Annotated in this window: 55 protein-coding genes, 1 tRNA gene and 1 pseudogene (1 of these 57 running past the window's edge); 14 read left to right on the top strand and 43 right to left on the bottom strand. The window is 67.2% G+C overall.

Features of this window, described 5'->3' with window-relative positions; all coding sequences use genetic code 11:
• Positions 1-331 carry the 3' portion of a MerR family transcriptional regulator gene (locus tag FM113_RS11030; protein WP_087014622.1) on the top strand. Its footprint begins 53 nt before the window's first position, so the window shows 331 of its 384 coding nt (coding positions 54-384); its start codon lies beyond the left edge, outside the window; the stop codon is at positions 329-331.
• Here the strand turns inward: FM113_RS11030 and chrA are convergent, their stop codons facing one another.
• The 12 genes from chrA to FM113_RS18170 all read right to left on the bottom strand — a co-directional run bounded on the left by chrA (position 332) and on the right by FM113_RS18170 (position 12463).
• The gene (gene chrA, locus FM113_RS11025) at positions 332-1570 is read right to left on the bottom strand and encodes a chromate efflux transporter (protein ID WP_087014620.1); all 1239 of its coding nucleotides are present in this window, start codon (positions 1568-1570) and stop codon (positions 332-334) included.
• The gene (locus FM113_RS11020; protein WP_087014618.1) at positions 1567-1974 is read right to left on the bottom strand and encodes an arsenate reductase ArsC; all 408 of its coding nucleotides are present in this window, start codon (positions 1972-1974) and stop codon (positions 1567-1569) included. Before FM113_RS11020 ends, chrA begins: the two co-directional genes overlap by 4 nt.
• A 22-nt stretch (positions 1975-1996) precedes the next feature.
• A complete protein-coding gene (locus FM113_RS11015) occupies positions 1997-2986 on the bottom strand; it encodes a metalloregulator ArsR/SmtB family transcription factor (protein WP_087014681.1) in 990 nt (329 codons plus the stop codon).
• 11 nt (positions 2987-2997) lie between these two features.
• Positions 2998-4086: an ACR3 family arsenite efflux transporter gene (gene arsB / locus FM113_RS11010; protein ID WP_176387185.1), complete on the bottom strand. Its 1089-nt coding sequence runs from the start codon at positions 4084-4086 to the stop codon at positions 2998-3000.
• Positions 4083-4409, bottom strand: a complete 327-nt coding sequence (trxA, locus tag FM113_RS11005) for a thioredoxin (protein ID WP_087014616.1) — start codon at positions 4407-4409, stop codon at positions 4083-4085. Before trxA ends, arsB begins: the two co-directional genes overlap by 4 nt.
• A complete protein-coding gene (trxB, locus tag FM113_RS11000; RefSeq protein WP_087014614.1) occupies positions 4406-5374 on the bottom strand; it encodes a thioredoxin-disulfide reductase in 969 nt (322 codons plus the stop codon). Before trxB ends, trxA begins: the two co-directional genes overlap by 4 nt.
• 73 nt (positions 5375-5447) lie before the next feature.
• The gene (locus FM113_RS10995; RefSeq protein WP_176387184.1) at positions 5448-7160 is read right to left on the bottom strand and encodes a hypothetical protein; all 1713 of its coding nucleotides are present in this window, start codon (positions 7158-7160) and stop codon (positions 5448-5450) included.
• A 59-nt stretch (positions 7161-7219) separates the two neighbouring features.
• Complete coding sequence (locus FM113_RS10990) at positions 7220-7549, bottom strand: helix-turn-helix transcriptional regulator (protein WP_087014612.1); 330 nt, start codon at positions 7547-7549, stop codon at positions 7220-7222.
• Positions 7546-8634 carry a tyrosine-type recombinase/integrase gene (locus FM113_RS10985; protein ID WP_087014611.1) on the bottom strand — a complete coding sequence of 363 codons (1089 nt, stop codon included), beginning with the start codon at positions 8632-8634 and terminating at the stop codon, positions 7546-7548. Before FM113_RS10985 ends, FM113_RS10990 begins: the two co-directional genes overlap by 4 nt.
• A gap of 282 nt (positions 8635-8916) precedes the next feature.
• Positions 8917-10257, bottom strand: coding sequence for a Na+/H+ antiporter NhaA (gene nhaA / locus FM113_RS10980; RefSeq protein ID WP_087014609.1), 1341 nt, complete (start codon positions 10255-10257; stop codon positions 8917-8919).
• 83 nt (positions 10258-10340) lie between these two features.
• Positions 10341-10730, bottom strand: coding sequence for a hypothetical protein (locus FM113_RS10975; RefSeq protein WP_140393345.1), 390 nt, complete (start codon positions 10728-10730; stop codon positions 10341-10343).
• An 89-nt stretch (positions 10731-10819) separates the two neighbouring features.
• Complete coding sequence (locus FM113_RS18170) at positions 10820-12463, bottom strand: glycosyltransferase (RefSeq protein ID WP_254908974.1); 1644 nt, start codon at positions 12461-12463, stop codon at positions 10820-10822.
• Between FM113_RS18170 and dprA the strand changes: the two genes are divergently transcribed.
• From dprA to FM113_RS10930, 8 genes are all read left to right on the top strand, one after another.
• Positions 12426-13439, top strand: a complete 1014-nt coding sequence (gene dprA, locus FM113_RS10965; RefSeq protein ID WP_176387182.1) for a DNA-processing protein DprA — start codon at positions 12426-12428, stop codon at positions 13437-13439. The genes FM113_RS18170 and dprA overlap by 38 nt on opposite strands.
• A 138-nt stretch (positions 13440-13577) precedes the next feature.
• Positions 13578-16526, top strand: a complete 2949-nt coding sequence (locus tag FM113_RS10960; RefSeq protein WP_087014603.1) for a hypothetical protein — start codon at positions 13578-13580, stop codon at positions 16524-16526.
• A 155-nt stretch (positions 16527-16681) separates the two neighbouring features.
• Positions 16682-17272, top strand: a complete 591-nt coding sequence (locus tag FM113_RS10955) for a hypothetical protein (protein WP_254908973.1) — start codon at positions 16682-16684, stop codon at positions 17270-17272.
• Complete coding sequence (locus FM113_RS10950) at positions 17269-19044, top strand: type IV secretory system conjugative DNA transfer family protein (protein ID WP_087014601.1); 1776 nt, start codon at positions 17269-17271, stop codon at positions 19042-19044. The genes FM113_RS10955 and FM113_RS10950 overlap by 4 nt, the downstream gene beginning before the upstream one ends.
• Positions 19045-19128: 84 nt before the next feature.
• On the top strand, positions 19129-19587 hold the full coding sequence (locus FM113_RS10945) for a single-stranded DNA-binding protein (RefSeq protein WP_087014599.1): 459 nt from the start codon (positions 19129-19131) through the stop codon (positions 19585-19587).
• Positions 19588-19600: 13 nt separating this feature from the next.
• Positions 19601-20167 carry a hypothetical protein gene (locus tag FM113_RS10940; protein WP_087014597.1) on the top strand — a complete coding sequence of 189 codons (567 nt, stop codon included), beginning with the start codon at positions 19601-19603 and terminating at the stop codon, positions 20165-20167.
• Complete coding sequence (locus tag FM113_RS10935) at positions 20164-20379, top strand: AlpA family transcriptional regulator (RefSeq protein WP_087014595.1); 216 nt, start codon at positions 20164-20166, stop codon at positions 20377-20379. The genes FM113_RS10940 and FM113_RS10935 overlap by 4 nt, the downstream gene beginning before the upstream one ends.
• Entirely contained in the window at positions 20363-21592 is a 1230-nt protein-coding gene (locus FM113_RS10930) for a site-specific integrase (RefSeq protein WP_087014593.1), read from the top strand. Before FM113_RS10935 ends, FM113_RS10930 begins: the two co-directional genes overlap by 17 nt.
• A 210-nt stretch (positions 21593-21802) precedes the next feature.
• On the opposite strand, the gene FM113_RS10925 is transcribed toward FM113_RS10930, so the two are convergent.
• Both FM113_RS10925 and FM113_RS10920 read right to left on the bottom strand, forming a co-directional pair.
• Positions 21803-21876 (bottom strand) — tRNA-Pro (locus FM113_RS10925).
• A 239-nt stretch (positions 21877-22115) separates the two neighbouring features.
• Entirely contained in the window at positions 22116-22553 is a 438-nt protein-coding gene (locus FM113_RS10920; RefSeq protein ID WP_087014591.1) for a pyridoxamine 5'-phosphate oxidase family protein, read from the bottom strand.
• A gap of 149 nt (positions 22554-22702) precedes the next feature.
• Here FM113_RS10920 and FM113_RS10915 point away from each other — a divergent pair, with 149 nt between their 5' ends.
• Positions 22703-23620, top strand: a complete 918-nt coding sequence (locus FM113_RS10915; RefSeq protein ID WP_087014589.1) for an NUDIX domain-containing protein — start codon at positions 22703-22705, stop codon at positions 23618-23620.
• Here the strand turns inward: FM113_RS10915 and FM113_RS10910 are convergent.
• Together FM113_RS10910 and rraA are read right to left on the bottom strand one after the other, a co-directional pair.
• Positions 23550-24263, bottom strand: coding sequence for a lysoplasmalogenase family protein (locus tag FM113_RS10910; RefSeq protein WP_254908972.1), 714 nt, complete (start codon positions 24261-24263; stop codon positions 23550-23552). The two genes, FM113_RS10915 and FM113_RS10910, sit on opposite strands and share 71 nt — an antisense overlap.
• 65 nt (positions 24264-24328) lie before the next feature.
• Positions 24329-24799 carry a ribonuclease E activity regulator RraA gene (gene rraA, locus FM113_RS10905; RefSeq protein ID WP_087014585.1) on the bottom strand — a complete coding sequence of 157 codons (471 nt, stop codon included), beginning with the start codon at positions 24797-24799 and terminating at the stop codon, positions 24329-24331.
• Positions 24800-24981: 182 nt separating this feature from the next.
• On the opposite strand from rraA, the gene FM113_RS10900 reads away from it, so the two are divergent.
• From FM113_RS10900 to FM113_RS18485, 3 genes are all read left to right on the top strand, one after another.
• Positions 24982-25644 (top strand): TetR/AcrR family transcriptional regulator, encoded by a 663-nt coding sequence (locus FM113_RS10900; RefSeq protein WP_087014583.1) that lies wholly within the window; start codon positions 24982-24984, stop codon positions 25642-25644.
• Between the two features lie 282 nt (positions 25645-25926).
• On the top strand, positions 25927-27474 hold the full coding sequence (locus FM113_RS10895) for an MFS transporter (protein WP_087014581.1): 1548 nt from the start codon (positions 25927-25929) through the stop codon (positions 27472-27474).
• Between the two features lie 408 nt (positions 27475-27882).
• A complete protein-coding gene (locus FM113_RS18485; RefSeq protein ID WP_254908971.1) occupies positions 27883-28338 on the top strand; it encodes a DUF4190 domain-containing protein in 456 nt (151 codons plus the stop codon).
• Here FM113_RS18485 and FM113_RS10885 read toward each other — a convergent pair.
• The 16 genes and pseudogenes from FM113_RS10885 to FM113_RS10810 form a co-directional block, all read right to left on the bottom strand.
• Positions 28335-29267: a DUF817 domain-containing protein gene (locus FM113_RS10885; protein WP_087014579.1), complete on the bottom strand. Its 933-nt coding sequence runs from the start codon at positions 29265-29267 to the stop codon at positions 28335-28337. The genes FM113_RS18485 and FM113_RS10885 overlap by 4 nt on opposite strands.
• Before the next feature lie 305 nt (positions 29268-29572).
• Positions 29573-30997: a ribosome biogenesis GTPase Der gene (gene der, locus FM113_RS10880; protein WP_254908976.1), complete on the bottom strand. Its 1425-nt coding sequence runs from the start codon at positions 30995-30997 to the stop codon at positions 29573-29575.
• Positions 30998-31140: 143 nt separating this feature from the next.
• Entirely contained in the window at positions 31141-31908 is a 768-nt protein-coding gene (gene cmk, locus FM113_RS10875; RefSeq protein WP_254908970.1) for a (d)CMP kinase, read from the bottom strand.
• The gene (locus FM113_RS10870; protein WP_087014575.1) at positions 31905-33017 is read right to left on the bottom strand and encodes a prephenate dehydrogenase; all 1113 of its coding nucleotides are present in this window, start codon (positions 33015-33017) and stop codon (positions 31905-31907) included. Before FM113_RS10870 ends, cmk begins: the two co-directional genes overlap by 4 nt.
• 1394 nt (positions 33018-34411) lie before the next feature.
• Positions 34412-35125: pseudogene (locus FM113_RS18480) on the bottom strand (pseudouridine synthase); the annotation flags it as partial.
• A gap of 148 nt (positions 35126-35273) precedes the next feature.
• Entirely contained in the window at positions 35274-35957 is a 684-nt protein-coding gene (locus FM113_RS10860; protein WP_087014571.1) for an SMC-Scp complex subunit ScpB, read from the bottom strand.
• Complete coding sequence (locus FM113_RS10855) at positions 35950-36804, bottom strand: ScpA family protein (RefSeq protein WP_087014569.1); 855 nt, start codon at positions 36802-36804, stop codon at positions 35950-35952. Before FM113_RS10855 ends, FM113_RS10860 begins: the two co-directional genes overlap by 8 nt.
• 9 nt (positions 36805-36813) lie before the next feature.
• On the bottom strand, positions 36814-37668 hold the full coding sequence (locus FM113_RS10850; RefSeq protein WP_087014567.1) for a ParA family protein: 855 nt from the start codon (positions 37666-37668) through the stop codon (positions 36814-36816).
• Between the two features lie 140 nt (positions 37669-37808).
• On the bottom strand, positions 37809-38396 hold the full coding sequence (locus FM113_RS10845) for a MaoC family dehydratase (RefSeq protein ID WP_254908969.1): 588 nt from the start codon (positions 38394-38396) through the stop codon (positions 37809-37811).
• On the bottom strand, positions 38389-39162 hold the full coding sequence (locus tag FM113_RS10840; protein ID WP_087014565.1) for an SDR family oxidoreductase: 774 nt from the start codon (positions 39160-39162) through the stop codon (positions 38389-38391). Before FM113_RS10840 ends, FM113_RS10845 begins: the two co-directional genes overlap by 8 nt.
• Positions 39159-39896, bottom strand: coding sequence for a TetR/AcrR family transcriptional regulator (locus tag FM113_RS10835; protein ID WP_087014562.1), 738 nt, complete (start codon positions 39894-39896; stop codon positions 39159-39161). The genes FM113_RS10840 and FM113_RS10835 overlap by 4 nt, the downstream gene beginning before the upstream one ends.
• Positions 39897-39902: 6 nt before the next feature.
• Positions 39903-41537, bottom strand: coding sequence for an AMP-binding protein (locus tag FM113_RS10830; protein WP_217895997.1), 1635 nt, complete (start codon positions 41535-41537; stop codon positions 39903-39905).
• Positions 41534-42364 carry an enoyl-CoA hydratase/isomerase family protein gene (locus FM113_RS10825; RefSeq protein WP_087014560.1) on the bottom strand — a complete coding sequence of 277 codons (831 nt, stop codon included), beginning with the start codon at positions 42362-42364 and terminating at the stop codon, positions 41534-41536. Before FM113_RS10825 ends, FM113_RS10830 begins: the two co-directional genes overlap by 4 nt.
• Positions 42361-43137, bottom strand: a complete 777-nt coding sequence (locus tag FM113_RS10820) for an amino acid ABC transporter ATP-binding protein (RefSeq protein ID WP_087014558.1) — start codon at positions 43135-43137, stop codon at positions 42361-42363. Before FM113_RS10820 ends, FM113_RS10825 begins: the two co-directional genes overlap by 4 nt.
• A gap of 6 nt (positions 43138-43143) precedes the next feature.
• Entirely contained in the window at positions 43144-43794 is a 651-nt protein-coding gene (locus tag FM113_RS10815; protein ID WP_087014556.1) for an amino acid ABC transporter permease, read from the bottom strand.
• A gap of 57 nt (positions 43795-43851) precedes the next feature.
• Positions 43852-44679 (bottom strand): transporter substrate-binding domain-containing protein, encoded by an 828-nt coding sequence (locus FM113_RS10810; protein WP_176387181.1) that lies wholly within the window; start codon positions 44677-44679, stop codon positions 43852-43854.
• 345 nt (positions 44680-45024) lie between these two features.
• On the opposite strand from FM113_RS10810, the gene FM113_RS10805 reads away from it, so the two are divergent.
• The gene (locus FM113_RS10805; RefSeq protein ID WP_254908975.1) at positions 45025-45561 is read left to right on the top strand and encodes a YbhB/YbcL family Raf kinase inhibitor-like protein; all 537 of its coding nucleotides are present in this window, start codon (positions 45025-45027) and stop codon (positions 45559-45561) included.
• Between the two features lie 369 nt (positions 45562-45930).
• On the opposite strand, the gene FM113_RS10800 is transcribed toward FM113_RS10805, so the two are convergent.
• The 11 genes from FM113_RS10800 to FM113_RS10750 all read right to left on the bottom strand — a co-directional run bounded on the left by FM113_RS10800 (position 45931) and on the right by FM113_RS10750 (position 57360).
• Entirely contained in the window at positions 45931-46965 is a 1035-nt protein-coding gene (locus tag FM113_RS10800; RefSeq protein ID WP_087014663.1) for a site-specific tyrosine recombinase XerD, read from the bottom strand.
• Positions 46956-47624: an NUDIX hydrolase gene (locus tag FM113_RS10795; protein ID WP_087014553.1), complete on the bottom strand. Its 669-nt coding sequence runs from the start codon at positions 47622-47624 to the stop codon at positions 46956-46958. The genes FM113_RS10800 and FM113_RS10795 overlap by 10 nt, the downstream gene beginning before the upstream one ends.
• Complete coding sequence (locus FM113_RS10790; protein WP_087014551.1) at positions 47617-49311, bottom strand: CTP synthase; 1695 nt, start codon at positions 49309-49311, stop codon at positions 47617-47619. The genes FM113_RS10795 and FM113_RS10790 overlap by 8 nt, the downstream gene beginning before the upstream one ends.
• A 54-nt stretch (positions 49312-49365) precedes the next feature.
• Positions 49366-50631, bottom strand: coding sequence for an AI-2E family transporter (locus FM113_RS10785; RefSeq protein WP_087014549.1), 1266 nt, complete (start codon positions 50629-50631; stop codon positions 49366-49368).
• A gap of 99 nt (positions 50632-50730) precedes the next feature.
• On the bottom strand, positions 50731-52434 hold the full coding sequence (recN, locus tag FM113_RS10780) for a DNA repair protein RecN (RefSeq protein WP_087014547.1): 1704 nt from the start codon (positions 52432-52434) through the stop codon (positions 50731-50733).
• Positions 52431-53357 (bottom strand): NAD kinase, encoded by a 927-nt coding sequence (locus FM113_RS10775; RefSeq protein ID WP_087014545.1) that lies wholly within the window; start codon positions 53355-53357, stop codon positions 52431-52433. Before FM113_RS10775 ends, recN begins: the two co-directional genes overlap by 4 nt.
• Complete coding sequence (locus tag FM113_RS10770; protein ID WP_087014543.1) at positions 53354-54223, bottom strand: TlyA family RNA methyltransferase; 870 nt, start codon at positions 54221-54223, stop codon at positions 53354-53356. Before FM113_RS10770 ends, FM113_RS10775 begins: the two co-directional genes overlap by 4 nt.
• Positions 54210-54395 (bottom strand): hypothetical protein, encoded by a 186-nt coding sequence (locus FM113_RS10765; protein WP_087014541.1) that lies wholly within the window; start codon positions 54393-54395, stop codon positions 54210-54212. Before FM113_RS10765 ends, FM113_RS10770 begins: the two co-directional genes overlap by 14 nt.
• A gap of 120 nt (positions 54396-54515) precedes the next feature.
• Positions 54516-55556 (bottom strand): HAD-IIA family hydrolase, encoded by a 1041-nt coding sequence (locus FM113_RS10760; protein WP_087014539.1) that lies wholly within the window; start codon positions 55554-55556, stop codon positions 54516-54518.
• Entirely contained in the window at positions 55553-56560 is a 1008-nt protein-coding gene (locus FM113_RS10755; RefSeq protein WP_254908968.1) for a hypothetical protein, read from the bottom strand. Before FM113_RS10755 ends, FM113_RS10760 begins: the two co-directional genes overlap by 4 nt.
• A complete protein-coding gene (locus FM113_RS10750) occupies positions 56503-57360 on the bottom strand; it encodes a hypothetical protein (protein ID WP_140393342.1) in 858 nt (285 codons plus the stop codon). Before FM113_RS10750 ends, FM113_RS10755 begins: the two co-directional genes overlap by 58 nt.
• Positions 57361-57671 lie beyond the last annotated feature (311 nt).

Raw genomic sequence — 57671 nt, 5'->3', positions numbered from 1 at the left:
GTCGCTGCGGACCATCCGCCACTACGACCAGATTGGCTTGCTTGCTCCCTCGGGCCGCTCCGAGGGCGGGTTCCGCCTCTACACGGAGGACGACTACGAGCGACTCATGCTCATCCGCCGGATGAAGCCGCTCGGGTACTCACTGGACCAGATGGGCGATCTGCTGCGGGCACTGGAGGCGAGTGCGGGTGGCGGCGCCGTCGGCGCGGACGCCGCCGAGCTCCTCTCCCAGTTCCTGGCCGACGCTGAGGAGCGGCGCGCGAAGCTCGCGAAGCAGCTCGCGGCGGCGGACGAGTTCATCGGGCTGCTCGGGGACAGGATCGCGCCGTGATCAGCTCCAGGCGAGACCGAGGCCGAGGAGACTCGCCAGAACGCCTGCCGCGGCACCAGCTAGAACGGCGAGCCACGCCGGCAGTTTCCAGACGATGAGGAGGGCGAAGCATCCGAGCGCGATCAGCAGCGGCGCGACGCCGGTGACTCCGGAGGTGATCACGGGTGTCCAGAGCGCGGCGGCGAGGATCCCGACGACTGCGGCGTTCGCGCCCGCCATGGCCGATCGCACGGTCGGGTTCTCGCGGAGCCGTCCCCAGAACGGCAGCACACCGATGAGGAGCAGCATCCCCGGCAGGAACACCGCGACGAGCGCCAGGAGCGCGGCGAGCGGAGCAGCGCACCCGTTCCGCATCTCGAAGCCGAGATAAGCCGCGAAGGTGAACAGCGGGCCGGGCACGGCCTGCGCCGCGCTGTAGCCGGCGAGGAACTGCTCGTGCGTCACCGAGCCTGCGATCGCGGGCTCGGCTTGCAGCAGCGGGAGCACCACGTGACCCCCGCCGAAGACGAGCGCGCCAGCCCGGGTGAAGGCGTCCGCGATGCCCACCCAGGGGTCACGCGTCAGCCGCGCCAGCAGCGGAAGTGCGGCCAGCAGCAGGCCGACCAGGGCGAGGGCAGCGATCCCGGTGCGCCGCGGGATCCGCACGGCCAGCGGCTCCGCGGCTTCCGGGACCGCCTGTCGGCACCACAGGATGCCCGCGGCGAGCCCGACGAGGATCGCGGCGAGCTGCCCGAGATTCCCGGGGAGCAGCAGGGCGAGCCCCGCGGCGGCGAGTCCGATGAGGATGCGGTGCAGATCAGGCGTGAGCGTCCGGGCCATACCGAGGACGGCGTGCGCGACAACCGCGACCGCGACGGCCTTGAGGCCCATGAGCAGCCCGACCCCGACCGGGCCGTCAAGCGAGACGGCGCCGATGCCGAACAGTACGAGCAGCAGCGCGGAGGGCAGGCTGAAGGCCGTCCAGGCGGCCAGTGCGCCGAGCGGGCCGCTGCGGATGAAGCCGAGTGCGAAGCCGACCTGGCTCGATGCCGGCCCGGGCAGAAACTGGCAGAGCGCGACGAGCTCGGCGTACTGGGCCTCGCTCACCCACTTACGGCGCGCGACGAGCTCTTCGCGGAAGTAGCCCAGGTGCGCGACCGGACCGCCGAAGGACGTCACCCCGAGCTTCGCGAACGCGCGGAAGACCTCGCCGGCGCTTCCGCGCTCTGAGAAGGGTGTCGGGGGTGTTTCTGGGGTCACTGCTCGATCAGTTCGGTGATCAGTGTCTGCACGCGCGCCTTGATGTCGTCGCGGATCGGTCGGACCGCGTCGATGCCCTGCCCGGCGGGGTCGTTAAGCTTCCAGTCCTCGTACCGCTTGCCGGGGAAGAACGGGCAGGCGTCGCCGCAGCCCATGGTGATCACCACGTCGGAGTCCTGCACGGCATCGGTGGTGAGGATCTTGGGTTGCTCGGCGGTGATGTCGATGCCTTCTTCGCGCATGGCGTCGACGGCGACGGGGTTGATCTGCTCGGCGGGCATCGACCCGGCCGAACGCACTTCGATACGGTCACCGGCGAGGTGGCGGAGGTAGCCTGCGGCCATCTGGGAGCGGCCGGCGTTGTGTACGCAGACGAACAGGACGGAGGGCTTGTGGTCGGTCATGAGACGGTTCGCTTTCAGTCAGTCAGTCGGTCAGGGAATCGAGGAGCGCTCGGACGCGGCCCTCGATGTCGCCGCGGATCGCAGCGACACCGGCGGGTGAGGCCAGGGCCGGGTCGGCGACGGCCCAGTCCTCGTAGCGGACTCCGGGGATGATCGGGCAGACATCGCCACAGCCCATGGTGACCACGACGTCGGCTGCGCGGATGGCGTCGTCGGTCAACGGCTTCGGGAACGCATCCACGGCATCGGGACCGTTGATGTCCATGATGAGCTGCTGCACATGCGGGTGGATACCCGCCGCCGGAGTCGATCCCGCCGACCGTGCTACCACGTTCCCGCCCGAGAGATGTCGGGTGAGGGCGGCAGCGAGCTGGGAGCGCCCGGCGTTCGCGACGCACACGAACAGCACCTGCGGCAGGGCGGTAGTCCGGTCCCGGGTGAGGTCGGCGAGCCGTTGCTTGGCGAAGCGTTCGGTCAGCGGGACAAGGTAGCGGGTGATCTTCGCCGACCGTGCCAGCGCCGTGTACGAGTCGCGGACGATCGCCATCACGGTCTCCCGAGGCAGTGCGCGCGTCTTCGCGGCGAGATCCACGGCGAGGTGGGTGATGTGCTCATCCATGTCCGCGAGATCTCCTGTACCGGCGGTCACGGGCATGCGGGCAGGAGTCGCGACGGCCGGGGCGAAGGCCTCCAGCAGCGCGGTCACCGCCCCGCGCCGGTCCGCAGGAATCGAGTACCAGACCCAGGTGCCGCGCCGCTCAGACTCCAGCAGCCCCACGGTCTTGAGAACCTTCAGGTGATGGGAAACGGTGGGTTGAGAGACATCGGCGAGTTCGGCGAGATCGCACACGCAAGACTCGCCACGCGGATCGGTCGCGATCGCCAAGAGCATCCGCAGCCGCAGCGGCTCGGCGAGAGCCTTGAGCGTTCCCGCCAGAGCCCGCGCGATTTCGGCGTCGATCGCGTGCGCCGATCCGGGCGCACACTCCTCTGCGGAGTCTGCCGAGGTCATGAGCGTGTCGGTCACGAGCGGGCCTCCGGACGGTAGGGGTCGGTGCGGAACCAGGCGCGGGCCGCCCACAGCGACACGTAGACGAGACCGACGAGTACGGGCACTTCGATGAGCGGACCCACGACACCGGCGAGGGCCTGCCCGCTCGCTGCCCCGAACGTGCCGATCGCGACGGCGATGGCGAGTTCGAAGTTGTTGCCCGCCGCGGTGAACGCGAGCGTCGTCGAGCGGGCATAGCCGAGGCCGATGCCCTTGCCGAGCAGGAGTCCGGCGAACCACATGAGGGCGAAGTAGACCAGCAGCGGCAGCGCGATCCGGGCGACGTCGAGCGGGTTCTCGATGATCGCATCACCCTGGAGCGCGAAGAGGAGGACGATCGTGAACAGCAGCCCGCAGAGCGCCCAGGGGCCGATCACGGGGAGGAACTTCTCCTCGTACCAGACTCGCCCCTTGCGCTTTTCGCCGATGTACCGGGAGGCGAAGCCCGCGACGAGCGGCACGCCGAGGAACACGAGCACGTTCAGGGCGATCTGCCACACCGACACCTCGAGCCCCTGCGTGTCGAGGCCGAGCCAGCCGGGCAGGACGGCGAGGTAGAACCAGCCGAGCACCGAGAACATCACGACCTGGAACACGGAGTTGATCGCCACGAGCACGGCCGTCGCCTCCCTGTCGCCGCAGGCGAGGTCGTTCCAGATCACAACCATCGCGATGCAGCGCGCGAGCCCCACGATGATCAGGCCGGTGCGGTACTCGGGCAGGTCGGGCAGGAAGATCCAGGCTAGGGCGAACATCACCGCGGGCCCGGCGATCCAGTTCAGCAGCAGCGAGGAGACGAGGAGCCGCTTGTCGCCGGTGACCGCGGCGACTCTGTCGTAACGCACCTTCGCGAGCACCGGGTACATCATCACCAGCAGGCCCAGCCCGATCGGCACCGAGATGCCACCGACCTCCAGCCGCCCCAGCACCTCCGAGACCGCGGGGACGAACCGGCCGAGGAGCAGGCCGGCGACCATCGCCAGGCCGATCCACGCCGGCAGCCACTTGTCGAGGGTGGACAGGCGCGCGGGCACGGTTCTCGTCATCGTCTCAGCGGTCATGCCAGCAGCTCCTCGATCTTGCCGGCGATCACCGAACGCGGATGCGCGCCGGTGAGCACGTTCACGCGCTCACCGCCCCGATAGAAGCCCAAGGTCGGGATCGACGTGACCCCAGCCGCGGTCACCGTTTCGGGGTTCGCGTCGGCATCGAGCTTGACGATCTTCACCCGGCCGTCGTACTCGCCGGCGAGGTCGTCGAGGATCGGGGCGATCTGCTTGCACGGCCCGCACCAGGCCGCCCAGATATCGACCACCACGGGAAGATCGGACTGGATCACCTCGGCCTCGAACGTGGCATCGGTCACCGTGATCGTCGCGCTCATGCGGACACCTCCAGAAGTTCAGAATCACGTGCCTCGTCAGGGAGCCCGGCGAGGAAGTGCTGCGCGTCGAGGGCGGCAGCGCACCCGGTCCCGGCGGCGGTGATTGCCTGACGGTAGCGGCGATCCACAAGATCCCCCGCAGCGAACACGCCGGTCAGATTCGTCGCCGTCGACGGATGCGCGACCTGCACATATCCGTCCTCGTCGAGGTCGACCTGGCCGGTCAGCAGCTCCGAGCGCGGATCGTGCCCGATCGCAACGAACACCCCCGTCACGGGCAGCATCCGCTCCGCCCCCGTGAGAGTGTCGCGCAGCCGGAGACCCTCGACGTTGGTCTCGCCGAGGATGCCTGCGACCTCACTGTGCCAGACGACCTCGATCTTCGGATCCGCGAGCACGCGCTCGGCCATGATCTTCGACGCCCGGAACACGTCGCGACGGTGCACGATCGTGACCTTCGACGCGAACCGGGTCAGGAACAAGGCTTCTTCCATCGCCGAGTCACCGCCGCCGATCACGGCGATCTCCTGGTCGCGGAAGAAGAACCCGTCACAGGTCGCGCACCACGACAGGCCATGTCCCGAAAGCCGCTCCTCTTCAGGCAGCCCGAGCTTGCGGTAGGCGGAGCCGGTGGTGAGGATCACGCTGCGCGCCTGGAACACCTCGCCCGCACCGGTCTCGATCGTTTTGACGGGGCGGGTGAGGTCGAGGCGGGTCGCGTCATCGAGGAGGACGCGGGCACCGAAGCGCTCCGCCTGCGCACGCATCGCCTCCATCAGCTCCGGCCCCTGCACCCCGTCTGTGAAGCCGGGGAAGTTCTCCACCTCGGTCGTCGTCATCAACGAACCACCCGCCGTCACCGATCCCGCGATCACCACCGGGGAAAGCCCCGCCCGTGCCGCGTACACCGCGGCCGTATACCCCGCCGGACCAGACCCGACGATCACTACCTGTTGCATCGACATGCTTCTATATTCACATCCATCGAACCAGGCTGCAAGTGTAACCGTCATTCACCGCGGAGTGTTTGCCTGGAGTTCACCTTGCCGCAGCAGGGAGCAACTGGTCGATCGGACCGGCCTTGATAGCGGTTTGACCGGTGGCGGTGTAGCGCAGGGCTCCCTCGACGCTGATGCCGAAGAGGTCGCAGATACGTCTGATGTCGCCGCCGGTCTGCTCGACTTCGTAGAGAATCCGGTCGGTGCGGAGTGCTTGGGCGGTGACGCCGGCTTTCTTCCAGGGGAAGTTCCGGCTGGGCGGTGAGAGCCTGGGCGCGGTCTGGACGGTGACGAGCAGGTAGGGGTTCTTCGTTTCCGGCCAGCGTTTGGCTCGGTGGTCGAGCCACGCGCTCAGGCGGACGCGGACAGGTTTCGCGAGTGGGATGTCACGGCCGTCGGGCATCCGCAGTCGCCCGTCGATGATGTCGGTGAGGTGGATGTGCTGGACCTGCTGCGTGGTCAGGGCGTGGAACGCGACGAGCGATACGGCCATGGCGACCGCGGGATCGGGGTTGACCAGGGCGTCGCGGATCGCGGTGGGTTCCATCGGCAACGGCATGTTGCGCCTGGGGCTGCGCAGCGGGATCGCTTTGGTGGGGTCGATGAAGATCTGCTTGCGGCCACGCAGGATCGTGAACAGAGTGCGAAAGCCGAGCAACATGGTGTGGCGGCGCGACGGGTCGTCAGGAAGCGCGGCGAGGATGTCGTCGGTGCTGATTCCGACCAGGCTCGTGCGCCCGTCTTCGACCCAGCGGGTGATCGCGGGAAGGATGCCATACATCTGACCCTTGACCGTCATCGTGTCGCGAGGCTGTCGGCGCGGCGGGGTCTTGGAGCCGTCGACCATGATGTCGCGCCAGAGCTCGAGCTGGGATCGCATCGGCTCGGGCAGGGCATGGGTCTTGCGTTCGAAGAGCTTGGTGAATGAGGGAACCCGGTCATCGATGAGCAGGCCGGAATCTTCGAGGACCTCGATGGTCGAGCGGATGTTGCTGCCGTCGTCGTAGCTGCGCATCGTGAGGATATCGGAGGCGCGAAAGCGCAGGTTCGCGCCGGGGAACACGAGCTGCAGGACCTTCAGAGTGCGCCGGACCTGGTTGGTCTGCCGCTTGCTCCACGCGTACTCGCGGGCTCGGGCGTAGAGGAAGTGATCGGTGCGCGAGGTGATGTCACGTAGTTGGATCTCGTTGGAGCGCTGCCGCAGCCGCACGGGATCGGGGTCGAGATAGAACAGCACCGGCTGGTAACTGGTCGGAATCGGCGGCGGCGTGTTGATGACCCGGATCGCTTCGCTGATGCTCATCGCCATCGGCAGGTGGAGTTCCGCGGGCTGACGAACGTCGTTCATTGAGGCGAAGAAGAGCTGCTGCCCGTAGTTGCGAGCCGCGTCGAGGTCGAGCGGTTCACCGGGCCTTTGGTGATAGCGGGCGGTTTCCAGGCAGAGCCGACAGTACCCTTGCTCGCCGACAGTGACCTCACAGTGGCAGGAGACGCATTCGCCCTGCGGGTAGTGCGTGAACCACCAACGACACTTCCAGCAGCGCCAGTTGAGCCCGCGGTAGACGCCCCAGGCGAGGCAGTCGCGGCAGGAGTCGACGTAGCCGGGGCTGCCGGGATGACACGGAGCGCAGAGCCCTTGGCTGTAATACTTGGTCGATCCGCACTTGGTGCAGGACGGCGGCGTGAACGGCCCGCCGGGGACGCAGTCGTAGCAGAAGTCGATGCGGGGTGTGAGCCACGCGGCCGGCTTCACCCCGCAGCTCGTGCAGGGTAGCGGCGGACTCAGAGGTCCGTGCGGGCCGCGTGCCGGGCTCATAGCGGCGGGGCTGGCCGGTCGTTCTTCGGGCCGAACCGGGGCGCGACGACGTTCGAGCTCCCGTTGGCTTCTTCCCGTCGGCGGGCGCTGGGCTTGCGAGCCCGGACCTTCTCGGGTTCAGGTACGAGGAGATCGGTCGGCTCGCAGCCGAGGACGTGGCAGATGACGTCGAGGTCGTCCAACCGGATCGTGGTCGGGGTGCCCGTCCACAGCCCCGACATCTTGCCCTGACTGATCTCCAGCCCAGCGTCGGCGAGCATCCGCCGCAGCTCCGCTGACTTCCAGATGCCGCGCTCGGCAGCCTGGACTCGCAGATTCCATTTCATTGCGCGGTCATCCCTTCGAATCGGTGTTCCAGTCGCCGGTTCGCCTGCATCCACGACTGCTCGACGTGCTCGCCCGGGACGTGGATGTACTGCGTCGTGGTCGAGAGCCACTGGTAGCCCAGCAGCTCTTGCAGAGCCTTCAAATCCATGCCCGCCAGATATAGCGATGATGCGCAGTAGTGCCGGAGCACGTGCGGCGTCATCCGTCCGTCGGCCCAGGCGGGAAGGAATCGCTCAGTGGCTCGGGCGAGGCCTCGTCGGAGCACGTCGTCGCTGGCCCGCCAGGAACGGCCGAGCTCATGGTCGAACCGTTCGGAGGGGATCATCGGGGCATCCGGGTTGTCCCAATCGGGGCCGAAGCGGTGTCGTACATCGCCGAGCCACCAGTCGATGAGCTTGTCTGTGCCGTTGATCGCAGGCACGAGACGTTGCTTCGACCCGCGTCCGCGTGAACCCTTCCCGAACCGGACATGCAGCTTGCCCAGCGCCCCGAGATCGGGTCGCCAATCACGGATGTCGAGCTTCGTGCTCTCGGTGATGCGCACCCCGACCCGCCGCCAGAGCGACGCAGCGAAGTAGTTCCTCGCGGCGGGCAGATAGCGTCGTTCGTCCTGGAGGGAGGCCGCCCAGCCGCCGAAGAGCCGATCGATCTCCGTATCGGACGGCGGCACCCTGACCTTGCCCAGCGACGCCCCGGACTGCCGGTTGTACTCGGCGACGGGCTGCTCGATCACCCACTCGGTCAGCGCGTTGATGTCGCTCTGGTAGCGGGCAATGACGAAGTCGTAGAACTGCGCGATCGCTCCGGCCTTGTTCGCTCGGGTCGTGACCGCCAGCCCTGCCCGTCGCAGCCCGGCCAGGAACATATCCGCATCGGAAGGCCTCGCCTGCCACAGCGGAGCATCAAGGTGATGCAGGAACTCGAACACGACCGCTCTGGACTGCGCGATATAGCCATCGCTGAGCCCGGCAGCGGCCATCGCGAGAGCGTACTGGTCGATGATCTCCTGCTCGAAGTCCGCAACATCCTCCATGGACCGCCACCCGCGGGCCGTCCCGATGCTCCGCACCGCCGCGAGCTTCATCGCCCCGCAGCTTCAGGAATCGTGACCATGCTTCAAGAATACTGCAAAACTGTCAGGAATCATGATGGGTCGTCAGGATTCTTGAACAGGGGTGAGGGCCTTGCTGGTCCGGGCGAGGCACACCTAGTAAGCGTTAAGCATCGTCAGGAAGATGCGGGTCTAGAGACAGATTCCCAGCGCACGAAGCATCAGGTCTGAGGGTTCTGCTTGCCTCGCGCGTTGCGCTGGAACCCCGTTTACGAACAGACAGCATCCTCACATGCGCTGTGAGAGGACCCCTGTCTACCGCTGCTGGTACACGTCCGGGATCCCGTCGCCGTCTTCGTCGATGGCGTCTTCCTGCGCGATGCGGCGGTAGCGACGGTTGCGGGTGCTCAGCAGGATCGATGCGATGAGAGCCGCGAGTACGGAGGCGAGAAGGATCGCGACTTTCGCGTGGTCGTGGTGCGGGTCGGTGGCGGAGAAGCTGAGCTCGGTAACGAGCAGCGAGACGGTGAACCCGATTCCGGCGAGGAGTCCGACCCCGATGAGGTCTACCCATTTCAGGGCGGGGTCGAGGTTGATGCCCCGGATTCGGGTGGTGAGCCAGGTGACGGCGACAATGCCCACAGGTTTTCCGGCCACGAGTGCGACCACGATCCCGATCGTGACGGGATCGGCGAGCGCGGAGAGGAAACCATCGACACCACCGAGGGCGACGCCTGCGGAGAAGAACGCGAAGACGGGGACCGCGACCCCCGCCGAGAGGGGACGGAACCGATGCTCGAAGACCTCTGCGAGGCCAGGTTCGGTGTCTGGTGTGTGGTCGCGGCGACGGTGAAGGACGGGAATGGTGAATCCGAGGAGGACACCCGCGATCGTTGCGTGAATGCCGGAGGCGTGCACGAATGCCCAAGCGATTACGCCGATGGGCAGGAGGACGAGCCAGGCTGCGGCGGGCTTGAGGTGGAAGAACTGCCGGTACCGCTGGGCGAGGACCGCATAGACGGCAATGACGAGCAGGCCCAGCAGCAGCGGGACGATCTGGATGCTGTCGGTGTAGAACACCGCGATGATCGTGATCGCGATGAGGTCGTCGACCACGGCGAGGGTGAGGAGGAAGATGCGCAGCGGACTGGGCAGGTGTGAGCCGATGAGGGCGAGAACGGCGACAGCGAACGCGATATCTGTTGCGGTCGGGATCGCCCAACCGCGCAGCAACTCCGGGCTCTGTGCCACGATCGCGACATAGACGAGTGCGGGCACGACGACGCCACCGGCGGCAGCAGCGACCGGGACGATCGCGGTGGAGAATCGGCGGAGGTCTCCGGCGACGAACTCTCGTTTGAGTTCGAGGCCGACGAGGAAGAAGAAGATTGCGAGCAGTCCGTCGGCCGCCCATGCGCCAAGGCTGAGCTTCAGATGCCAAGGCTCGTACCCGATCTCGAAGTCCCGCAACGCGAAGTAGCCCTCTGCCCAGGGCGAGTTCGCCCACACGATGCCGACGACAGCGAAGACCACGAGCAGCACACCGCCCACGGTTTCCTTGCGGAGCAAGGCTCCGATGCGCACGGCTTCGGCATAGGAGCCTCGGTTCGGGAACAGCGAACGCCGAGGCGTGGGGTGGGCAGGACGAGAAGTCATAGGCAGATCCGATCAGGAGTCGACAAACAGTGAAATGTCGACCAGACTTCCCGACGCGCCAATCCCTATTCTACTGTGCGGCGTTATAGATATGCCCGGTTCGCGGCTCGACGAATGCTCTCGTTCCTGATGTCGCCCCAGTCAAGAACAGCAGCTCCAGCGAGGCCCTCGAGCTGCGAAGACCATTCAACTGCTCTGTCGGACAGCAGCTTCTGATCGTCGAGGTTGGAGATGTTCACGAACACGACATCGATATCTCGTCCACTCCGGAGCTCAAGCTGCGCGTGCAGCCGTGTCGCTAGCGTCCACGCCACATGGTCGATGCTCGCCGAGCAGGATGACTGGACTGTGTACGCCACCAGTAAATGGCGTACCGTCCGGCGAACCCGGCACACATCGAACATCGCTGCGGTTGCTTGCTTCAGTCGCTTGCGGGCTGACCGCTTGTCGCCGGTAGTGCGCAGATCGCACACCCACACGAGGGTGCGGGGATTTTCCACTTCTCGCGTCGCGCATGGCGCCGAAATATGAAGCGGGTCGCCCAAGAAAACGACAGTCCCAGTCACCTCCGCGTGCCGCCTACCGCAACTCGCACGATTTCGGCGACCGCAACGCCAAGCCCGTCCTCTGTCCACATCCGCTCCGCGACACTATGCACGGCGGTCTGACGGCCAACGGCGTCCGCGATCGCCGCACGAACGTTCTGCGAAGAGAGACGATCTCGGTGTAAGGGCTTGCCGGTAAGACCGGACCGTTGCAGCGTCCTCGCCCAAAAGGGTTGGTCGCCGAGAAAGGGAACGAGAACCGACGGCGTCCCTGCCCGTGATGCTGCGTGGACAGTTCCCGCGCCGCCGTGATGAATCGCGACCGACGCTTCCGGCAGCACCAGGTGGTGTGGAACCGACGACACGGTCAAGAGATCTCGCCCAACACATCGCCGAGGCGGCTCAAGACCACCCCACCCAGTTGCAAGCAGTACCCGTAATCCTGCTTTCCGCGCCCCCTCGATGATCGCTTCCGCCCGCGATGCGGGGTCGCCACCCCGCATCGACCCGAACCCGGCGTATGCGAACGGCGCAGGAGCGGACAGGAACTCCGAAACCTCGGCGTCCAAGACTTCACCCGGATGAGGTTGGCGTGGCCAGTCGCCAGTCATATTGGCTTTTGCGGGCCAGTCCAGGGGACGAGCCAGTAGAGATGGGCTCACCGCGATAAGCGATCCCGCAGACGGTGATACCCGCTGAGAGCGGGCAAACCCGAGGCGTTGCCGAGCGGCACGGATATCAGTGGCGAACATGCGTTCACCTAAGGCAGGGATACGGTAGCTCAGCCGGTTGAGGACCGGTCCGTACGAGCGGCGAAGGACGCCAGCAGCAGGAAACTCGGCTGTGGCTGTCAGCACCGGTGCCAACTCGACCGTGAGGTACGGAATGCGAAGACGCTCTGCCACGATCGGCACAGTGAGCAACTTGGGGTGAGAAACGATCACATCGGGCTGCCATGCGGTCGCCTCGTCCACCACGCGACTCAGGATCTTGCTCATCGCCGGAACAATGTGCTCGCGATAGGCACGCATCGCTCCGACCTCAGAAACAGCGAGGGCGAGGGCAGAAAAGCTCACCCCAAGGCTGACATGATCAGGGCCGTACTCAGCGTCCGGGTCGTCTGGCACGCATATTCGGACAGCATGCCCGGCCCCTCGCAGAGCAGACGCGAGCGACACGAACGGTTCAACGTCACCACGGCTACCAGCCGTTAGCAACAGCACCCGCAACTGCGAGTCCAGGACTCGCCGCCCGATCACTGTCGCGGCTCGCCGCTTGAAGAACCTGCACAACAAGGCAGCGAGAACTGGCCAAGTAATCGGATACTCGCGCCCTGCACGATCAAAATGTGAAGCATGGTGTCCTCCGGTCGCAACTGCCAACCGGATACGGTCGGCGTCAATGTCGACCAGACTTCCCGACGCACCAGGGATCACTTTACCCGAAGGATGCGCATCTCCTGCGATCGGGCGACAACGGCGACTAGAGACTTTGAGCAGCCGCTGTCTGTTCTCCCCACGCGCCCCGCGTGACCCAGCGTTCGCTTCTTGCGGCGCAGCCTCGCGACGAGCACACAGGCTCACCTGTCGCTCAACAGGCACAACGAGCAAGGGAGCAGGAGCAATGGACACGATCAACGAGCTGGCAGCGGATGAGCGCATCGCGAGGATCATCCTCGCCATCGCCTCCGAACCCGGAGACACCGTCACAGGTCGGATGATCCGCACCGTCGGCGCTACCGAAACCGTCGCGCGAGCGATCGGAGCGGGAGTTCCGGTGGGGCCGGATGGTGATACCTGGCAGCGGCGTCTCGCACCACGTATCGACGCCGCACACACCGGGCGAGTCATCGCGGCTGCGGAGCGTCATGGGATGCGGGTGCTGATCCCTGGCGATGCGCATTGGCCGTCCGGGATCGACGCCCTCGGTGATCGTGCACCGTTCGCACTGTGGGCGAGAGGTGACACCGAGCTGCTGACGGAACCCGTCTGGGAACGGCTCACCGTCACTGGGGCGCGAGCCTCGACCGGGTATGGGGAGCACGTCACGGCTGAGTTGGTGCGGTCCGCGGTGGACGAGGGGCATCGGGTGTTCTCCGGTGGTGCGTACGGGATCGATGGTGCCGCGCACCGTGCCGCACTCGCAGCCGGAGGCCCCTCGGTTGCGGTGCTGGCTGGCGGGCTTGACCGGCTCTACCCGGCCGGGCACACCGATCTCCTCACCCGCATCAGCAAGCAAGGTCTCTTGTTGTCGGAGGTGCCGCCGGGGTCGGCGCCGACGAAGTGGCGGTTCCTGCAACGCGGCCGCCTCCTCGCCGCCCTCTCCGGAACCGTCGTAATCGCGGAGGCGGGCTACCGGTCGGGCACCCTCCATACCGCCGCCCGCGCGGTCGAGCTCGGCCGGCCTGTAGGTGCGGTGCCGGGGCCGGTGACGAGTGCGACTTCGGCGGGGTGTCACCGGCTCCTGCGCGATGGCCTTGCCACGGTGATCACCGGGTACGACGACGTGCGCGAACTGCTGCACATGGTTCGTGACGGGGTGCATCGTCGGCTGCGTGAGCGGGCGGGGCTCGAGAACGATCCCCTTGAAGCTAACCCGCCTGGTGCCCGGCGGGAGGGGCCGAGTCGGGGGTTGTGATGGTGGTGGTGCACCTGGTGTGAAGGCGACCGGATTCCCGGGTCGCTGTTGGCAAACGTCAGGAGGCCTCTCGTGTCAGGATCACTCACCCCATCCCCGGTCACCGGGTCACCGCCACCGGCCAGGCTCAGGAGGTGGTTGTCCGCGCTCATCGCGCTGCTGGTGATCGCCGGTTCCTTCGCGCTGGGCACGCAGCCCGCGCACGCCGGCAGCGAAGGCGTCGGCTATTGGTCCGGTGGCGCGTTCCTGGGCGCGTACAACACCGATGTGGACGGCCGTCAGGCGTACTGCGCGGACCTCGACGCCGCCGCCCCCTACGGCAACACCTCGGGTCCGGAGCGGATCACGTCGCTGGATTCCCTGTCGCGGCAGCAGCTCGCGGAACTGAACTACGTCCTGGACCGGTGGGGGCAGTCTAGTGATCCGAACATCACCGCCGCCGTCGCGCTGCATGTCTGGTCGGTCACGAGCGCGGGCACCTACAACTCGCACGGCATGTCCGGTGACGACTACTACGTTGCCCGCGCGCCTGCGTCGGAGCGGGGCACGATTCTCGCGAACCTCGCCACGATGCGGCAGGAAGCCGCCGTGAACGCGGTCACCGACCCCACGATGTCTCTGTCGCTGGCGATGGCGGATCAGTACGCCGGGACCCTCACCGTCGCCACCCACCCCGCAGGCCTCGCCGGCACCGCGACCCTGACGGATGCGGTGTTCGCGGACGGTTCTTCGTCGCGGGCGATCGGTGCGGGTGCGCATCCGATCACGGGCACCCCCGCCGACGGGGTTCCGTCGTACCAGGTGGGTGCGTCGATGAGCATCGACGCTGCCGGGTACGGGGCCGCCCTGGGCCTGTATGTCACGCCGGGTGGTGGGAAGCAGCGTCTGATCGCCGCCGTCGCGGGTTCCTCGACCGGGCTGTCGGCGTCGGCGGAGTCGCCGGTGATCGAGCTGGATTTCCAGCCGGAGATCACCACCGAGGTCGCTTCCCGTTTCGTTGCTGAGGGTGATGCGTTCGTGGACGGGCTTACGGTGTCGGTGTCGAAGGGCACCTGGATTCACCTGGATGGTGCACCTGTTGAGGTGACCGCGACCGGCACCCTGTACGGGCCGTTCGATGAGCAACCCGCCGAAGCCGACAGCCCGCCCGTCGGAGCACCTATCGCGGGCACGGAGACCGTGACGCTCACCGGTGCCGGTTCCTACACCTCGCCTGGCACGATCATCGCTCCGGAGTCGGGGTTCTACACCTGGGTGTGGGCGATCGATAAGGATGCCCACGGAGATCACGCGAAGTACCTCACCGATTCCTTCACCGACCGCTTCGGACAGGTCACAGAGACGTCGGTGGTGCCGTTCCAGCCCGTCGCACTGTCGGAGGCGGATCAGCGTCTCGCTGTCCCCGGCGACGCGCTCACGGACACCATCACCGTGTCCAGCTCGAACGGCGCCTGGTTGAAGAAGGACGGCGCACCGATTCCGGTGATGTTAGAAGGCACCGCCTACCAAGTCCCCGGCACCCTACCCCCGACCCAGGACGCGGAGATCGATGCGGCTGCTGTGCCGCTGGGCACGGTCACCGTCACCGCTGACGGGCCTGGCGTCTACACGTCGCCGTCGGTGGTCGCACCGACAGGCGGGTTTGTGACCTGGGTGTGGGAGGTGCGGAAGTCGTCGCAGCCGGAGTGGGTGCGCGACTACCTCGCCGCCGACTGGCAGGACGACTATGGCATCAACGTGGAGACGACCTCGGTCAGGTGGCCTGTCACGGTGACCTCGTTGATGCGGGAGTACAACGTGCACCCCGGCGGGCGTGCCTTCGATGTGGTGACGGTGTCGGGGTTCCCGGCGAACCATGGTGATTTCGCTGGTGACGGGTACTGGGGTGCGGATGTCGATGAGCTCCGTCACACCGTCTACGGCCCCTTCACCACCGATGCGGAACTCACTGACGATCTCGATCTCACCACCGCCCCGGTACTGACCGAGCTGTCGACGCCGGCGCGGAACGGGGTCTACAAGCTCGGGTACACGGATGTAGACCAGATCGTGCCGACGGAGCCCGGCTTCTACGTCCTCGTGACGATGTTCGCGGGTGATGATCGGGTGCAGCCGTACCAGTCGTCGCCGGCGGATGTGCTGGAACGCTTCTACGTCCCACCCACCGGCACCGAGGTGCCGGTGTCGGTGATCACGCAGGCGACCCCGGAAGCATTCGTCGGTGAGCCGTTCTCGGATACGGCGCTCGTGCAGGGCACGAAGATTCCCGACGGCGCGTATCTGGTGTTCCGCGCGTACGGGCCGCACCCGGCCGAGACCGGCCCGGTGTGTGAGGTGCCGTTCTTCGAGAGCGACGAGATTCCTGTCACTCAGGCCGGTGTCTACCGCTCCGGCACTACGAGCGTCGATACGGCGGGGAGCGTGTACTGGATCGAAACGTTCTACGACATCGACGGCAACGTGCTCGCTGAGGGCGAGTGCGGGGCACCCGGTGAGACGACGGTCGTCAAGGAGCAGCCGGAAGAGCTGATCGTGAAGACGAACGCGGTCCCGACCGTCACGCTCGGTGATCCGGCGCATGATGCCGCGACTGTCACCGGCACCGTCCCCGACGGCGCGCAGCTCCGGTTCGAGGCGTACCGGCAGGATGGCGACACCGCCGCCTGCACCGCGGAAGAACTCGTCTTCACCTCGGTGGTGATCGAGTTGGACGGGCCGGGTGAGTATCGCTCCGACGAGGTGATCTTCGACCGGACGGGCGTCTACTACTGGGTGGAGACAGTCACCGACGCTGAGGGCATGATCCTGCACCGTGGCGTCTGCGGCGCACCGGACGAAACCACCACCGTCACCGAGTCGCCGGAGAAGCCCGGGAAGCCGGGTACGCCGGGTGAGCTCGCGCACACCGGTGGTGGTGACTGGTGGCCGCTCGGCCTCGCCGGGGGGCTGATCGCTGCGGCGACGGGTGGGGGGCTGCTGTTCGGGCGTCGCCTCGCGATCGCCCGCGAACGCAACGGCCATGTCCGTGAAGAGGACCTGACGTTCGAGGAGTTCAAGACCCAGTTCGAGGAAGCAAAGGAGGACTAACGAAGCTGCTGATCTGCTGGCACCCCCAACACGGCAGGTCAGCACGGGAGGGCACGAACCACCCCCAGGTTCGTGCCCTCCCACTTTTCCGCGCCCGGGACTCTTCAGGCGCACCTGCATGGCGACACCACTGCACCCGTTTGGAAGGACTCTCTGTGACGCCGAAGCCGCGCTACCGCCGCACCCACCCTGACCACCAGCCGCCGAAATCGCAGAAGACGCCGACACCTGAACCGGGCGGCCCGGTGACGGTGCCGGTCGTGGAGTTCACCATCGACGGCGACGGGGCGATGACAGTCACGGTGAATGGGGTTCCTTATCTGCCGGAGCCGTTCGCGCCTGCATGGCGGCGCGAGTCGTTCCCGGCGATCCTCGACACCCTCACCGCCCGTGACCGGACGCCGCTGCGGGTCCAGGTGCGGGAGGCAGACGGGTCGACGTTCACCGACATCATCACCCCACCCCGCGAACGACCCGCACCGACACCGTGGGAAACTCCAACCAGGGCAACCGTCGCTCCGCCGGCATTCAGCGCGGCCCCGCCGGTGCTGCATCAGGTGGTGGGGTCGGGATTCGTGCCGGGTGAGGATGTCGCCGTTGCGATCATCCACGCTCATACAGATGCCAGCGGTGACGGCACCGCCCGCGCACTGCTCACTGCGGAGCAGGCGGCTGTAGCGGTGGTGGGTGAAGTGATCCTCCTTGGCCGCGTCTCCGGCACCCTCACCATCGGCAGAATCCAATGAGCACCCCCAGGCAAGGTGGGGCACTCGGGGACGAGCTGGCGAACCTCGGCATCATCGCCCTCATCACCGCCGCAGCCCTCGCGGTCATCCTCCGTGTTGCGGGGACTATCGCCGCCTGGGTTACCAGGGTCGATCAGCCGACGGGTGGGATCGAAGCTGGCCTCGGCGTGCTCCTGCATCCGGATGATCCGGGAGCCGCGCTCGGCGCCGAAGAGCTCAACGCCGTCGTCTACTGGATCGTCGCAGGCGCCTTGATCATCGCGGTCGGGGCGGCGGGCTGGTGGGTCTGGCGGACGCTCCGGGAACAGGCCCGGCGCACGAAGGTCGACCCGTACCGGATCGCTGGAATCGCCACCCGCACCGACGTGACCACAGCTACATCAGAGAGGTCACTGCTGCGTCGCGCCGGACAGCTCCGCCCGTCAATCCAGAACCCGACGGTCGGAGACGTGGGCTATCTCCTTGGTGCGTCTCGGGGTGTGAATGTGTGGGCGAGCGTGGAGGACTCGATCCTGCTGATCGGGCCACCCCGCTCGGGAAAGGGCCTGCACGTGGTGATCAACGCGATCCTCGATGCCCCCGGCTCGGTCGTTACCACTTCCACCCGCCCCGACAACCTCACCGCCACCCTCACAGCCCGCGGCACCGACGACCGCCCCGTGGCCGTGTTCGACCCGCAGCACCTCGCCGAAGGCGTCCCCGCAGGACTCCGCTGGTCGCCGATCCGAGGGTGCGAGGACCCGTTGACCGCGATGATCCGCGCCACCGGCCTCGCCGCCGGCACCGGCCTATCCGCCGGAGGTGTCGAAGGCGGGGACTTCTGGGAAGGGAAAACCCGCACCGCACTCCAAGCTCTCCTACATGCTGCGGCGTTGGATCACCGTTCTCCGGCCGAGTTGTTCCGGTGGACACTCGACCCGGTGGCAGCATCGGATGCGGTCGCGATCCTCACCGCGAACACGAACGCCGCAACCGGGTGGGCGGACTCCTTGCAGGCCATGATCGACGCAGACCCGAGAACCCGCGACTCCATCTGGCAAGGCGTCTCGCTGTCGTTGGCGGCACTCGCTGACCCGCGTGTGCTCGACGCGGTCAGTCCCGGCCCGGATGAGCGCTTCGATCCCGAAGAGTTCCTCCGCAAGCGCGGCACCGTGTACCTCCTCGCGACGGGTGCGGGGGCGAACAACAGCGCCGCACTGGTGTCCGCGTTCGTAGAAGACCTCGTCGAAGCCGCCCGACGCCTCGCCGCCAGATCACCCGCCGCACGCCTCGACCCACCCCTCTTGCTCGCTTTGGATGAGATCGGGAACCTTGCCCCGTTGCCGTCCTTGCCGACGCTGATGGCGGAAGGCGGCGGCACGGGAATCACGACGATGCCGGTGTTACAGTCCCTCGCCCAGGCACGAGAGAAGTGGTCGGACAACGCAGCCGGCGCGATCTGGGACGCGTCGATTGTGAAGATCATCCTCGGCGGCGCCTCCAACTCCCGCGATCTTCAAGACCTCACCACACTCATCGGGGAGCGTGACGAGATCACCGACTCCACCACGGTCGGAGACCACGGTTCCCGCACCGCGCAACGCTCCATCCGAAGAGTGCCGATCATGCCGCCCGACGTGATCCGCACCCTCCCATTCGGCACCAGCCTCATCTTGCTGCGCGCCGCACCACCGATCATCGCGCGCTTGCATGCGTGGACTTCCCGACGAGACGCTGCCGACCTTCAGTCGCATCGTTCGGAGATTGAGCAGTTGCTGCAACAGCGCCCATGACCCGGTCAACAGCGGTAAATGGATGTGCACCTGTCAGGTGAGCGGCGACGACGTGTCGTTGCACGATCTGACAGGAGTAATCGGATGGCCATTCAGACGCAGCAGTCCATCTCGGGGTTCATCGCCACGCAGCCGCAGCTGACCGTGAGCGAACACGGGATCTCACGGTTGCACGCCCGCATTGGGGTTGAGCATTCTCGAAAGGAGCCAAATGGGTCGTTCACCCAACTCGACCCGACATTCCATGACCTCGCGATCTTCCGCAAGACGGCAGAGGAAGCCGCGGCACGGTTCAGGAAAGGTGACCGGTTCGTCGCTTCCGGTCGCGTCCACGAGTACAGCTACGACAAGGACGGAGAAACAGTAACCGCAGAGGAGTTCATCGCCTCGCGCATCGGCCACGACCTCGCCCGCACTCGCTACGAGGTCGATCGGTCACCCCGTCGTGAAGCCATCTCGCACGAACCTGACGCGCTCGCTGACACGGCGGTCGCGTCTGCCGCCTCACCGCAGCCCAAGGCAGCATCGCGAGCGAGTCTCTGAGACGGGGCGCGCGATGGATGAGAACACGGTTGGGCCGGAGGAGCTCGACGAAGACGACTTCGAGGCAGAGTTCGAGGGGCCGCTGTTGGTCGAGCCTCCGCACCCCATCAACTGGAACCTGCTGGGCCCGGAAGACCTTGAAGCGGAATGGCTAGAGCTCAACCGCTGGGTGCACTGGCTGCGGCGAACCTATGGACTCCCCGCTTCCGTCATTCCTCCGTTCTGGCATCACCACCCCGAACTGCTGTGGGAGCTCTCCGCACTCCACCTGCACTGGCTCTGCTCATACGACTCAGAAAAGAGCGGGTCAGCACCGTTCGCATGGCATCGAGACTTCGCCGACGCACGCCTCCGGCTTCGTGACTGGGTCGCGGGAATCGGCACACGCCTCGACCGCGACCGCCCCACCAGGCAGACTGCTTGGCCGGGCGAACCGCCGGCTCCATCCGTCGATGACACCGTGATCGAGGACCGGGAGACCGAGTTCGTCGAGTTCGTCTACGCCGAAGTCGCGAAGCGACGGGAAGAGGAAGACGCCTTCTACCGGTCGCTCGATCCCCGGACGGGGGAAGTTTCATGACCGACACCTCCCTGGCAGGCCTCACCTCGCCGCTGCTCCACAGTCGAGATGTCGCAACCTATCTGAAGGTGTCAGAGTCCACCCTGTCCCGGTGGCGGTCGGCGGGAACGGGGCCACCGTTCATCCGAATGAGTGGCATCGCCAGGTACCGGCTCGAAGCCGTCGATGCTTGGCTGGCAGAGCTGGAACACGACCATGCCACGCAAGGGTGAGCCGTTCCCCAAGGCTGCACCGAAGCCAGTGCCACCGGTCGGGGTGAAGATCTCTACCGACATGGAGCGCCGCTCCTACGGCATCCGCGCCCGAGCCCGCTGGACCGACCCGATCACCAAACGACGAGTCATCCGCACCGAGATCGTCCCCGACGAAGCCGCAGCCCACAGCTTCTTCGACCAACTGCGGAACTCGTCAGTCAAAGGCATGGATACGGCAATGACGCTGACGGAGTTCGTCACCTCCATCGGAGAGCGGTGGGCGCGCGGGCTCGACCCGACATCGACGGGCGAAACCTACGGATTCGGATTGAAGCTACGGGTGCTACCCGCACTCGGTCATCTGCCCGTCACACAGATCACCGCTGGCATCATCGACCGCACCATCGACGGGTGGGAGCAACGCTACGGTGCCTCCACGATCAAGAACTCCATCGCCCCACTCGTGCGAGTGCTCGACGAGGCGGTGCGTGACGGGCTGATCACGATCAACCCTGCGAAGAATCGTGCCAAGCGCAGCCTCAACCGGAACGCGTTCAGGAACCAGTCTGCCGAGCAAGCGTCACCGCGGGCGCACGCGATCCCGGATATGAAGACGCTCAACAAGCTCGCGAAAGCCTGCGGGAAGGTCGGCCAGCCCTACAGCGACTTCGTCATGCTCGCAGCACTCCTCGCCGCACGCTCCTCCGAAGTGTCGGGGCTTCAGGTCGGGGATGTCCGATTCGACAAGAACCTCGTCGTGATCTCCCGACAGGTATTCCCCGGCAAAGGCGGTCTCATCACCAAACCAACCAAGAGCCGGAAGGAACGGCGCGTGCCGATCCTCGAACCCCTCCGCCCCGTACTCGAACGACTCACCACCGGCAAGGAGCCCGAAGACCCGCTCCTCGTCGGCCCGAAGGGTGGCTATCTCACCACCGCGACGGTGCGCGACGCCACGGACTGGGACGCGATCGTTGCGAAGCTCGGACTGCCCGACCTCACTCGTCATGGGCTCCGGCACACCGGAGCGACCTGGATGGCCGACGCGGGCGTTCCGCTCCATGTGCTTCAAGAGATCCTCGGGCACGCCTCGATGGAAACCACCCGGGGGTACTTGCACCCCGATGATCGACATCTTGCCTCGGCTGCCGAGCAGGCCAACGCGTTCCTCTCACCCTCCGGGCAGAAGCGTCACAGCTCACGCACCAATCCGTCCACGCGAGGGCTCTGATGACCGGAGAACGGAGCGCGAAAACGGCCTCGAAGCGCTTCTGGTCCCCTTTTGGTCCCCTTATCCACAGGCGAGCATCTTCGAAGGGCTCAGACTCGTCTAGGAAGCCAGGGCGTGAAGAGCGGAGGGGACCAGAAGGGGACCAACAAAAACCCGACGCAAGACATGACAAAGCCCTGATGAAAACTGCTTCTCATCAGGGCTTTTCTGTCGGGCTGACAGGATTTGAACCTGCGACCCCCTGACCCCCAGTCAGGTGCGCTACCAAGCTGCGCCACAGCCCGTGGCATCATTTTTCAGTTGTTTTGGGCCGTCCGGGAGGGGTAAACCCCTTAACCCCCAGTCAGGTGCGCTACCAAGCTGCGCCACAGCCCGTTGTCATCGCGATCGTGAGGCCTCCGTGAGGAAGTTCACCATCATGGCAACCCCTCTATCTTACCCATACTCCGCGGCACGCGAAGACCACGGGGCGAACTTCGCGTTTCCCGGGCGCGTCACTCGGCAACGCGGAACGCACCGACGGTCAGCCGTGCTGCACGTCTTCGCGGCGCAGCTCCTCGCCGAAGCGGAATGCGCGGCCGGTCACCGACGCCACGCTGATCCGCACGAAGGTGGGTTTCAGGGTCGGGATCAGCGGCTGCAGCGGGAGCTGTGCTGCAGCGTCGATCTCGGATTCAGACTCGAGCGCACGCGCGTCGCCGTGGAACACGAGACTCCAGCCGCCCCGCGCGTCGAAGCGGTCGATCTGGAACACCACTGCGCTGTTCACCGTCAGCCCGGAGAGTTTGCTCCCGGCGGCGGTGCGAAACACCAGGGTGCCGCCGTCCACGACGTAGTTCACGGGGGCGATGTCGATGATGTCGCCGACCCGGGTGACGAGTCGCCCGACCGACGCGGTCGCGGCGAGCTCCCAGCACTCGCTCGGGTCGAGCACGTCCACTCCGTTTGCGTGTGTCTCCATGCACCCCATCCTCCCCGAGCCACACTCCGAGGGGAAGCCCGCCCGGGAAAAAACTCACGCCGCGCCCAGCCGCCGCAGCTTCTGCGACTGAGCCGTCATGAACGGGAACTTCCAGGCGCAAGCCCCGGACCCCGGGATACCCTGGAGGCATGAGCGACCTTCGAGACAACGGCGATGCGTGGGTCACTGCCGAGGACGGGGGCCGCTACTGGGGCCGCTACGGCGCGGCTGGGCTGCTCGCCTACGACCGCGATCTTGACGCGATCCTCATGCAGCATCGCGTCACCTGGAGCGACCACGGCGACACCTGGGGCATTCCCGGCGGCGCGCGTCACGAGGGCGAGTCCGCGATCGACGCCGGCATCCGTGAATCACAGGAAGAAGCCGGGGTCCCCGACGACGCCGTGACGCCCCGCTTCACGCACGTGCTGGATCGGGGCGGCTGGACGTATACGACCCTGATCGCGGACGTCGCGACGCCGTTTACGCCCGAGATCACGGACCCGGAGAGCCACGCGCTCGCCTGGGTGCCGGTGGCCGAGGTCGAGGATCTGGCGCTGCACCCGGCCTTTGCGAACAGCTGGCAGATTCTGCGCCCGCTGCTGCGCGGCACCCCGACCGTGGTGGTGGACGCGGCCAACGTCGTGGGATCGGTGCCGGACGGCTGGTGGAAGGATCGCCACGCGGCCGCGGTGCGACTGCGGGATCGGATCGACGCCCACGCGGGCAGCGGTGAGGGGATCCGTTCCGGGTTTTTCGATCTCCCCGAAACGCAGGTTCCCGGACTCGTGGACGCCTTCCCGGACTGGGTGATTGTTGTCGAGGGTGCGGCGCGCGGTGTCGACGACGGCGCGCACGTGCGTGTGGTGGAAGCCCCGCGGCTCGGTGACGACACGATCGTCGAGGCTGTCGAGCAATTGGTGGCGGCGAGCGCCGTTGTGACCGTGGTGACGAGCGACGTCGAACTGCAGGCCCGCGTACTCGCGGCCGGTGCGGCTACAACGCGGGGCGCGCAGAAGCTGTTGCAGGCGATTCCGCCACTGCCCGGCGACGCAGCGCAGCGATAATTCCCGCTGCAATCAGGCCCTGACCCAGCGTGTAGGTGAGCATCACCATGCCGCTTGTCCACGCGGGCATCGCTTCGGGCAGGAAGATGCGGAACGACAGGATCGCGTCGGACACGAGGAACCAGGCCCCGCCCCACGCGATCACCGGCCCGCAGCGCGAGGCCATCGCCGCGGTGCCCGCGAGCAGCAGGCCGTAGAGGATCACGGGCACGGTGAGCGCCCCGGTGTGCGGGATCAGGACCGTGATCAGCGCGGCGTAGGCGAGCGCGTAGACAAGCGCCCAGCGCGGGATCCGCTGCACGGCGACGCCGCGCGCCCGCCACATGAGCAGCAGGTAACCGACGTGAGCGAGCCCGAAGCAGAGCAGCATCATCGGCAGCTCGTCGTCAAACATCGGGAAGAAGGTGCTGGCCCCGTCTCCCAGCCAGGAGAACAGCACCGAACCGACAAGTAGGGGGACGATGCTGCGCGGCCAGGGCCGGATTGTGGCGGAGGCCCAGATCACGCCGAGCGCCAGCGCCGGCATGAGCCAGAGCTTACTGGGGGCGTCGAGCGGGTGCTCCGCAAACCGCGCGGTGACGTGCACGATCGACACGATCGCGTAGGGCAGGAAGGGCAGCAGCGCCCACATGCGAGTCTTCACACTGCCGATCCTAGCGGCGGCGGGACCACCGGGACCGCCGCCGTAGGAGCGCGTGTGCGTGGCGGCTACGCCTCGACGAGAATGCCGTCCTCATCGCACCACACGGTTGCGCCGGGGCGGAAGACGACTCCCCCGAATTCGACGTCGACGTCAACCTCGCCCGCGCCGGTCTTGGTGGACTTCGCGGGGTTGGAGCCGAGCGCTTTCACGCCGAAGGGCAGCGTGCCGATCGCGACGCGGTCGCGGATCGCACCGTGCACGATGAGGCCGGCCCAGCCGTTGTCGACAGCGAGGCCCGCGATGATGTCGCCCACGAGCGCGGTGGCGAGGGATCCGGCACCGTCAATGACGAGCACAGCGCCGTCGCCGGGCGTGCTGAGGAGTTCTTTGAGCAGCGCGTTGTCCTGGAAGCAGCGGACCGTGCGCACCGTACCGGTGAAGCCGCTCATGCCCCCGATGTCCTGGAACTGGAGCGCGACGGACTGCAGCTGGTCCCCACGTTCGTCGTACAGGTCGGCCGTGCTGATCTGAGCCATGTCAGGTTTCCTCCTCGGGCTGTGCCGCGGCGCGGCTGCCGGACACGAACCACGCTACCGGCAACGTCTGACAAACGGGACGATTTCTCTGCACAGTCGACACCTTGCGTCACACAGCAAGTTAATGTACAAAAGTACATGTACAAAAGTACACTTACGGTGACACGGGAGAGGAGCAGCGCATGGCCGAGTCACGCGATGCCACGACCCCGCGCCGCCGGGACCCCGAGGGCCGCCGCCGCGAGATCCTCGCCGCCGCCGCCGAGCTCGCAGCCGAGCACGGTCCCGCAGCCCTCACCCACCGCGCCATCGCCGCCCGCGCCGGGGTGCCGCTGGGCTCCACCACGCAGCACTTCGCGTCGATCGACGAGCTCCGCGACGCCGCCCTGCAGCAGCTCGCCGACGAGATCGACGAGTCGCTCGCCGCGATCGAGCCCTTCGCCGCGGACTTCGCCCGCGATCCGTCCCGGGCCGCCGCCGAGGTCCTCACCTTTCTGCAGGATCGCCGCGCCGTACTCTCCGACATCGCGCTCATGACAAGCGGCACCACCGATCCGCGGCTCCGCGCCCTCGCGCTCCGCTGGAACGACCGCCTGATCGAGATGCTCACTGGACCCATCGGTGCCGACGCCGCGCTCGCGCTGTCCGTCTATCTCGACGGTGCCACGATCCACGCTGGCCTGCACGACGAGCCGCTCGACCACGCGCACCTGACCCGAGTGTTCTGTGCCCTCGTGGGCGCCACCGGCGATGCGGATCGGGCCGCCCGAGACCGACGGCCGGAGGACCGGCCGGATCTCACCGCAGACTCTGGATCGCGGCACGCACCGGATCCCAGAGCGTAGCCGCACCACCGCCTTTCGCACCACCGCCCCTCCGCGCCACCGCCCTCCTCCGTTCCAGGATCAGCGCCTGCCGCACACCCCAGCAGCCTCCGCTCAGCGACCGCTCCCTGGCTCCCACCCACCCCGGGTTCAGCGCATCACCACCCCGGAGAACGGCACGCTCGACTCACCTGCAGCTCAGGCTCCGATCCCACACCCTCCGACCGGCCTCGCAGCCTTCTCCCTCATACACACCTCACCCACCACGATCCGTCACCACCCGAACACCGAAAGGTAGGACCCATGTCCACCCCTCCCGTACCCCAGGCCCCCGCGCAGCTCCTCAGCCGCGGCCGCCGATGGGCGGCCGTCGCCGTGCTCACCGCGAGCTTGCTCGTGATCACGATGGACATGACAATTCTCAACATCGCGCTGCCCGAGATGGCCGCCGAGCTACACCCAACCTCGGATCAGCAGCTCTGGATCATCGACGTGTATTCGCTTGTGCTCGCGGGACTGCTCGTCTCCTTCGCGGCGATCGCGGATCGCTGGGGCCGCAAACGCATGCTGATGCTCGGCTACACGATCTTCGGCGGGGCCTCGCTCCTGATCCTGTTTGCGAACAGCGCCGAATCCGTGATTGGCGTCCGCGCCCTCCTCGGCGTCGGCGGCGCAATGATCATGCCGATCACGCTGTCCCTGATCCGCGTCATCTTCACCGACGCGAAGGAACGCGCCACCGCGCTCAGCATCTGGGCCGCCGTGTCCGGGCTCGGCGCTGCGGTCGGGCCGCTCATCGGCGGTTTCCTGCTCGAGCACTTCTCCTGGCACGCCGCGTTCCTGGTGAACGTGCCGCTGATGTTTGTCGCCGTGATCGCGGGCATCATCATCCTGCCCGAATCGCGCGTTTCGAACCCCGGCCGCTGGGACGCCTTCGCCGCGCTCCTGTCACTCGTGGGCATGACCCTGCTTGTGTGGGCCATCAAGACCTTCGGCAAGGAGGCGACGTTCTTCGTCCCCGAGGCGCTCATCGCGTTCGCCGCCGGCGCGGCACTGCTCGCGTGGTTCGTGCTCCGCTGTATCCGCAGCGACTCTCCGCTGCTCGATCTCAAACTGTTCCGCAACCGGGCATTCTCCGCGGGCGTGATCGCCGCACTTGGCTCCACCTTCGCGATGATCGCGGCCCTGCTCCTCATTGCGCAGTGGCTGCAGCTTGTCGACGGTGCCTCACCCATGGAGGCCGGTGCGCGCCTCATTCCGATCGCGATCTCGGGTGCCATCGCGTCGCTCCTCGCACCCCCGCTCGCCCGCGTGATCGGTGCACGCGCCGTGCTCGCCGGCGGCATCGGTTTCGCAGGCATCGGCATGATCGTCGTCGGGATCCAGCCCGGCACGCTCACGCAGTTGACCGTCACCGTCGCACTGATCCTCGTGGGCATGGGCAGCGGGTCGCTCGCGATCGGCTCCGCCATGATCATGCACGGCTCTCCCGAAGAGAAGGCCGGCAGCGCGGGCGCGATCGAGGAAACCTCCTACGAGCTCGGGGCCGTCCTCGGTGTCGCGATCCTCGGCAGCATCGCCGCGCTGCTCTACCGCGCCGAGTTCGTCGCCTCCGGCATCACCGGCGGGCTCGACCCCGTGCTCGCGGGCCAAGCGGGTGAGTCTCTTGGCGCGGCGGTGTCCATCGCTGAGGAGCTGCGCCTTCCCGAACTCGCCAGCGAGGCGGGTGTCGCGTTCACGCACGCGCTACAGACAACCGGAATCACGGGAGGCATCATCATGCTCGTCGTGGCCGGCGCGGTATTCCTCATCACTCCGAAGGGCACCGACGTCTCGGCAGCGTCGCACTAAACCGCGCGCGGTGGCCTTCGCCGTCACGGAGGCCACCGCACGCCGACCACCCGACCGCCCGTCCACCTGCCAGACTGCCTCCCTGCCTGCTCCCCCGCGTCCCCAACCACACGGAGATTCCCGAAAAACACGGAGATGTGGTGGCGGATCCGGCACCCAGGCCAAGAAGCTCCGGGGGTTTGAGCGCACGCGCCGTTGGACTCTGCATGCCAGCAGCGCGAACGGCTCACTTCCCAATCAGACCCGGGTACCGCACGAGTCAGGGAAACCCCCGACCGCGGACAGTACCCGGGTATGACGGGGACGATACCGGGGCAGGACGCGCCGCACCGGGGTACCGGCATACCTTTGAAGCATCAGGACAGGGACCCACCCGGACACCCGCCTCATGCTCGAAAGGAGCGCCCCATGAACACCACCGCGATCCTCCCCGACGCCGTTCCCACCCCGAACGGCCAGGACGGCCAGCCCACAACTGCAATCCCCGGCGAGGCCACATTCCCCGCCACGGGAACTTCCTCCCAGGGCACCGCAGACCCCGCACAGCAGTGGGCACAGCCCGCACCGCAGGCTCCCCAGGGCGCGCCCCAGGCGGCCCCGAACCCGGAAACGACTCGCATCTTCTCGATCGTGAGCTTCGTGCTCGGCATCGCGTCCGTCGTGAGTAGCTGGACGTTCATTGCCCCGATCACCGGCCTCGTGTTCGGTATCCTCGCGCTGCGGCGCGGCACCTCAGAGCGCACGCTCACGCTCTGGGGCATCTGGCTCAACGCCATCATGCTCGCACTGACCGCGATCGGCATCCTGATCGGCGTTGTGTTCCTCGGAGTTGGGCTCCTCGCGGCACCGTTCGCCTGGATCTAAGCACTGGGTGCCGGGTCCGGCACAGCACCGGATCCGCTCACATCTTCCGTACCCGCCTCGTCCACCGGACGGGGCGGGTACACCCATGTCACCATCACGACCGAGATGATCATGAGCAGGAACCAGGCGATGAGCTTCTGCGGGGACACGAGCTCCCAGCCGCCCTCCTGGTGCGGGTAGAGCCACGCGCCGCCCCAGGTGGCGATGTTCTCCGCGATCCAGATGAACACCGCGACGCCCGCGAACACGAGCAGCAGCGGCACCCGGAGCGTCACCCGCCACACGCGGAAGTGCATCACCGTGCGCCACCACAGCACCACCACGAGGGCGAGCAGCACCCAGCGCAGATCCACGATGAAGTGGTGGGAGAAGAAATTCACGTAGATCGCGGCGGTCACAATCGTTGTCAGCCACACGCGGGGGTAATGTGTGAAACGCAGACGGTGCAGTCGATACACGCGCACCATGTACGAGCCGACAGCCGCGTACATGAACCCGCTGAACAGGGGCACCGCGCCGATGTGGAGCACGCCCTCGGCCTCGTAGGCCCACGATCCGACGTCAGTCTTGAAGATCTCCATCGTGGTGCCCGCGATGTGGAACAGCACGATCACCCACAGTTCCCGCCCGCTCTCGAGCTTGAACGCGAGCATGCCGATCTGGATCAGGACCGCGGCGATCGTGAGCGCGTCGTTGCGGGCCAGGATCGCGTCGTCCGGGTACCAGAGCCGCGCCGCCACAATCACAACGAGGAGCAGCGCGCCGAACACACACGCCCACGCCTGCTTCAGGAGGAACACGGCGCACTCGACAAGCACGGCGCGGACACCGCGCTGCGGGGCGTTCGCTAGAATCCGGTGGGCGGCCCGGTCGATCGTCCGCTCCAGCGGCGTCATGCGCTGCTCCCCCGGCACGGATTCGTTCTGCATCCGAATACCCTATTCCAGCTGGGCTGAGTGCCCGGGTGGGGATGCCTGCCTGCGTGCGCCCTTGGAGCGCGCACCCTCCCCGAGGCAATTTATCCAGACGGAGCCGTTCTCGCCGGAGTTAGCCTCCCTTTCGATAAATTGCCTCAGTTTGGGCGCGGGTACGCCATTGCCCGGGACGTCCGGCGGGTACGCACAAACCCGCGCTTCCCGCGGCACCCCCAAGCCCCACACACACGAACGCCCCCGTGAACCCCCAACGGGGTCCACGGGGGCGTTCAGCATCCGATGCGGGCGCGCCCGGCAGACTACGCGCGGACGCGCTTTTCGCGGATGCGCATGTTGATCACGATGGGCGAGCCCTCGAAGCTGTACGTCTCGCGCAGGCGGCGCTGGATGAAGCGGCGGTACCCGGGGTCCAGGAAGCCCGAGGTGAACAGCACAAACGTGGGCGGCCGGTTCTGCACCTGCGTGCCGAACAGGATCTTCGGCTGCTTGCCGCCGCGCAGCGGGTGCGGGTGCTCCTGCACGAGCTCTGCCACGAAGGCGTTGAACTTGCCGGTCGGGATGCGGGTGTCCCAGGAGTCGAGCGCGGCCTCCAGCGCGGGGACCAGCTTCTCGAGGTGGCGGCCGGTGCGCGCCGAGATGTTGACTCGGGGTGCCCAGCTGACGTGTGCGAGATCCTGTTCGATCTCACGCTCGAGGTAGCGGCGGCGATCGTCATCGAGCAGATCCCACTTGTTGAACGCCAGCACAAGCGCACGGCCGGACTCAAGCACGAGGTCGATGATGCGCAGATCCTGGTCGCTGATCTCCTGGGTCACGTCGATCAGGACGACGGCAACCTCGGCCTTTTCCAGGGCGGCCGCGGTGCGCAGCGAAGCGTAGAAGTCGGCACCCTTCTGGAGGTGCACGCGACGGCGAATACCGGCGGTGTCCACAAAGGTCCACACGCGGCCCGCGATCTCGACCTGCTCGTCTACGGGGTCACGCGTGGTGCCCGCGACGTCGGAGACGACGGCGCGCTCTTCACCTGCGGCCTTGTTGAGCAGGCTGGACTTGCCCACGTTCGGGCGGCCCAGCAGGGCGACGCGGCGGGGGCCCTGCAGCTTCGGCTGCGCAACTGCGGACTCGTCAGGCAGTGCCGCGATGACGACGTCGAGCAGGTCGGCAACGCCGCGGCCGTGCAGTGCGGAGACGGGGTGCGGCTCGCCGAGTCCTAGTGACCACAGCTGGGCGGCCTCCGGCTCGAGCACGGCGTCGTCAACCTTGTTCGCGACGAGGAAGACGGGCTTGTTCGTGCTGCGCAGCAGCTGCACTACGCGCTCGTCCGTCGCGGTCGGGCCCACGCGGGAGTCGACCACGAACATGACCGCATCACAGAGCTCGATGGCCACCTCGGCCTGCAGGGCGACGGACGCGTCGAGCCCCTTGGCGTCGGGCTCCCAGCCGCCGGTGTCGACAAGCGTGAAGCGCTTGCCGGTCCACTCGGCGGGGTAGCTCACCCGGTCTCGGGTCACGCCGGGCAGGTCCTCGACGACGGCCTCGCGGCGGCCCAGGATACGGTTCACGAGCGCGGACTTGCCGACGTTCGGTCGGCCCACGATCGCGACAACCGGGAGCGCCTCAGCGGGTGCCTCGGTGAAGCCGAGGAACTCGCCGTCCTCGTTCACGATGACAAGGTCATCTTCTTCGAGATCGAAGCCGTCAAGGTTGGAGCGCATGGCGCGCATCCGCTCCTCGTCGGTCACGGTGTAGTCGTCACCCTCGGGGCTGAAGCCCTCGCCGGCAATCACCTCGGACGCATCGATCGCTGCGGGATCGAACACCTCCGCCTCGTTCGCGTCGGCGTTCACTGCGCCGTTCTGCTCCGTGCTCATACTGTGCTCTCTTCCGCAGCGTTCTGCGCCGCTCGTACGATATCGATAACAGCCTGCACCGACTGCTCGAAGTTCAGGTCGCTCGTGTCTACGAGCGTGACCCCCGGGGCGGGGGTGATGAAGTCGACCACGAGGGCGTCCTTCGCGTCGCGCGCTTGCAGATCCGCGAGGACCTGCTCGGGGGTGAGTCCGGGGAGTTCCCCGGCTCGACGGGTGGCTCGCACCTCGGGTGAGGCGGTGAGCAGGATCCGCACGGGGGCGTCGGGGGCGACAACCGTGGTGATGTCGCGGCCCTCGATCACGACGCCCGGCAGGCCGGATTCCGCGACCGTGCGACGGAACATTGCGTTCAGGCGCTCCCGCACCATCGGGTGCTTCGAGACGCGGCTGACCTGCCCGCTGACCTCGTGCTCGCGGATCGCGGCGGTGACATCCACCGGGGATTCAAGCTCGGGGTCTGCGGCAGCCAATCCCCCGGCCACGGCGACGGTGACCTGCTGGGTGCCGCGCAGGGTGATCCGGTACTGCCATGCGTCGAGCAGGTTTTCCATTGCCGCCGCGTTGTCGAGGTCGAGCCCCAGGCGGCGCCCCGTCCACGCGAGTGAGCGGTACGCGGCACCGGTGTCGAGGATCCCGAACCCGAGCTGCTCGGCAGCCGTGCGGGACACGCTCGATTTACCACTGCCCGCGGGGCCATCGATGGCGACGAGGAGCGGTGCAGCGGTGCCGGATCCGGGGGTTGCCCCGAGTGCAGCGTGTGTCACAGTGTCCTCCATCCCCGTTCGGTGAGATCGGAGATCGCCCGTTCAGCGACCTCCGGCAGCACCGCGATCTCCGCAAAGCCTATTTGTGCGCCCGGCGAGTGCTCAAGGCGCAAGTCTTCCATGTTAATGCCCAGTTCTCCGAGTTCGGTGAGCAGGAGCCCCAATTGGCCGGGCGTATCGTCGATGAGGACCGTAATCGTTGTGAATCGCTCGGATGAGCCGTGCTTGCCGGGGATCCGGCTGACGCCACTGTTTCCTGCGGCGAGCAGGTCGGCGATGCGGCGCTTCGCGCCCGGTTGCGCGGGATCGCGGAGCGCGTCAGCGAAGGCGGCAATGTCGGCCCCGATCGCGTCGAGCAGCTCGACCACTGGTTCACGGTTTGCCCCGAGAATCTGAATCCAGAGTTCGGGATCGCTTGCGGCGACGCGCGTCGTATCGCGCAGGCCACCTCCGGCGAGCCCAATGGCTTGCTCGGTGGCGGGCACGAGCCGGGCCGCGAGCAGGCTCGACACGACCTGCGGGAGGTGGGACACGAGGCCAACGGCCCGGTCGTGTTCTTCCGGTGTCATCTCGATGAGCACGCCGCCCAGGTCCAAGGCCACGTCCTCGACAAGCGCGAGCGCCGCCGCGGGAGTTGCCTCGTCGCGGCAGATCACCCAGGGCCTCGCAACAAAGAGGTCGGCGCGCGCCATGATGGCACCGCCGCGCTCTCGCCCGGCCATCGGGTGCGAGCCAACATAGTTCGTGAGGTCCACGCCACGGCGGGTGAGCTCCAAGAACGGCGCGAGCTTGACGCTTGTCACGTCGGTCACGACAGCGTCCGGGAAGGCGCGGAGCGCGCGTTCGACCGCGTCCGCGGCCACGTCTGGCGGGGTTGCCACGACAACAAGCGCGGGCGCGGGATCCTCCGCTGAGCGGACCCGCCCGGCACCGTAGTCAGCGGCGAGCGCCACCGTTGTCGGCGAGAGGTCTTCGAGGGTCACGTCGACGCCGCGCTCGCGCAGGCCGAGACCCACGCTGGCGCCCAGCAGCCCGGCACCAATGATGTGCACGGGACCCTGCGTGCGCGCCGCGTGGGTGCGGGGCGAGTAGGCCGTGTCGGTCACCATTCGTCTCGCCTCTGCTGTCCGTCGCGGGGGCCGCGGGATCCGCCATCGCGGCCGCCGCCGCGCGGTCCGCGGTCGCCACGCGAGCCACTGTCACGGGAGCCCTCGCCGCGTGAACCACTGTCACGGGAGCCACTGTCGCGGGAGCCACTGTCGCGGGATCCACGGGCACCGCCGAAGTCACGGCCGCCACGAGCATCGCCTCGCTCACCGCGGGAGCGGTCGGCCCCGCCATCGCGGTTGCCGCGGAAGCCGCCGCGTGCGTCGCCACGCTCGTCGCGCGAGCGGCCAAAGCCGCCGTCGCGGCCGCTGTCACGCCCACCGCGGGAATCGCTGGGTCGGCCACGGTCGTAGCCACCGTCGCGGGATCCCCGAGAGTTGTCGTCACGGCCGCCGCGGAATCCACCGTCGCGAGACCCACCGTCGCGGGATCCGCCAGAACGGTTGTCGCGCGAACGATCGAAACCGCCGTCACGGGTGCCGCGGAATCCTGAATCGCGTGCGCCACCACTCCGGGCACCGCCGCTCCGGGCATCACTATCGCGCCCGCCACGGTATCCGCCGTCGCGGCCGCCATCGCGGCCACCCTCACGGAATCCGCGGGCCCCCGTGTCACGCCCGCCGTAGGACGAGCCGCCGTCGCGACCACCACGCGAACGATCGTAGCCACCCTCGCGGCCACCGTCACGCGATCCGCCCGACCGGTCGAAACCACCGTCGCGCCCGCCGCGCGAACGATCGAAGCCGCCCTCGCGGCCCGCATCGCGCCCGCCGCGCGAACGATCGAAACCACCGTCACGCGACCCGCGCGAACGATCGAAACCACCATCACGCCCACCGTCACGCGATCCGCCCGACCGGTCGAAACCACCGTCACGCGACCCGCGCGAACGGTCGAAGCCGCCCTCGCGGCCTGCATCGCGCCCACCGCGCGAACGATCGAAGCCACCCTCGCGGCCCGCATCGCGCCCGCCGCGCGAACGGAGATCATTCGAGCGAGCGTAGCGGCCACCGGCCGTCGCGTCGCCACGGCCGCCGCGGCCCTCATCGGAACGGCGCTCATCAGAGCGACGCTCGCGGGTCGGACGCTCATCGCGGCCGTAGCCCCCACGACTCTCATCGCGGCCGTAGCCCCCACGACGATCATCGCGGTCGACACCCCCACGACGTTCGTCGCGTCCGCCGGAACGCGGCGCTCCCGAGCGTGATCCCGCGCTGCGGGGCCCGTCGAAGCGGTCGTCGCCCTGGTATTCGGCACTGCGGCGGCCATGCGGGTTGCCCTTTGCGGCAATCCCGCGCATGCCCTGCGCGCCCTTGCCGTCGCCCGGACGGCCCGAGGTGATGGGGCGCCGTGCACCGCGCTCACCACCATTCTCCTCACCACCCTCCTCGAAGGATGTAGCGGAGAGCAGCGCGCCACGCTCCGCGGCACCGAGCTCGCGCAGTTCACCCATCGGGAGCGTGCCGAGCCGGAGCGGGCCGAACTTGCGACGGACAAGCTCCACAACGGGGTGGCCCACCTCAGCCAGCATCCGGCGGACAATGCGGTTGCGGCCGGAGTGAATCGTGAGCTCAACGAGGGAGTGTGTCTTTCCCGATCCGCCCGGGAGAATCTTGGCCCAGTCAGCGCGAATGGGACCGTCGGACAGCTCGATGCCATCCTTGAGCTGCTGGATCACCGACGCGGTGACCCGGCCGCGCACCTTGGCAATGTATGTTTTCTGCACGCCGAAGCTCGGGTGCGCGAGCTTGTGGGCGAGATCCCCATCGTTGGTGAGGATGAGCAGGCCACTCGTATCGGTGTCGAGGCGCCCGACGTTGTAGAGCCGGTCCTCGATCTTCTTGGTGAACTCGCGCAGGTCGGGGCGCCCGTTCTCGTCGCTCATCGTGGAGACCACGCCAAGCGGCTTGTTCAGCACAAAGTAGCGCTTGGTGGCGTCGAGCTGCACAACAACCCCGTCCACCCGCACCTCGTCGGAGCTCGGATCGATGCGGGATCCCAGCTCGCGTTCCGGCTCACCATTGACGGTCACCCGACCGCTCGTGATGAGGGCTTCGCAGGCGCGGCGCGAGGCGATCCCTGCGTGGGCAAGCGCCTTTTGCAGGCGGATCCTGCCGTCGTCGTCGTGCGTGGTCTCGACGTCGGATTCGACGTCGTCAGTATCGGTGGCGGCAGGACGGTCGCCCGGCCAACCGAATTCGGCGAGGTCTACCTCGACGTTGGAACCGTCGACGGAAAACGATCCGCCGAACTCTGATTCAGAGCGACTCATTGTCGAACCCTTCTGCTGGATCATCAAGTAGTGGTGCGATCGGGGGGAGCTCGGAAATATCTCCGATACCCAGGTGCCCGAGCAGCGTGTCTGAGGTGCCATATAGCGTGGCGGTGGTTTCTGGATCGTGGCCCACCTCGGTGATGAGGCCACGTGCGAGCAGGGTGCGGACCACCGAGTCGACGTTTACGGCACGAATCGAGGCAATCGCCCCGCGTGCAATCGGTTGCCGGTAGGCAATAACTGCGAGCGTTTCGAGTGCGGCCTGTGACAGCCGTGCCGGGGATTGCTGCTGAACGAAGTCCGCGATCAGCGGGTCCAAGCTCGCCCGGACGTAGAAGCGATACCCACCGGCGACTTCACGCAGTTCAAAACCGCGTGGGGTTGTGCTCGCGAGGTCGGACCCCGGAGAGTCGCCGGTACTGCTCCCCTGACCATCGTAGTCGGCGGCGAGCGCCTCCAGCGCCACACGGACGTCTTTCACAGGTCGATCCGTGGCTGTGGCGAGGCCCACGGCACTGAGTGGCTCGTCCGCCACGAGCAGCAATGCTTCAAGTTGCTGGGTCAGTGTGTGGTTCGCCCGCACCGCGGCGAGGGCCTCAGCGGTGGCGTCCACGGTGTCGGTGGTCCCTGTGGCGTCCACAGCGGCCGTGTTCTCAGCATTAGTCATAGTCGTTCCCCAGTGTCGCAAGCTCGTCATCCGACCAGTTCTCCCCGGTCCACTGCACAAGCAGCTCCCCCAGGGGTTCGGTCTGCTCGAAGGTGACCGCGGCGCGGCGGTAGAGTTCCAGGATCGCGAGGAACCGGGCCACGATCACGCCCCGCTCCGACACCCCCACGATCAGCTCTCGGAAGCTTCGCAGGCCATCGCTGCGTAATTGTGCCACCACGATCGCGGCCTGCTCGCGGATCGACACGAGCGGGGCGTGCAGGTGGTCGAGCCCCACGGTGGGCAATTCCCGAGGCGCGAACGCGAGCGCGGCGATCGCGCCAAAATCCGCGGCGGAAAGGGTCCAGACAAGTTCGGGGCCGCGGTCGCGGTACTTCGCATCGAGCGGCACGAGGCGAGGGTGTCTGGCTTCTTCGGACGCGAGCCGTTCCCGAAACCACGCGGTGGCCTGCTTGAACGCCCGGTATTGCAGCAGCCGCGCAAACAGCAGATCCCGCGCCTCAAGCAACGCAATATCCTCGGCGTCGACCGCCTCCCCCTGGGGCAGCAGGCTCGCGATCTTCAAATCGAGCAGCGTTGCGGCGACAACGAGGAACTCGGAGGCGCGATCCAGCTCGATCAGCCCCTGGCCCTCAATCGAGGCGAGGTAGGAAATGAACTCGTCGGTGACCAGGCTCAGGGAGACCTCGGTGATATCGAGTTCGTGCTTCCCGATCAGGCTGAGCAGCAGGTCGAACGGCCCATCGAACACTTCAAGGGTGACGTGAAACCCGGCTTCTGGCGCGCTCGGATCGCCCGACGACGCGTCGCGCACGCCCGGCTCCTGGTTCGTGTCGAGCGCTGCCATGATCGAAACTTACGCGACCACGCCCCGCTGCACGAGTTCCCGTGCGAGCTTCAGATACGCCTCGGAGGCGGCGTTTGTGGGCGCGTAATCGAGCACCGGCTGCGCCGCGATCTGGGCATCCGGCAACTTGACCGTCCTGCCGATGACAGTGTCGAAGACCTTGTCGCCGAACGTGTCCACCACGCGCTCCAGCACCTCACGGGCGTGCAGCGTGCGCGAGTCGTACATTGTCGCCAGGATCCCGTCGAGCTCCAGCGCAGGGTTGAGGCGATCCCGCACTTTGTCGACGGTCTCAACGAGCAGCGCGACACCGCGCAGCGCGAAGTACTCGCAGGCCAGCGGGATCAGGACCCCGTGACTTGCGGTGAGCGCGTTCACTGTCAGGAGGCCGAGCGAGGGCTGGCAGTCGACGAGGATCACGTCGTAGTCGGCGGCGACCTTGCGCAGTACGCCGCCCAGGATCTGCTCGCGGGCCACCTCGGAGACAAGGTGCACCTCGGCGGCGGACAGGTCGATGTTGGCAGGGATCACGTCGAGCCCCGGCGTGTTCGTGCGCTGGATCGCCTCGTGCGGATCCTTCACCTTGCCGAGCATCAGGTCATAAATCGTGACGACGTCATGGGCGGGAATCCCGAGCCCGGCGGACAGGGCACCCTGGGGGTCGAAGTCCACGGCGAGCACGCGCCGACCGTAGCGCGCGAGCGCGGCCGCGAGGTTGATCGTGCTTGTCGTCTTACCAACGCCACCCTTTTGGTTGCACATCGCGATGATGCGCGCTGGGCCGTGCCGCTCCAATTTCGGGGGCGCGGGAATGATGCGCTCGGGTCGGCCGGTGGGACCGATCTCGACCTGTGTCTTCGCCATTCCCGATTCTCCTCCTGCAGGTACTCGCTAACGCTCCATCCTATCGCGGCTTCGCGGGTCCCTCTGGGCGTGCTGCGGCGCGGGGGCGGATCGCCTGGCGCGCCGCCGCGGGTGCAGCGCTACGGCGGCCGCGCAGCGTGCTACTCCACCACCGGTGTTGACGCTTCAACAAGGATGAGCGTGTCGGCGATCAGCACGGGACGCGTACCTCCCGCAGCCTCCACCGTGTAGCTCACGGGAACCTCGAGCAGCTCACCGCGGGCGCGGGGCTCGCCGATGCGCGCGCGAGCGCGGACCCGCGCCCCCACCGGCAGCGGTGCCGGGAAGCGCACCCGGTCAAGGCCATAGTTCACCACGGTTCGCGTGTTTGCAATCGTGTAGAGCTCCCGCGCGAATCGGGAAAGCAGCGCAACGGTGAGGTAGCCGTGCGCGATAGTGCCGCCAAACATCGACTGCGCCGCAGCGTCAGGATCGCAGTGGATCGGCTGCCAATCTTCGGTGACCCGCGCGAAGTCGTCAACGCGCTGTTGCGTGATCGGAAACCACGCGCTCGGGCCGAGTTCGGCGCCCGCGGCGGCCCGGAGTTCCGCGAGCCCGGAAAACACACGCGGCGCGGGATCCGGCGCTGTTGTGTCCGGCGTCGCAGGATCCGGCATCACCGCGTCGAGCTGTGCGGGTTCCGGCGCCGCCGTGTCCAGCGGTGCCGGATCCGGCACCGTGTTAGGCACTCGGACCGCCCGCCACGTACAGCACCTGGCCAGACACGAAGCTGCTCTCCTCGGCGACGAAAAACGCGATGGCGTGCGCCACGTCTGCGGGATCCCCCATCCGGCGTACCGCCGTCATCCCGGAGACCCGCTCCGCGAGCTCCTCAAAGGTGAGGCCCTGGCGTTCCGCCGTGGCGCGTGTCATATCTGTTGCGATAAACCCCGGGGCTACCGCATTTGCCGTGATCCCGAACTTCCCCAGTTCGAGCGCGAGCGTCTTCGTGAGGCCCTGGATCCCGGCCTTCGCCGCTGAGTAGTTGCTCTGCCCCGCGTTCCCCAGCGCTGAGGTGCTCGACAGGTTCACGATCCGGCCCCAGCGTTCCGCGACCATGAAGCTCTGCACCGCACGGCTCATCAGGAACGCGCCGCGCAGGTGCACGTTCATGATCAGGTCCCAGTCATCGAGGGTGGCTTTGAAGAGGAAATCGTCACGCAGCACCCCGGCGTTGTTGACGAGCACGAGCGGCGCCCCGAGCGCAGCGTTCGCCGCGGCGGCACCCTGGGCCACGCTCTCCTCGTCGGACACGTCGACCGCGAAGCCCTGGGCAGTGCCGCCGGCAGCCCTGATCGAGGCGGCAGCCGCGTCAAGCGCGCCCTCGTCGAGATCGAAGAGCGCGATCGGCCAGCCGCGGCGCGCGAGCTTGTGCGCGGTCGCCAGGCCGATCCCACGGGCGGCACCCGTCACGATCGCGCAGCGGCCAGAAGTGGGCGTGGTGGAGTCGATCATGTGTCCGTCCCTTCGTCAGTGCGGCCGGAGTACTCGTCCGCGGAAATTCCCCACACTCGCGTGACGAGCGCGCCCGCCAGGTGGTCCTCCCCGGTGGGCACCTCGGCCGAGCTCGGCTCGTGCCGCAGCATCGCGAACGCAATGTCGATGAAGCGTTCCGCAACCTCGGCCGCAGAAAGCTCCCCGCGGGGTGAAAACCAGTGCGAGACGCTGGTGCACGTCTCGAGGAGCGCCAGGCGCACGATGCGTTCGTCGCGCACCGTGAAGCTGCCTGCGTCGACGCCCTGCCGGATCGCCTGCTGCCAGATCCGCTCATAGTGATCGCGCTGCGCAACCACCCGTTCGCGGTCTTCGGGGCCGAGATTGTCGATCTCGGTGTCTCCGACAATCGCGGACTCGCGCTGGAGCGCGTGCGTGACCACGTGTAGCCACACGAGATGCGCAAGGAGTTCGGCGGGGTCGTCGCAGTGTTCACGCAGGAAGTCGGAAGCGAGGGTGTATCGCTCGTGCGAGTCGGTGAGGATCTGGTACAGCAGCTTGTCCTTCGTCCCCGCGTAGTGGTACAGCGTGGAGGATGTCAGCCCACTCTGGGTGGCGATCTCCCGGATTCCCGTCGCGTTGTACCCTTTGCGAGCAAACAGGTGCAGGGCGGCCTCGCGCACGCGGAGGTGCGTGCCGGTGGGGAGATCGGGAACCGCAAGGGTGGCGAGCTCCTCCAGTACTGGGGTCGTCATCTCAGGTCACCTCTCGCTTCGCAGATCCCAGAAGCTCGATCGATCGAGCGGGTCCGGGAGCCGGTGTTTGGCCACGCGTTCGGAAACCGTCCGCGGGAACTTCGTTACCGACCTCCAGTATCGGGGAATCTTGAAGCTTGCGAGCTCCGCAGCGCAGAACTCGGCGAGATCGCTGAACAGAGTCGCATCGTCGCGCGGGTCCCCCGGCTCGCGGAGCACAAAACAGGCGACTTCCTCACCCCGCAGCTCATCCGGGACCGCGATCACTGCCGACACCTGCACAGCAGGGTGCGCGGTGACAACACTCTCCACCTCCGCGGCGGAGACGTTCTCACCCGCCCGGCGAATCATGTCCTTGGTGCGGCCCACGTACGCGATCCGTCCCGCCCCGTCGTGCTGCACAATGTCTCCCGTCCGGAACCAGGCATCGGGCTCGGCGGCGCGATCCTCCTGCCCGAGGTAGCCCAGAAACAGCCCGTCGCCCCGGATCCACAACTCACCCGGTTCCCCGGGTGCCGCGACGGAACCCGTGCGGGTCACGACCGCGGCCTCGCGATGCGCGCGCGGTACTCCGATCCAGGAGCTTCCCACGAACCGGGCCGCTTCTGTCTCCTGCATGAACAGGTCCGATCCGGTCTCCGTCATACCAAATGCCTCAAGCCACGGCACGCCCCAGCGCTCCTCCAGCGTGCGGTGCAGCGCGGCCGGAATCGCCGAAGCCTGGATCAGACGCACCCGATGCTCACGATCGCGCGGGCTCGGCGGCATCCGATGGAGCAGCGCGGGCATGAGCCCCAAGCAGTAGAAGTAGGTCACACCGTAGCGACGTACCCGGTCCCAGAACGTGCTGGGGTGAAAGCCGTCCGCCACGACAAGTTCCGCCCCGGCGGCGAGCGCAACAATCACGTTCCACTGTGGGTCAATGTATGACATGGGCTGGGCAGTAAACAGCACGTCGTCGGCGGCAATCTGCGGGGCCTCCTGGGTCAGGGTCCACGCGAACGCGAGCCAATACCGGTGGCTCAGCACACAGCCTTTCGGGGCACCGGTCGTCCCCGAGGTGAATTGGATGTTCGCGATCGTGTCGGGTCCGGGGCGCGGCGCGGTGTCGCGAGCTGCGGCGCGGGACCCTGCGCGGGACTCGGCCGCCGCGAGATAGGTATCGACGTCGACGATCCGGACCGCGCTCCCCGCGAGCTTGGCCGCAGCCCGCGCCGTCTCGAGCGCCTCCGGGGCGGCGAGGAGCAGGGCCGGATCGGCCTCCCGCAGCACATGCGCGAGATCGCGGCGGCGATAGCGCACGTTCACGGGCACCGTGGCGGCCCCCAGGCGCGAGAGCGCCAGCCAGCTCAGCGGGAACGCCGGGGAATTCGGGGCCATCAGGGCGACCCGGTCCCCCGCAGCCACGCCGTCCGCGCCAAGCGCCGCCGCGATCCGAGCGGTGCGACGCTCAATTTCGGCGAAGGTCAGCGCCTGACCGCAGGGATCGAACCGCCAAGCGACTCGATCGGGCCACCGCTCTGCCGCACGTTCAATGAGGGCGGCGATGCTGTCGACCCCTTCAAGGGGTACCCGAGCGAAGCGGGGCGGTTGCGCGAGGTCGGTGACCACGCGCACCCCCGGCGCGGGGAGCCCCGTCACGGCCGCTCGCTGAACCGGGCCCGGGCGCGCTCGGCGTCCGCGGCACCCCCGGTGTCGAGGCCGTTCTCGATCTCGAGCGCCATCGCGCGGGCTGCGTCCTCGGCGAACACCCGCTCGATTGTGCCCTTTGCCAGCGCCATCGCGGCGTGCGGGAGTTCCAGGACACGGGCGGCGATCCGATCCGCCACCACAGCACGCTCGTCTCCGTCCGCGACCCGCGTGATCATGCCAAGCCCCAGTGCGGTCCCCGCGTCGAATGGTTCTCCCAGCATGATGAGCTCCTTTGCCCGCGGCATCCCGATCGCCTGCGGAAGATAGAACGATATCCCGCCGGTCACCGACAGCCCCACCGACACCTCGGGGAATCGGAACAGGGTACCGCGCTCCGCCACGACAAAATCGCAACTCAGTGCGAGCTCGATCCCGGCACCGTAGGCGAAGCCGTGCACGTTCGCGACGGAGATCAGCTCCGGATCGCGCAGTGCGTGACTCACGAACTGCAAACGGTCGAGGTGCCGCCGGGCGGCCGCCGAGTGGCGCGCCAGGGGTGGCGCCTTGAGGTCGTGCCCGGCGCAGAACGCTCGCCCCGCGCCGCTAAGGACAACAACCCGGCAGTGCGCTGCACGGACGCGATGCAGTGCCTCCGCGAGACCCCAGATGAGCGCGGCCGATGCGGCGTTCAAGCGCTCGGGGCGGTGAAGCTCGATCCGGGCGGTCTCCCCCGTAATGTCCAGGAGCACGCAGTCGCCGGCCTCGGGATACTCGGCGGCGTCCGCAAACAGCACCGTGGGGTCGAAGCCGCGCTGATCCGCCGCCGCGCGGGTCAATCTTCCTCCGTGATCTGACGCAGGAAGGCCCGGCCACGGTCGGACTGCGGGTCATCAAGCACCTGATCCGGCGGGCCCTGCTCCTGGATCTTGCCATCGGCCACAAGCGCAATCGTGTCCGCGACCTGGCGCGCAAAGCGCATCTCGTGGGTGACGGCAACCATTGTCATTCCGTCCTGCGCGAGCTCGCGCATCACCGCGAGCACCTCACCGACAAGCTCAGGATCGAGCGCGGAGGTGGGCTCGTCAAACAGCATGAGTTTCGGGCTCATCGCGAGCGCGCGGGCGATCGCCACCCGCTGCTGTTGCCCGCCCGATAGCGAACTCGGGTACGCGTCCTTCTTGGCGGCCAGGCCCACGCGGTCCAGCAGCCGCTCCGCGGTGGCTTCGGCGGCATCACGCGGGTGCTGTGCGACGCACTGCTGGGCGAGGGTCACGTTCTGCAACACGGTGAGATGCGGGAACAGGTTGAAGGACTGGAACACCATGCCCACGCGCTGCCGCATCGTGTTGAGCGTGCGCTCGCGGTAGTCCAGATGTTCGCCGTCGATCTCCACCGAGCCATCGCTCAGGCGTTCGAGGCCGTTGATGCAGCGCAGCAGCGTGCTCTTGCCCGCGCCGGAGGGCCCGATCAGCACGGTGACCTCACCGCAGGCGACATCGAGGTTGACACCCTCGAGCACGGTGTGACTGCCATAGCGCTTCACCGCGTCGCGGATGCGTACACGCGGGGTGGTGTCGGTCGGGGTGGGGGCCGAGAGTGTGGTGCTCATGCGGGGTTATCCTCGCTTCCTGAAGTAGGCTTCGACGCGGTTCACACCGAGGGTCATGAGGCCCACGATCGCGAGATAGTACAGGCTGACAATGCTGTAATACGTCAGCGGTTCAAACGACGCGGCAGAGAGCCGCTGCGCGGTCATGAACAGTTCGCCGACGGTGATAAATGCAGCCACCGAACTGTCCTTCAACGAGATGATCGCCTGATTCGCGAGGGCCGGGACAACCACGCGGATCGCCTGCGGACCGACGACTTTCTGCAGCGTGCGGATCCGGCTCATGCCGAGCGAACGCGCCGCCTCCACCTGCCCCTTCGGCACCGAGGCAAGGCCCGAGCGCAGGATCTCCGAGACATATGCCGATGTGTGAATACTCAGGCCAACCACCGCCGCGGTGAACGCCTCTACCTTCACGACCGCGACGATCCCGAAGTAGATGACAAATAGGAGCGCAATGAGCGGCACCCCGCGGATGATGGCCAGGTACGCGGTCGCGAACCAAACGAGCGGCTTCTTCCCGCTGAGCCGCATCGCGGTAATGAGCACCGCGAGGAGCAGGGAGAAGATCAGGGTCAGCACGGTCAGTGCGAGCGTGACCCCAAGGCCCTGCACAAACACCGGCCAGCTCGACAGGAGCGACTGGAGAAATTCCATCGTGTGTTCTCGTTCTTTCGTGTGGTGGGTGGGGCGGACGCTCCGGCGCGTTCCGACTTAGCCCAGGCTCTCCCCGAACCATTCCTGGCTCAGGGCGTCGTAGGTGCCGTCCTCATGGAGCGTCACGAGGGCCGCATCGATCGCGTCGCGCAGCTTCGTGTTGTCCTTGCCGACCGCGATCGCCGCGACATCGGGAATGAGCACGTCGCCGACCTCCTGCACCTTGAAGCCGGCGTTCTTCGCGAGGTAGTTGCCGATGAAGCCCTGCGTGATCACGCCGTCGATGCGGCCCGACTCAAGATCCTTCAGCGCATCGGGGTCGGCCTGGTACGTGCGGACCTCGGAGATGTTGTCGCGGCCCTGCGCGTATTCCTCGAAGGTGGTGCCGAGGGTGACGCCCACCTTCGCGCCGTCGAGCTCGTCGATCGAGGTGATCTTCGATCCGGCGGGCACGAACAGCGAGGCCCCGGTCTCGTAGTACGGCTCTGTGAAGAGCACCTGCTGCTTGCGCTCCTCCGTCGCCGCGAGGGAGCCAATGATCGCGTCCGCGCGGTTCGCCTGCAGGCCGCCGATCAGGGAGTTGAACGGGGCGGTGACCGGCTTCGCCTCGAGTCCGATCTCCTCCGCGATCGCGGTGCAGATATCGACGTCAAAGCCGACAAGCTCACCCGCCTCATCGAAGTAGTTGAACGGCCGGTACTCGCCACTCATGGAGCAGGTAAAGGCTCCCGCCTCGATCGTGGGAAGCGTGCTGCCGGATCCTTCGGCCGCGGGTCTTGAGCCTGTCTCGGCATCTGCGGGGGCGCTGCAGCCCGTCAGGCCGAGGACTCCGGCACCGAGGACGAGGGCAATCGCCCCGATTCGCGTGCGTACGTGCTTGGTCATCTCACTCACTCCTTTGTCAGTGGGGGTGCTCCCCCGCGCAGTGCCGCTCTCGGCACCGCGCGTGTGTTGCTCCGGTGGCTGCGTTCTCCCGCCGGCTTCTCGATCGATCGATCGATCGAATGTGAAGAATGTAGCATGCCGCGGACCGAGATCGGAAACTCTCGCCGCCCACGGGACGATGAGCGGGGCCTCGCGACCCCCTGGATAGGCCCGCGCGGGTCTCCCGAATCGCCCACCCCACGCCGGTATCATCCAAAGTGCGGTGCCGGTCAGATCCGGCACCCAGCACGGTTTGCCGCGCACGTTCACACGCCCGATCCCGTGCTTCGCAGCAATGAAAGGACGATCTTGAGCACCGACCCCTACGCGGCCCTGCCCGTGGTTCCCGAGTTCACGCTGACGTCAGCCACCCTCGCCGACGGTGGGCGAATGCCGCTTCCCCAGATCTCCGCCACGCTCGGAACCGGCGGCGGCGACCGCACCCCGCAGCTCAGCTGGAGCGGCGCCCCCGAGGGCACACGCAGCTTCGCTCTGACCTGCTTTGACCCCGATGCCCCCACCGCGAGCGGCTTCTGGCACCTCGCAGCATTCAACTTGTCCCCCGAACTCACCTCGCTGCCCGAGGGTGCCATCACGCTCGACGCGGTCGCCCCCGAGTACGCGTCCGCGTTCTCGCTGCTCCGCAACGACGGCGGGGTGCGCGGGTACCTGGGTTCCGCGCCGCCGGAGGGCCACGGCGATCACCGCTACATGTTCGTGGTGCACGCCCTCGACGTGGACGCGCTGGAACTCGACGAACTCGCGTCGCCCGCGTACCTCGGCTTCAACATGTTCGGCCACACGCTCGGCCGCGCCCGCCTCACCGGCGTCTTCGGGCGCTAGCCCGGGCCCGGCTGCTCGGCCCCTGCCCGCCCGCCGCCCGCCTGACGCCGCCCGCCCAACCCGAGTCGTATTATCTGCCGGTAGGCGTTTACCGTGGAGAATCGCTCGGGCAGGATAATTTGCCTCGGTTCGGTCGGGCGGGAGCGTGCCCGGGGCGGGCGGGAGCGTGGCAGCCCGGCATCCCGACGCCCCGGACGCCCGACCGACGCTGCCGACGTCGTAGCCGGCGAGCAATCGCCCAAACCGAGGGAAGTTATCGCACCTGAGCGATTTTCTGCAATAAACGGCTCAGACAGGATAATTTGCCTCGGTTTGGGCGCGGGCACGACCGGTCGCGGGCGCGGGTGCGGACTGGTCAGGGCGCGGGCGCTACCGGGCGCGCGGGTGGGCGAGCAGGTAGTGCTCGCGCAGCGTGTCCGCGGTGACCTGCGTGTAGATCTGGGTCGTTGTGACCGAGGCATGTCCCAGCAGTTCCTGCACCGTGCGCACGTCCGCACCCCCGGAGAGCAGATGCGTGGCGAACGAGTGCCGCAGCGTGTGCGGCGAGACCTCCGCCGTGATCCCGGCACGCTCAGCGGCGGAGCGGATCACGAGCCACGCACTCTGGCGAGAGAGCCGCGCACCACGGGGACCGACAAACAGCGCCGGGGTACCCTTCCCAGCCGCAACCATCACCGGCCGAGCCCGCACCAAATACGCCGCGAGCGCACGCCCCGCATAGCTCCCGTAGGGCACGATCCGCTGCCGCGAGCCCTTGCCCGTGACCTGCAGAAATCCGCCCTCGCCAAGCGCCTGCTCGGGTGCACGCCAGGCCTCGCCGTGACCGGTGCCCGCGAGCAGGTCGTCGAGATCCAGCGCGGTCACTTCGCTGATGCGCGCCCCGCTCGCATAGAGCAGCTCGAGCAGGGCACGATCCCGCAGCGCGACCGGCTCGTCTAACCCAGCAGAGGCGGATCCAGCGGCGGACCCTAGGGCAGATCCAGCAGCGACAGATCCAGCAGCCTCGACGGGCCCCCCGGCCGCGGTGAGGAGCGCTTCCACGTCTTCGACGGAGAGCGCCTTCGGGAGCCGCTGGGCGCGCTTCGGGGTACGCACCCCGCTGCCAGCGTGTGTGTCGAGCAGGCCCTCCTCGAAGAGGTAACGGTGCATGCCGCGCACCGTGGAGAGACGGCGCGTGATCGACGCGGGTGCGAGCGACGGCTCCGCCCCGCTCAGCTCGGCCACGTAGGCGGACAGCGTGTCCGGCGTGACGGCCGTAAGATCCTCGATCCCACGCGACTCAAGCCACGCGGAGTAGGCTGCCAGATCGCGTCGGTACGCCGCCTGACTGTTGTCGGACAGACCGAGTTCGAGTGCGACGTGGCGCAAGAAGCGCTGCGCGCCCTGGGCCGCGCTCACCGCCATCCGGCCGAGCGCTCCCCCCGGGCGGCGGCGCGCGCCGTCCACGGCAGTTCAGGATCCCGCAACGAGTCCCAGTTCTGACCCCGGGCAACGGCCGCAGCCAACACTGCGCTCACCGTGACCGCGTTCTGGATCCGGCCGTCGAGAGCCGCGGCAACCGCATCATCAAGCGGGACCCAGTGCGGAACCAGTTCGGCTTCCTCTTCCGAGCGCACGTAGTCGTGTTGGATCGCGTGCACGTCCCGCGCGAGGAAAATGCGCATCGCCTCGCTCGTGCCGCCTGGCGAGAGGTACAGGTCAAGCAACAAGCCCCAGGAATCGGCCCGCAAATCTGCTTCCTCGGCCAGTTCGCGCTGCGCACCGGCGAGGCCCGACTCACCGGGCATGTCCATCAGTCCCGCCGGGATTTCCCAGTCACGGTGCCCGATCGCGTGGCGGTACTGCTGGATCAGCAGGACGCGATCCTGCGCGTCGATCGCGAGCACCGCAACCGCCCCGGGATGGTCGAGGTAGTCACGCACGAGCTCGGTATCGCCGAAGCGGAACCTGTCGCGGCGCACGTCCCAGACATGTCCGCGCACGAGCAGCTCAGTGTCGAGCACCTCAACCTCGGCTGGCGCGTCCGCGAGGGGCGCACCAGCCGAACCGGGATCGTTACTCACCGCCGTTGACCTCGAAGAGGCGTGCGGCGTCGCGGCGCTCGATCGCGGCCCCCGCGAGTCCCGCGAACAGCGGGTGCGGCGTGCCGGGACGCGAACGCAGCTCAGGGTGCGCCTGCGTGGCAATGTAGAACGGGTGCTGCGCGGTGGGCAGTTCCACGTACTCGACGAGCTCGCCGTCCGGGCTGGTGCCCGAGAACGACAGCCCGGCATCCGCGATCTGCGCACGGTACTGGTTGTTCACCTCGTAGCGGTGGCGGTGACGCTCGGTTGCGGTCGGTGCCCCGTAGAGCTGCGCGGCGAGGGATCCCTCAGCGAGTGCAGCTTCGTAGAGGCCCAGGCGCATGGTGCCGCCCATGTCGCCGCCGTCGATGATGTCGACCTGCTCGGCCATCGTCGCGATGACGGGGACCGGGGTCTCCGGATCAAACTCGGTCGACGAGGCACCCTCGAGTCCGGCGACGTTGCGCGCGTACTCGATGACCATGCACTGCAGGCCGAGGCACAGCCCCAGAGTGGGGATCCCGTTCTCGCGGGCGAAGCGGAGCGCGCCCAGCTTGCCCTCGATGCCGCGGATCCCAAAGCCTCCGGGCACGCAGATGCCGTGCACGTCACCGAGTGCAGCGAGTGCGCCCTCGGGCGTCTCACAGTCATCGGAGGGCACCCAGCGGATGTTGACCTTTGTCGAGTGTGCAAAACCACCGGCCCGCAGCGCCTCGGTCACCGAAAGGTAGGCGTCCGGAAGGTCAACGTACTTGCCGACGAGTGCGAGCGTGATCTCGCCCTTCGGGTGGTGCACCGCGTCGAGCACCGGCTGCCAGCCCGTCCAGTCGACGTCAGTCGCCTTGTCGTCGAGGCCCAGGTTCTCGGTGATGATGCTGTCGAGTCCCTGCTCGTTGAGAAGCGTCGGGAGGTCGTAGATGCTCGGCACGTCGATCGCGTTGACCACGGCGCGCTCTTCGACGTCGCACATGAGCGCGATCTTGCGGAGGTTATCGTCCGTGACGGGGCGATCACTGCGCAGGACGAGGGCGTCAGGCTGGATTCCGATCGAGCGCAGCGCGGCCACCGAGTGCTGGGTGGGCTTGGTCTTCTGCTCCCCGGACGCACCCATGAACGGCACGAGCGACACGTGCACGAAGAACACGTTGCCGCGGCCGAGTTCGTGACGCACCTGCCGTGCGGCTTCCAGGAACGGCTGCGACTCGATGTCGCCAACCGTGCCACCTACCTCCGTGATGATCACGTCGGGCTGCGGCACCTGCTCCGACTGGAGGCGCATGCGGCGCTTGATCTCGTTGGTGATGTGCGGGATCACCTGGACGGTCTGGCCCAGGTACTCGCCGCGGCGCTCCTTGGCGATCACTTCCTGGTAGATCTGACCGGTCGTCACGTTTGCGGCCTGCGACAGGTTGATACCGAGGAAGCGCTCGTAGTGTCCGATGTCGAGGTCGGTCTCCGCGCCGTCGTCCGTCACGAAAACTTCGCCGTGCTCAAACGGGTTCATTGTGCCGGGATCGACGTTGAGGTACGGATCCAACTTCTGCATCACGACGTGGAGGCCACGTGCGGTCAGGAGGTTTCCGAGACTCGCGGCGGTCAATCCCTTGCCCAGCGAGGAGACGACACCTCCGGTCACGAAGATGTGCTTAGTTGTCCGGGTCTGGTCCGTGCTCTGATCTGTTCCCACGGGCTTCGATCCTATCAGTAGAGTTTGGGTCTGGGGGACGGATTCAGCTCGCGCTTAGCGGAGCTCTTGGCGCGGGACCCACACCTGTTTGACGATCATCAACACCATCGCGGTCACGGGAATCGAGATCAGTGCACCCAGGAGGCCAAGCAATGTGCCGCCGGCCAATGCGCCGATCACAACGAGCGCACCAGGAACAGACACGACCCGGTTCATGATCCGCGGGGTGAGCAAATACGATTCGACCTGCATGTAAACGAGGTAGTACCCCGCCGCGATAATCGCGGTCATCGGCGAGTCGAACAGCGCCACCGCGGATACGAGGACCGTCGCGACGACGGATCCGATGAGCGGGATCATGGCGAGCAGGAAGACTCCCACGGCGACAAGCCCCGCGAACGGAACTCCGACGATCGTCATCATCACAAAACCCAGCACCGCGTTGATGAACGCGAGGACGACCATTCCGCTCACGTAGCCACCGACGGACTTGGTGACCTGTTCGGTGATGTCCATCACCTTCGCGCGTCCCGTACGCGGCACGAGTGAGTAGAACGCCCGTTTGATCGTGCGCAGCGAAGCGAGGAAGTAGAGGGTGAGGATCAGTACGATCAGCCCGGCAGTGAGCCCGTTAGCGATGCCGATACCGGCCTGCCACACGCCACCCGCGACCTGCGCCCAGTTCTCCGGCTTACTGACGAGATCCTGCCCCATTTTGAGAAGGCCATCGAAGTCGATGAATCGACCAAAGTTCTCGTTCAAGTCCATGAACCACTGCTGCGCGGTGACGTCCTTGAAGAGTGCCGGAGCGCTCTTCACGAGCAGAGCGATCTGGTTTGCGATCATCGGAATCACGATGGCGAGCAGGGCCGCGATGAGGACGACAAAGCCGCCGAACACAACGCCGATGCCGAGGCCGCGTTTCAGTCCTTTTCGCTCCAACCAGCGCACCACGGGGTCGAGGCCGAGGGCCACGAACAATGCAGCAACGACGTACATGATGATCGTCGAGAGCTGCCCGACGATGTCGCCAAACAGCAAGGCGACGAGAACGCCGAGCGTGACCGTGAAGCCGAGCTGGAACGGGGCACGCACCACGAACTCACGCGCGGTTGTCTTCGATCGTTCCTCGTGCGCGTCGAAAGCGGCCTCGCGGGCGTCACGGTACATTTCGCGGGTGTCCGCGTCCATCTGTTCCACGTCCGCGTGGACCACGTCCGGGTGGTTGTCGAGGTACGCAGCTTTCGTCTGCTCGTCATCCCCCAGATCCGGTACCGCTGGGACCCCCTGCTGCCGACGCCGTCGGAACATCTTCACCATGTGTTGGAGCGTAGCACCCGGGCGCTCCTGCCCGGCGAGAAAACCGCTGCAATTTCCCTCCGGCGCGCCACCGCCCCGTTACCTCGGTCGCGGCGGAGGTTACCCGACGGCGCGCTCCGCGGCACCGAGGTCGAGGAGTTCCGCGGCGTGTTCGAGCGCGCTCGAGGAATCACTGAGGCCCGACAGAAGGCGGGCCATCTCGGCGAGGCGGTGCTCGCCGTCGAGCCGCTGACAGCTTGATTCGGTGAATCCGCCCGCTGAGTCCTTCACGACACGTAGGTGGTTGCCGGCAAACGCGGCGACCTGTGCAAGGTGGGTCACGACGATCACCTGCGAGCTCTTCGCGAGGCGTGCGAGCCGTCGGCCGATCTCGATGGCGGCAGCACCTCCCACGCCTGCGTCGACCTCGTCGAAGACAAACGTCGGTACCGGATCGACGCCCGCGACGACGACCTCGAGCGCGAGCATGACACGGGAGAGTTCACCTCCGGACGCGCTCTTCGCGATGGGCCGTGGCGTTGCCCCAGGGTGCGGGCTCAGCAGGAGCTGCACCTCGTCGCCGCCGGATCCGCCCAAGCTCTCGAGTGGAAGCACCCGCACCACAAAGTCGGCGTCGGGGAGCGCAAGTTCACGCAGTTCCACCGTGACAAGTTCGGAGAGCCGCACGGCAGCATTGGTGCGCTGCGTGCTCAGCTGCTCGGCGAGCGTGCGTTCGCGTTCGTTTGTCTCTTCGAGTTCTGCCGCAAGCTTGTCGATGAGTTCGTCGTCGCCTTCGAGCTCGGTCAGCCGGGCCGCGGACTGTCCGGAGTGCGCAATTACCGCGGCGGAATCCGCACCGTACAGGCGGAAGAGCCCGTTTAAGGCAGCGAGACGCTCGTTGGCTCGGGCGAGCTCACCTGGCCCTTCAACGTCGAGATCACCCACGTAGGCGGAGAGTTCCCGCGCCGCGTCGGCGACTTGGAAACTCACGCTCTGCAGGGTTTCGAGGACGCCGCTCAGGCGGACATCGTGTGCGGCGACGCGTTCGAGTTCGCGCACGGCCGTATCGACGAGGCTCGCAGCGTCCTGACTCATGGGGTCGTCAGACTCCGTCGCGAGTGCTTCGTGGGCCCCCACTGTCGCAGCGCGGAGTGCTTCAACGTTGCTGAGCACATCGATACGTGCGGCGAGTTCGGCCTCTTCTCCGGGCTGCGGGTCGACCTCAGCGATCTCGTCGAGTTCTGCACGCAACCGCACCGCCTCAGCGGCACGCTCATCGCGCGCGGCGGTCAGTTCTGCCACGCGCTCTCCCAGTTCGCGGCGGGCGCGATGGGCGGTGCGGTACTCCGTCAGTGTTGCCGCGAGGTCGGTGCCCGCAAAGCGGTCAAGTGTGTCGCGCTGCGCCGCTGCCGAACGTAACCGGAGCTGCTCGGATTGCCCGTGCACGGCGAACAGTCGCTCGGCGAGGCGACCCAGGCTACCGACGGGTGCGTTGGATCCGCCGACGCTTGCTCTGCTGCGCCCCTCCGCACTGACGGTGCGACCGAGGATCAGCACGCCGTCCTCGACGTCGCCGCCGAGCTCGTCCACGAGATCCGTCACCGCCGGATCCGCCGTGTGTACGACCCCGTTGACACGCGCCTGACTCGCACCGGTGCGCACAGCCCCCGCGTCGCTGCGCTCGCCCATGAGCAGGCCAAGCGCACTGACAACCATCGTCTTACCTGCGCCTGTTTCGCCCGTAATCGCCGTGAAACCGGGACCGAGCGGCAGCGTGGCATCCGCGATTACTCCGAGATCCCGGATCCGCATTTCTTCGATCATGAGCGCTCCTCACGTCCGTTGCCCCGCCACCCGGATACCGGGAGGTGGAATTTTCGCACCAGGCGGTCCGAGAACGGGGCCGCGCTGAGCCGCGCCAGGCGCACCGAGAGCGGAGAGCGTCGCACACGCACAGTGGAACCGGCAGGCAGTTCGGTGCGGCGCCGGCCATCACACCACAGCACCCCGGGACCCACGTTTTCGGGGAGGATACGCACGCTCAGCTCCGAGTCGGTCCCGGTCACGAGCGGTCGGTTGAACAGCGCATGGGCCGCGATCGGCACCATCAGCATTGCCTGCACGCCCGGCCACACTACGGGGCCGCCCGCCGAGAACGCATAGGCCGTGGAACCCGTTGGGGTGGCCACGACCATACCGTCGCAGGCGAATGAGGAGACCGGCAGCCCGTCCACCCCGATCTCGACCTCAAGCATGCGGCGGCGCTTCTCAACGCTCGCCTCGTTCAAAGCCCAGGTGTCCGCGATTACTTCGCCGTCGCAGGTCGCGCTGACCTCAAGGGTCAGCCGCTCCTCCACGGTGTAGTCACGCCGCAGTACACGGTCAATCGTGGACGCGAGGTCGAAGCTCTCCATCTCGGCGAGGAACCCTACATGTCCCAGGTTGACCCCAACGATGGGACAGGCGGAGCCTCGGAGCACCTCTGCGGCGCGCAGGATCGTGCCGTCACCACCCAGCACGATCGCCGCTTCAAGGTCCGCAATCGCCGCGTTTGTTCCCAGCACTCCGATCCGGGACACATCGAGATGCGGGGCAAATTCGTCGCTGTCTTCCGCAGCAAACACGGGAATAACACCCGCAGCATGGAGCGCAGAGACCGCGGCGATCGTAGCCGCTATCGCTTCCTCCCGGTGCGTGTGGGAAACAATGAGGAACCGCCGGGGTTCACCCTCGTGCACCGTCGTCATCGCGCTCCCTCGTCTCGCTCCGGATCCACTCCGTGCGGCCGCAGCGGTGCTCCGGTGAGCTCCGCGATCCGCCCCTCCCATTCTGTCGGATGGGGCGCTTCGGCGCGCGAGAAGTGCACGAGGAATTCACGATTCCCGCTTCCGCCCGAAATCGGGGACGGCGCAAGCCCACGCGCCGTAAAGCCGTGTTCAGCGGCGGAGCGCAGCACGATCCGGATCGCGTCGGCCCACAGTTCCGGGCTCGTCACCACCCCGTCGCGGACACGACCCACCTCGAACTGCGGCTTGACCAGGAGCACAAGCTCGGCGTCCGCCGCGGCCACCCGTGCGATAGCGGGGAACACGAGCGAGAGCGAGATGAACGACAGATCCGCCACCACGAGTTGTGGCGAGGCTGGCTCCTGGGTGTCTGTCGAAAGGTTCGCCGTGGTGAGCTCCCGTGCGTTACGCCCTTCGACGAGCCGCACTCGCGGATCCTCCCGCAACTGCGGGGCCAACTGATCGCGACCCACGTCGATCGCTTGCACGAGTCGCGCCCCACGCTCCAGGAGGACCTGGGTGAAGCCACCCGTCGACGCTCCCAGGTCGAGAGCCAGGCGATCAGCCGGATCAATCCCGAAGGTATCGAGTGCCGCGATGAGTTTGTGGGCGGCGCGGCCGACATAGTGGTCGTCGCCCGAAACCTCGACGCGAGCGCCGGTTGCCACGCGCACACCTGGCTTCGCGGCCGTTGTGCCGTTCACAGCGACACCGCCCGCGGCGATGAGCTCGGTCGCCCGACTGCGTGAACGCACGAGACCGAGTTCCGGAAGCACCCGATCGAGACGTGCCGGGGCGCCGGCCCACACCGCGCTAGGCGTCACCATGGTCACCTCGTTGCAGCTCCGCGAGCAGTTCGTCGTGAAGCTGCTCGAATCCTGCCGCCCGCTGTGCAAGCGGTTGTGCCTCGATCACCTCGACGCGACTCAGCAGGCTTTCCTCAGGGTTACCAGATGGAACGCTCGCCTGCGCGCTCGTGGGCTGATCCTGGCTCTCCATAGTTCCCAGCCTATCCGCGACCGCTGACAAGGCGCGGGAACCGCCACGTCTGCGCCCGTCCGGACACGGCGCGGCGCCCGCACTGCGACCGGAGGGGATCCCGCGGAGGATCGCGGCGCTTTAGCGCCAGTGATCCTCGAAGAGACGCTCCGGGACCTTCAGCCCGTAGATCGCAAGACCCGAAGCCCAGATGGCGGCGCAGCCTGCACGCAGCAGATTGATCGGCGAGTCCCCCTCAGCGTCGATACGAACGATGTGGCCGTCCATCCCCACGCGCGCTGTGCCCACTTGCATGCTGCCGTCCTTGCGCTGCACTGTCTCCGGGTACGGTTCGTGGAGTTCCGCGAGGGACGCAACGATGTAGTCCGGATGCATGTCCTTGGACGCCGCGACGAGCTGTTTGGGGCGGTCGACGCCGGTCAGCACGTGCAGCGACGGGATCCCCGCAGCGCGTGCGCCCTTCATATCGGTGTCTAGTCGATCACCGATCATCAACGCGTTGCGCGTGCCGAAGCGCTCGAACGCGGTCTCAAAAATAGGCGTCTCGGGCTTCCCAGCGAACACTGGGAGGCGCTGGACCGCGGTGTGCACAGCGGACACGAGAGTTCCGTTGCCCGGTGCCAAGCCCCGCGCGACCGGAATCGTCCAGTCGGTGTTCGTCGCGATCCACGGCAGCTGCGGGCGGCCGGGCTTCTCGGCGAGGGCGAATGCGGCCTCCGCGAGGTGCACCCACCCGACGTCGGGTGCGAAGCCCTGCACCACGGCTGCGGGATCATCATCTGCGCTGCGCGTCACCGCGTATCCCGCCTTGGTGAGCTCGTCGGTCAGGCCTTCGCCGCCGATCACGAACACCAGTGCGCCGGGTGCCACAGTCTCCCGAAGCAGGGTCACTGCGGCCTGAGGCGAAGTCACCACGTCGCCCGCCGCGGCCCGGAGCCCCAACTCGCTGAGGTGGGCGGCGACATCACGATCCGTACGGGACGCGTTGTTGGTGACGTATGCGAGCCGCACCGACTCTGCGGCACGATTCAGTTCCTCCACGGCACCCGGGATCGCACCCGGACCGCGGTACACGACACCGTCGAGATCTGCGAGCAGGAGCTCGCGATCCGCAATCGGCGCCGCGCCCAACGGTGTTGCTTTCCGCCCAAACAGGCTCACTTGGACTCCTCCTCCGCCTCCGTCGGCGTCTCGGTGATGCCGGCCTCGGCCAGCAGTTCATCAACTTCAGCCTCCACAGACTCCGCAAACGAGAGCGGAGCAACGTCAGAGTCGTCTTCGGACGCTTCTGCGACAGGGGCGGCGGCGGCAGGCTGCTCGGGAGCGGACTCCGTAGTCTCCTCGGGGGCAGCTTCGATCGATTCTTCGGCTACCGTCTCGGGAGCGGCTTCGACCGAGGTCTCAACGGCCTCACTCGGATCGGCCACAGCATCAGCATCAGCATCAGCATCAGCATCAGCATCAGCATCGTACATCTCGACCGGCTCCGGAAGCGGTTCGGACTCAAGAATCTCGAAGACCTCGAGTTCGTCCTGTGAGCCATGATGATCTGCCAGAGCAGCCAAGGCGCGATCGGCGTGCTTCTGCCAGGTCGCTGCTTCTGACGTGCGTCCCAGGTCTTCGAGGACTGCGGCGTAGGCAGCGAATAGGTCCGGGCTCCAGGAGAACGCCTTCTTCGGGTTGAGCTCGGGGATTTCGAGCTCGAAAAGCGCCTGCTGGGTCTGACCCAGGTCGAGACGCGCTCCAGACATCGCGATCGCAAGGTGAACGCGCTGATCCGTCTCGAGGGTCTTCGGATCGGCCTCCAGGCCGGTCTCGATCGCCTTCTCGGGACGGCCCAGGCCCCGCTCGCAGTCGACCATCAGCGCGAGGTGTCCGTCGAGCCCACTCAGGCGACGGTACGTGCGGAGTTCCCGCAACGCGAGGGCGAAGTCACCCGTCCGGTACGCCGTGATCGCGAGCGTTTCACGAGCCACCGGAATTCGGCCGGCGCGACGACTCGCGGAGAGCGCGTGCTGGTGTGCCAGTTCGGGGTCATCGTCGATGAGGAAGGCGACCATCGCGAGGTGACGGGAGACACGTTCCTGTACGTCCGCTTGCAGAGTCTTCAGCTCGTTGCGCGCCGATGGGTGAAGATCGCGCGGATCGACCTCGTCTGGCAGCACCGGGTCTTGGTGCTCAGCCCGAACGGGACGCAGCTCGTGCTGGAGCCGTTCCGCCTCGGTGAATTCACGGTCACTGCCGCCGCGATCGCTTCGACCGCCGCCGCGCGTGCCCCCGCGACCATAGTTGGCGCGCGGATCACGCTGCGGACGCTCGGACCGGTCATCGCGGTTCCCCCGGAACGGGGGACGCGAATCACCGTCACGCTGCGGGCGACGATCCCCATCGCGCTGCGGCCGGCGGTCGTCGCCACCACGGTAGGAGGGACGATCATCCCGGTTGCCGCGGTACGGGGGACGCGAGTCGCCGTCACGCTGCGGGCGACGATCATCGCCACCACGGTACGCAGGGCGGTCATCGCGGTTGCCGCGGTACGGGGGACGTGAATCGCCATCGCCGCGCTGCGGACGACGGTCGTCACCACCACGGTACGAGGGACGATCGTCCCGGTTCCCACGGTACGGAGGACGTGAATCACCATCACGCTGCGGACGACGATCATCGCCGCCACGATACGAGGGGCGCGAGTCGCCATCACGCTTCGGCCGACGGTCGTCACCACCACGATACGAGGGACGGTCATCCCGGTTGCCGCGGTACGGGGGACGCGAGTCACCATCACGCTGGGGGCGGCGATCATCGCCACCACGATACGAGGGGCGCGAGTCGCCATCACGCTGCGGACGACGGTCGTCACCACCACGGTAGGAGGGACGGTCATCGTGGTTGCCGCGGTACGGGGGACGCGAGTCACCATCGCGCTGCGGGCGACGATCATCGCCCCCACGCGGTGCGTAGCCACCGCGCTCGTTTCCGCCATCGCGGCGCTCGGGCCGGCTCGACCGGTCGTCGCGCTGCGGGCGTGAGTTGCCTGAGCGTTCGCCCCGATAAGGGGACCCTTCGCGTTTGTTGCGGGGGGCTCCGTCGTCCGGGCGCTCTCGTCGATCCCGTTCGTTCATAATGGTGCCTCCCGCAATACGCTATTCAAAAAAGGGTCGTGAAATGAGTCGAGGGCCGCATCCCGGCACCATCACTGGTGTCCAGGATACGACCCTCGATAAAAGGTGTCCGGCGGTGTCCTACTCTCCCACACCCTCCCGAGTGCAGTACCAT

The organism is Leucobacter sp. 7(1), from assembly GCF_900163635.1.
In the GTDB taxonomy this organism is placed as follows: Bacteria; Actinomycetota; Actinomycetes; order Actinomycetales; family Microbacteriaceae; genus Leucobacter.
Note: the sequence above shows the minus strand (reverse complement) of the source record. Positions and strands in the feature narration are given on the sequence as shown.

Bases quoted from the DNA above. Each gene is read 5' to 3' on its own strand.
- FM113_RS11020 (WP_087014618.1), bottom strand. From the start codon at position 1,974: ATGACCGACCACAAGCCCTCCGTCCTGTTCGTCTGCGTACACAACGCC.
- FM113_RS11015 (WP_087014681.1), bottom strand. From the start codon at position 2,986: ATGACCTCGGCAGACTCCGCAGAGGAGTGTGCGCCCGGATCGGCGCAC.
- arsB (WP_176387185.1), bottom strand. From the start codon at position 4,086: ATGACCGCTGAGACGATGACGAGAACCGTGCCCGCGCGCCTGTCCACC.
- trxA (WP_087014616.1), bottom strand. From the start codon at position 4,409: ATGAGCGCGACGATCACGGTGACCGATGCCACGTTCGAGGCCGAGGTG.
- trxB (WP_087014614.1), bottom strand. From the start codon at position 5,374: ATGTCGATGCAACAGGTAGTGATCGTCGGGTCTGGTCCGGCGGGGTAT.
- FM113_RS10990 (WP_087014612.1), bottom strand. From the start codon at position 7,549: ATGAAATGGAATCTGCGAGTCCAGGCTGCCGAGCGCGGCATCTGGAAG.
- FM113_RS10985 (WP_087014611.1), bottom strand. From the start codon at position 8,634: ATGAAGCTCGCGGCGGTGCGGAGCATCGGGACGGCCCGCGGGTGGCGG.
- nhaA (WP_087014609.1), bottom strand. From the start codon at position 10,257: ATGACTTCTCGTCCTGCCCACCCCACGCCTCGGCGTTCGCTGTTCCCG.
- dprA (WP_176387182.1), top strand. From the start codon at position 12,426: ATGGACACGATCAACGAGCTGGCAGCGGATGAGCGCATCGCGAGGATC.
- FM113_RS18170 (WP_254908974.1), bottom strand. From the start codon at position 12,463: ATGCGCTCATCCGCTGCCAGCTCGTTGATCGTGTCCATTGCTCCTGCT.
- FM113_RS10950 (WP_087014601.1), top strand. From the start codon at position 17,269: ATGAGCACCCCCAGGCAAGGTGGGGCACTCGGGGACGAGCTGGCGAAC.
- FM113_RS10945 (WP_087014599.1), top strand. From the start codon at position 19,129: ATGGCCATTCAGACGCAGCAGTCCATCTCGGGGTTCATCGCCACGCAG.
- FM113_RS10940 (WP_087014597.1), top strand. From the start codon at position 19,601: ATGGATGAGAACACGGTTGGGCCGGAGGAGCTCGACGAAGACGACTTC.
- FM113_RS10935 (WP_087014595.1), top strand. From the start codon at position 20,164: ATGACCGACACCTCCCTGGCAGGCCTCACCTCGCCGCTGCTCCACAGT.
- FM113_RS10930 (WP_087014593.1), top strand. From the start codon at position 20,363: ATGCCACGCAAGGGTGAGCCGTTCCCCAAGGCTGCACCGAAGCCAGTG.
- FM113_RS10920 (WP_087014591.1), bottom strand. From the start codon at position 22,553: ATGGAGACACACGCAAACGGAGTGGACGTGCTCGACCCGAGCGAGTGC.
- FM113_RS10915 (WP_087014589.1), top strand. From the start codon at position 22,703: ATGAGCGACCTTCGAGACAACGGCGATGCGTGGGTCACTGCCGAGGAC.
- rraA (WP_087014585.1), bottom strand. From the start codon at position 24,799: ATGGCTCAGATCAGCACGGCCGACCTGTACGACGAACGTGGGGACCAG.
- FM113_RS10900 (WP_087014583.1), top strand. From the start codon at position 24,982: ATGGCCGAGTCACGCGATGCCACGACCCCGCGCCGCCGGGACCCCGAG.
- FM113_RS10895 (WP_087014581.1), top strand. From the start codon at position 25,927: ATGTCCACCCCTCCCGTACCCCAGGCCCCCGCGCAGCTCCTCAGCCGC.
- FM113_RS18485 (WP_254908971.1), top strand. From the start codon at position 27,883: ATGAACACCACCGCGATCCTCCCCGACGCCGTTCCCACCCCGAACGGC.
- FM113_RS10885 (WP_087014579.1), bottom strand. From the start codon at position 29,267: ATGCAGAACGAATCCGTGCCGGGGGAGCAGCGCATGACGCCGCTGGAG.
- der (WP_254908976.1), bottom strand. From the start codon at position 30,997: ATGCGCGCCATGCGCTCCAACCTTGACGGCTTCGATCTCGAAGAAGAT.
- FM113_RS10870 (WP_087014575.1), bottom strand. From the start codon at position 33,017: ATGGTGACCGACACGGCCTACTCGCCCCGCACCCACGCGGCGCGCACG.
- FM113_RS10860 (WP_087014571.1), bottom strand. From the start codon at position 35,957: ATGACTAATGCTGAGAACACGGCCGCTGTGGACGCCACAGGGACCACC.
- FM113_RS10855 (WP_087014569.1), bottom strand. From the start codon at position 36,804: ATGGCAGCGCTCGACACGAACCAGGAGCCGGGCGTGCGCGACGCGTCG.
- FM113_RS10850 (WP_087014567.1), bottom strand. From the start codon at position 37,668: ATGGCGAAGACACAGGTCGAGATCGGTCCCACCGGCCGACCCGAGCGC.
- FM113_RS10840 (WP_087014565.1), bottom strand. From the start codon at position 39,162: ATGATCGACTCCACCACGCCCACTTCTGGCCGCTGCGCGATCGTGACG.
- FM113_RS10835 (WP_087014562.1), bottom strand. From the start codon at position 39,896: ATGACGACCCCAGTACTGGAGGAGCTCGCCACCCTTGCGGTTCCCGAT.
- FM113_RS10820 (WP_087014558.1), bottom strand. From the start codon at position 43,137: ATGAGCACCACACTCTCGGCCCCCACCCCGACCGACACCACCCCGCGT.
- FM113_RS10815 (WP_087014556.1), bottom strand. From the start codon at position 43,794: ATGGAATTTCTCCAGTCGCTCCTGTCGAGCTGGCCGGTGTTTGTGCAG.
- FM113_RS10810 (WP_176387181.1), bottom strand. From the start codon at position 44,679: ATGACCAAGCACGTACGCACGCGAATCGGGGCGATTGCCCTCGTCCTC.
- FM113_RS10800 (WP_087014663.1), bottom strand. From the start codon at position 46,965: ATGGCGGTGAGCGCGGCCCAGGGCGCGCAGCGCTTCTTGCGCCACGTC.
- FM113_RS10785 (WP_087014549.1), bottom strand. From the start codon at position 50,631: ATGGTGAAGATGTTCCGACGGCGTCGGCAGCAGGGGGTCCCAGCGGTA.
- recN (WP_087014547.1), bottom strand. From the start codon at position 52,434: ATGATCGAAGAAATGCGGATCCGGGATCTCGGAGTAATCGCGGATGCC.
- FM113_RS10775 (WP_087014545.1), bottom strand. From the start codon at position 53,357: ATGACGACGGTGCACGAGGGTGAACCCCGGCGGTTCCTCATTGTTTCC.
- FM113_RS10770 (WP_087014543.1), bottom strand. From the start codon at position 54,223: ATGGTGACGCCTAGCGCGGTGTGGGCCGGCGCCCCGGCACGTCTCGAT.
- FM113_RS10765 (WP_087014541.1), bottom strand. From the start codon at position 54,395: ATGGAGAGCCAGGATCAGCCCACGAGCGCGCAGGCGAGCGTTCCATCT.